The sequence below is a fragment of the Comamonas sp. CMM03 genome (assembly GCF_019218715.1).
Lineage (GTDB): Bacteria > Pseudomonadota > Gammaproteobacteria > Burkholderiales > Burkholderiaceae_C > Comamonas > Comamonas terrigena.
Genome location: NZ_JAHUXB010000001.1, coordinates 922,747 through 979,846, shown reverse-complemented (window position 1 = coordinate 979,846; position 57,100 = coordinate 922,747). Strand labels below are relative to the sequence as shown.

Here is a 57,100-nt window from a genome sequence, read left to right as displayed (position 1 = left end):
CAGTACCCGTGATCGAAAAGGCACTTGCGCACGCGGCAACGGAAGCGCAATGGGCGCAGCAGATCGCATCCCGGTCCTGGCCTCGGACCTGGGTGGACCAGGCCATTGCGCAAGGCAATTGACCCCCTCCTCCATGCATACCGCGGGGCCTGCCTCTTGGCCCCGCCATTTCCGAGTCGAAATCCTATGAAGCCCGTTTCCCTTGGCGTTCAACGCTTTCTTGCTGCCACTCTGGCATCTCTCTTCTCTTTCGGGGCGCTCGCTGCAGCGGATGTGGCGAGCTTCCCCGAAAAGCCCATCGTCCTTGTCGTACCCCAGTCGCCCGGGTCGGTTGCCGACATCATGGCGCGCCTTGTCGGCAAAGCCCTTGGCGAACAGCTTGGCCAGGCGGTCGTGGTCGAGAACCGCGCAGGTGCGAGCGGCATCATTGGCGCCCAGACCGTCGCCCGGGCCAAGCCCGATGGCTACACGCTGCTGATCGGCTCGGTCAGCACCCACGGACTGCTTTCCGGCACCGAGAAGAACCTTGCCTATGACCCCATCAAGGACTTCGCACCGATTTCGCAGCTCAACGACTCGCCCCTCGCGCTGGTGGTCAACCCCGGTTCCGGCATCAACACCCTCTCCGACTTCGTGGAGCGCGCCAAGGCCAGCCCCGGCCGCCTGAGCTATGCATCCGCCGGCAATGGCAGCGGCTCCCGCTTCACCATCGAACTGCTGCGCCTGCACAGCAAGCTCGACATGATCCACGTGCCCTATCGCAGCCCGATGGAAGCCGTGCGGGCCGTTGTGGCCGGCGAAGGCGATATTGCATCCCCCTCCATCCCCAGCGTGCCGGAGCTGATCCGCGCGGGCCGGCTGCGCGCACTGGCGGTCACCGGCGACAAGCGCTCACCGCTGCTGCCCGATGTCCCCACCACCGCCGAAGCCGGTTTCGCCAGTGTCGTGTTCACCAGCTGGACCGGTCTGTTCGCTCCCGCAGGAACCCCGAAACCCATCCTGCTGAAACTCAACCGGGCCGTGGAAAAGGCATTGAAGGATCCTGGCGTGGTCAAGGGGATCGAAGACAGCGGCGCCACGCTGGTCAGCAACTCACCGGAGGCCTTTGCGGCATTTGTCCAGTCGGAAGTCACCAAGTGGAGCAAGGCAGCCCAGGATGCCGGCGTGCGCGCCCAATGATGAGGCGGGGTCCAGGCGCCCTCTTGCCTGGACTTTGGATGCGCCCTGCAGCCGCGGCCACACCGTACTCCCTTATGCACCGCGACCCGTTGGCAATCCACCCGCCCTTGTGCAATGGCGCAGTGATGCAGGCAGACAGTCGCGGTCGCTGGCATCACTTTTCCGCAAGGCCCCCGCTTGCCATCGCCCGTAGTTGCAAAGACCGCATCCGGGTACGGTCGCTGGCGATGCTGGTTCAGGACGCGACGCCCAGCCCCGTGGCTTGCCGGACCACGCCACGGGTGGCGGGCTTTTCAAAGCGATAGAACAGATTGGGCTCCGAGACAATGAACATCCGGTCATCCGGTCATCCGGTGCCAGGGTGATGCCCTCCGGCTGTGGAATCTTGTGCTCCAGGCCGTGCAGGCCGGACCACAGGGGCAGCAGGCTCACGGGGTCACCCTGCGGGGTGTACTCCACCACCATGGCGGACTCTTCGCTCAGCAGCAGCAGATTGCCTGTCGGCTCATGGGTGGTGACGGAAGCCAGGTCATTGATGAACAGCGCCCCCAGCCCGCGGGCGCTCCACTCCTTCACCGCCAGTTCGGCGGGGCGGGTGACAGCGCCAGAAGCGGCTATCTCGGGACTGCCTTCCACACTCAGCAGGCGCAGAGGCCATTTTTCCTGCCCCACCAGCAAACGCTGGTGGCGTGCGTCCCAGGACACGGCTTCCACTCCAAGGTTGTGGTGCAGCGACGTCAGCGGCATGGGCAACGGCTCGCGCGCCTGCACTGCTTGCGTATCGGGGCCGATGTTCACCGCGTACAAGGTGTTGTTGCGCTCGTCCGAAAGCAGAAAGCGTTCACCGGCAATGTGGGTGATGCCTTCGGTATCTCGTGCACCGTGGATCGGGATGGTGCGCAGCACCTCCCCTTCCGTACTCAACTCCGCGATCTGTGCCGGACGGTTGGTGGTGGCAAACAAGGTGCCGGTGTGGGGGCTGAAGGTCAGTCCCGACAGATTGTCCTCCAGTCCGACGACCTGCCGCGCCTGCACCACCGCCTGGTATTGCGGCAGCCACAGCGCCTGCGGATGCGCGGCATCTGCGCTCCAGGCACTCTGCGCCCAGTAGTACGCGACGGCAGGCACCTGGAAATAGGCACCCATGATCAGCCCCACCGCCAACATCGCCAGTGCCAGACGGCGTAACCAACACCGCGCACGCGCAGCACAAACAACAGACAGCATGACAAGGGCAAGAACGAAACCTGGGCCTGCATCCTAGCGCCCGGTATTTACCCTTAAATATTTTGCGATCAGTCTCTGTCAGCGCCCTCCCCAGCCCAGGATTGGAGTTGGGCCATGGCTGCAGGAGGCAAAGATGCCGCTCCAACACAGCCGCTGGATACCAAGACGCGGAGCTGACGCGCGTTATCGCCCACCAAGGTTTGCTCAAGGAGTCCGCGCTGCCATACTGCCTGGCCATGACCATCGCGCTCACCACCTTGCTTATTTATGCCAAAGACATGCAGCGCTCAGCGCGCTTTTATGCCGACCATTTCGGCTATGTCACCAGCTATGCCGTGGTCGATGGACTGATCCGCAGGGCGGTGGTGCAGAGATTCTGATTCACCAGGTCGCCAAGAGCCTCAAGTTGGGCTCTGCTGCGCTGAAACTGTCTTTCAGTGTGCCCGATGTTGACCGGTTCGTCGCCACGGCTGCCGCTGCCGGGCTCGATTTCGGAACCATCCATCGGGCCAGGGGTTATGCGTTCGCCAATACCAAGGATCCCGACGGCAATTCCATCAGTGTGTCGAGCCGCCAATACCGTGCATGACACCCCATGTGTCTATACAAGGCATCCGGTCAGGACATTTTCCCTGGGTGGAGCACGGCAGCATATATAGTCGGACTCCTTGCCCGCCCACCATGGTGACAGTTGATGCATTCACCTTCCCACGTTGTAGGCAGGTATTGCTTCCAGGCAGCTATCGCCCACTGTGAAGGCGAAAGCCAAAATTCTTTTGTCTATCGAGCGGCCTTTGTGGGCTTGGTCGGAAGGAGTCATCCATGCTGGTTCGGCCCCTGCTATCTGAGCCCGCTGATCTGAACGGCTGCAGCACATCCAGCCAAACGCCACAGGCATCTGTTCTGCCCAGCGGCTGCCAGCCATCCATGCCGCCCGTTGGTTTCTGGGCAAAAAACCTTCTTTTCAGGAAATCCCGTACCGCAGTGCGTGCAAAGATGCTGCATGTGGATGCTGAAGCGGTAGTAATGTCCTGGATTTTAAATGGACATGGAATCTATCCTCCAAATGGATTCAAGTCTTCATTTTCCCCAAGCTTATTAATATTAATTAATGTGAAAAACAAAATAAAGGGTATGTACTGCACGTCTCCGCACATCTGCATGCAAGAATGAGACGCACGCTCACTATGGCCCAATGCTCCATGCTTTCCCATCGCCCTCCTCTTCATGCTTGGAGCCGTGGCGGCCGACTGCAGCTCTTGATCTGCATGGTGGCTTGTGTACTGGGCTTCGCCTGGTGGAGTCCGGCCCGGGCGCAGAATGCGGCGCATCAGCGTCCGGACGTTCTGATATTGCTCTCCTACCATCCCGGGCACAGCTGGGAAGACCGAATCCTGGCAGGCATAAACGAATGGCAGGGCAATGGTGAATCCCGGCCCATTTTTCATACGGAATGGCTGGACAGCAAACGTCTTCCTGGCCCGGCCCAATATGACAATGTCCTGAATTACCTCACACAGAAGTACATCGACAAACGTTTCGATCTGGTGCTGACGGTTGACGACAATGCGCTCGCTTTCGTCGCGCGCAATCCCCAGATCTTCGGCAATCCCCCTGTTGTGTTCAGCGGGATCAATGGCAGTCCTGGCGATCTCATCGGCAACATGACCGAAGTGACGGGCATCCTTGAACGTTTTGATCTTTCACGCACGCTGCACACAGCACTGTCACTCCATCCCGGCACTCGGCGTCTTGTCTTCGTCACACCTGAAGATGATGTGGGCGTCAGCATGCGCAACGACATCAATACGGTGATGGCTCTGGAGCCCGCAGGCCCCATCGTGGAGCATTGGATAACGCCTGAGCTTCTGGCCATCAAAGACAGGCTGAAAGAAAAAACGCAGGAGACCTTGCTCTTTGTTTTGGGAGCGATTCCTGCCAGGAAAGGCTTCCCCCCGCTGGAGCCTGAAGAAGCCGTGTATTTCGTGCGTGCTGCCACCGATTTGCCGGTCTACACCGATTTGGATACCTCAGTGGGAAAAGGTGCGGTCGGCGGATACATGAACAGCGGAATTGAAACCGGCCGACTGCAAGCAGCCATGGCGCAGAAGGTCTTGTCTGGCATTGCCCCTTCCCAGATACCGTACGTTCGAAAAACACCTTTGGCTCTGGTTTTCGATTACCTTGAATTGCAACGCCTGGGCCTGAGCAAACAGGATCTTCCCTCGGGCAGCACTTTCATCAATGAACCCGCTTCGATATTCGATTCAAAATATCGCAAGCCATTGATCATCTTCTCGGTCATCATTGCCACGCTGATCGCCTGTCTCGCCGCCCTGGTCATCCGAAGCCGGGTGCTGGCTGACCGTCAACGCGCCTTGCGCTACCAAGCCACGCACGACGACCTCACCGGACTGCCCAATCGCCACGAATTGCCGCAGTTATTCCGGCAATTCGACCGTACCGCCGAGCGTGAACCAGTCGCGCTGGTGATGCTCGGCCTGAACCGTTTCAAGCTCCTGAACAGCACCTACGGCCATGCTTTTGGCGACACCGTAGTGCGCGCGGTGGCGGATCGCTTGAAGGCCTGGTGCTCCAGGCATGAGGCCTTGTCGCGCTTCGGTGGCGACTCATTCGTCATCGTTTCACGCCTGGGTGACGATGGCGCATTGAATGACTTGTGCACACGTTGCGAGGACTTGTTCAGCAGCCCCCTCAGTATCAACGGACAACATATATCCGTTTCTGCTGCCTTTGGCATCAGCATTGCCAATCCGCCGCAGATCAACCTCGAAAATATGCTGCGCGAAGCAGATACGGCAATGTACGAGGCGAAGCGCAGCGGAAACACGCATGTGGTGACTTTTGACCGCTGCCTGTTCGAGCGTTCTGCACGCCAGTTCCAGATCGAATCGGCTCTTCCCGACGCCATCGCAAAGGGTGATATCGAAATCTATTACCAGCCGATAATAGATACGCAACGCGGTTGCATCGCCGGATTTGAAGCATTATCGCGCTGGAAACATCCTGAACTGGGGATGATTCCTCCCCCCGAATTCATACTTGCTGCCACAGATTCAGGCCATATCTCCAAGCTGACGCAATATGTGTTGCGCCAATCCTGTGAGGCCTTTCGCCCTCATCTCGCCAACCCTGAATGCCCCTACCTGGGCGTTAATATTTCGGTAAGTGATATCTATACGGGGGATCTGCCAAACCGCCTAGCTGAAATATTGAAAGAAACAGGCATGCCCGCCAGCCGTTTGATTCTGGAGGTGACGGAAGACATGCTGCTGCACGATGAAAATTCAGCGATCGAGGTATTGGCGCAAATCCGCTCCCAAGGCGTACGCATCGCCATCGACGACTTTGGTACCGGTTATTCATCGATGGGCTATCTTTCGAAATACCAGGTGCATCTCATCAAGATTGATCGTAGCTTTGTGCAAAATATCGCCACATCCTCTCAAGATCAGAAGATTGTGCGTGCCATTTCCTCCATGGCCAGAGACCTGGAGTTAAGCATCATTACCGAGGGTGTGGAAACCACCGAACAATCCGATCTGCTCCGGAAAATGGGGTGCCTGCTGCAGCAAGGTTATCTGTTTGGCAAGCCACAGCCGGCCGCACAATGGGCGGTGAACGCCAACCGGGCGCCTGCGGGCCGGGTCACCCAATCTGTGCACTGACCTGCCTGGAGCGTCGGTCTGTGCGACATTGGCCTCAAGTCCTCCATGTCCATGGCCACACCTGGCATCGCATGGTGCATGGCCGCCGCCGCAGCAGCAAGACCGGCAAGTGCGCACGGATCATATTTCTTGCTGATTGGCCCTGAAACCTAGAACATCACCCGATAGCATATCGCATTGATTTTTTGCGAAATATTCAAACTGTTCAAGATTGTTTATGTCTTTTATCAAGACCTCCACCTTGAGCATTTTCGCAAGCGCCATGATATTGGAGAATATAAGCTGGTCTGTTTTGTTATGAAAAATAGACTCTATAAACTCCCCGCCAATGGTGATCCTGTCCACCGGGACTTCTTTCAGTCTGTGAAGCGACGAATATTCGGTCCCAAAATTGTTGACTGAAATTTTCACGCCCATGCTGCGCAAGGCTTTGATGCCATTGATCAGCGTGCAATCTATTCTGGGCAAGCTGGCGATTTCATCCACCTCCAGGTATAGTTTGGAAGTTTCAATTTGGCTTTTATTCAGAATGCGTCTCAGAAAATCTATTCCGTAATTTCTGATGACCGCATCAAGATGGAATGCAATGCTCAGCGTCCAGTCCTGCTTCTCTTCTTCTTTTTCCCAGCGAGAAATCTGACTGCATGCCTCAGCAAAGGACCAGGCGCTCTCCAATGCAGATGAGGTGCCGCTGGCTGGCGGAATGAGTAAGTCCTTCACGGAGTTGATGATTCGGTTGCATCTGGCGTGGTGCAATTCGGCGGCCATTCCAGTTATGCAGAACCTGCTGTCAACCATGGGTTGAAAATTGAAAAACAATTCTTCTTTATTTATTCTGGAACACCGCCTCTCTTCCGCTGCAAGTACTTCTCTTTTCATCATAAAAACAAATTTTTATTCCGCGCAGAATTGTTATAAATACATTCCAAACTGAGATATTTCCATGTGGGGTGGTCCAGACTGATAATTTTATATATTTTTTACAATATCCCATTTTGGGATTTGTTAGAATTTGTTTGAAAATTCAGTTATCTCAAAATTTGCAATGACCACCATTGAATCTCTTGCATGTGGATCGCGAAAAAAAGCTTCGTAGTGTATTGCGTGAAGCAAGAGAGCGCCAAAGACTGTCGCAGAAACAACTTGCGGACCGATTGTATAAACCACAGTCTTTTATTTCAAAAATAGAGTCCGGAGAGAGAAACCTGAATGTCGTGGAGTTCCTGGAGCTATGCGATGCAATGAATGTGGATGCGGTTGAAATCATCAGCGAAGTGCGAGAAGCCAAAGATTTGATCTTTCCATGGAAAGAAAAGATCAATTACTATTGAGCGCATCCATGCAAAGCTTCGTTTGTTATATGGAATATATCCCTATAAAATTTCAGATTAATTCAAAAAAACAGGGAAACCAGAGTTAGGTTCAATAACAGTAGCCTGTTCCGCTGCGGCCCTGTGTTGCCACAGCATTCGGAAGGCTGGCGTCTTCTGGATGTGACGCATGCCACGGTGCGGGCGGCTTTTCCCAGAAAATTCTTCCGCAAGCGCACTCTTGCGGCAGCTGCCCTCTCCGGGTATGCATGGCGTGAAGGCGCATGCGGTGGCAAGACATGGTTTTCAGGGCCTAAACCATGGGCGGCTGCACGGCGCTTGGCAGCGCAATGCTTTGCCGCTTGCCGCTTCTTGCTGCTCAAGGCGCTTGCGCAATGTCCGCCCCACTTCCCTTCGTTATCCCACTCTTCATCGCACCAAACCAGCCGCGGCGCACCATGACGGCTGCAGCTTGGCCGAAGGGTGATCCAGGCTATGCCGCCTCGCCCTCCTCCCGAGCGCATGGCAGCACAGGGCGGCAGCCACCCGGCCTGGCATCTCCATGTATGGAGAAGATGCCTGCTTCCCCAGGACCGAAGCGTGACAAAGAAAAAAGCCTCTTGAACCGGAGTTCAAGAGGCTTTTATTGGTGGGTGATACATGGATCGAACATGTGACCCCTGCCGTGTGAAGGCAGTGCTCTACCGCTGAGCTAATCACCCGATGTACAGACCGGACAGATCTGCACTGAAATTGTGGTGGGTGATACATGGATCGAACATGTGACCCCTGCCGTGTGAAGGCAGTGCTCTACCGCTGAGCTAATCACCCGATGTGCAGACCCGGACAGATCTGCACCGAAATTGTGGTGGGTGATACATGGATCGAACATGTGACCCCTGCCGTGTGAAGGCAGTGCTCTACCGCTGAGCTAATCACCCGATGTGCAAACCCGTACAGGTCTGCACTGAAATTGTGGTGGGTGATACATGGATCGAACATGTGACCCCTGCCGTGTGAAGGCAGTGCTCTACCGCTGAGCTAATCACCCGATGTACAGACCGGACAGATCTGCACTGAAATTGTGGTGGGTGATACATGGATCGAACATGTGACCCCTGCCGTGTGAAGGCAGTGCTCTACCGCTGAGCTAATCACCCCTTTCGTTCAGATTCACACAGTATTATGCTGATCCGGCGAAGCTGAGATTCTAGCATCAAGTGCGCACCACTTTTGGAAAGTGTTCAGCTTTTTGCTAGCACCGCTGCCAGTCTGCATGTTTGTGCCCCGCGCATACTGCTGCCCGCACGGCGCAAGGAATCCAATGCTCCGGCGCCATGCATGGGGCAAGAGGAGGCGCCCATGGTGCGCATGCAGCGCACACCGAAAGGCCAAGGCGGCGGCGCCAACAAAAAAGCCTCCTGACCGAAGTCAGGAGGCTTATCGTATGGTCGGAATGGCGGGATTCGAACTCGCGACCCCTTGCACCCCATGCAAGTGCGCTACCAGGCTGCGCTACATTCCGAAGACTTGAATTATATACACATTTTTCGGCCTACAGCGCCAAAAGCGAACGAATCTGCAAAAGCTCGTGGCGGACCTGCTCCAAAGAGGCTGCTGGTGCCCCGCCCTCCTGGCGCAGCAGCTGATCCAGCAGCAGTTGGGTTTGCAGGTTGGCGTCAGCCGGCGCGGCCGCCACGGCATCCACCCGCCCGGATGTCGCCTCCTCGCCAGCGTGCGCACGCAGCTGGTTGCGTGCTCCCTGGATGGTGAACCCCTCGTCGTAGAGCAGATTGCGGATGCGGCGCACCATCAGCAGCTCGTGGTGCTGGTAGTAGCGGCGATTGCCACGCCGCTTCATGGGGCGCAGCTGCACAAACTCCTGCTCCCAGTAGCGCAGCACATGGGGCTTGACATCACACAGCAGCGCAACTTCGCTGATCGTGAAATAACGTTTGGCAGGGATGGGAGGAAGGTTGGCCATAAACCGATGGTTGCGAACGCAGGCGTGCCAAACAAAACAAGCGCCCTAGCCTACCGCAGCTTGTGCAATAGACCAAGAGCGCTTGTACAAGGTACCGAGAGCTTTAGAGCTGAACTGGCGTGCCGCCGCCCTCTGCGCCCTGAATCTGTTCCTTGAGCTTGGAACTGGCGTGGAAGGTGACCACGCGGCGAGCGTCGATGGGAATCAGCTCGCCGGTGCGTGGATTGCGTCCCGGGCGCGGCGCCTTGGTGCGGATCTGGAAGTTGCCGAAACCCGACAGCTTCACATCATCGCCATCGACCAGACTTTTGGAGATCAGGTCGAAGAACGCATCCACCATTTCCTTGGATTCGCGCTTGTTCAAGCCGATCTGATCGAACAGCAGTTCGGCCAATTGCGCTTTGGTCAGGGCGGAGGACGCCTCTGCGCCATCATCTGCAAATTCGATCATTTCAGGCTCCTTGGGAAATGACGCGGCACATCAGCCGCGCAGGCGTGCAGCCACACGCTCCACCAGCGATGCAATCGCGCCCTGCATGGCGGCGTCGATTTCGACATCCGTCAGCGCTGCCTCGTCGCGGCCCAGCGTCAGGCGGATGGCCAGGCTCTTTTCGTCCTGGGCCAGGCTGCCCGGCGCAGCTTCTTCGCCGGCCTTGAGCTTCTTGGGGCGGAAGACGTCAAACAGCGCGGCCGAACGCAGGATACCGCCCTGCACCCCTTGCTGCACCGCTTCCATCACCTGGGCATGGGTTACCGCCTCCTTGACCACCACGGCAATGTCGCGCTCCACCGCCTGGTGCTTGGCCACTGGCTTGAACACCGGCACCTGGCGGGCCAGCACGGCATCCAGTTCCAGCTCGAACATCACCGGAGCCTGGGCCAGATCCCATTCCTGGCGCCATTTGGGGTGCAGCTCGCCGACAAAGCCGATGACCTTGCCATCCAGCAGCACGCGGGCGCAACGGCCAGGGTGCATGGCGGGATGTTCTGCAGGCTCGAACACCGGCTTGGCCGGAGCCAGCAGCGCTTCGACATCGCCCTTGACATCGTAGAAGTCAACCTTGGTCTCGGCCCTGCCCCATTGCAGCTGGTCGGCGGCACCATAGGCCAGCCCCGCCACACGCATGGGCTGGTAGAAGCCCTTGACGGTGGTGTCGGACTCGACCACGGATTCATCCTTGAAGAACACGCGACCCAGTTCGAACACGCGCACGCGCTGGGCCTTGCGGTCCACGTTGAACTTCAGCACCTGCAGCAGCGAACCCAGCAGCGACGAACGCATCACGCTCAAATGGCTGGCAATAGGGTTGAGCAGCTTGATGGCATGGTGGTTGCCCGCCAGCTCCTGCTCCCACTTTTCTTCGACAAAGCTGAAGTTGATGGTCTCCTGGTAGCCCAGGCCAGCCAGTTCATGACGCACACCGAACGGGCTGCGCTGGTTTTCAGCGCGCAACTTGGGCGAGATGGGGGCCAGAGGCTTGGTGGTCGGCAGATTCTCGTAGCCGATCATGCGGGCCACTTCTTCGATCAGGTCCTCTTCCAGATTGATGTCGAAGCGGAAGGTCGGCGCCGTGACCGAGATCACCCCCTCGGATGCCAGCGTGGCGGGCAGGCCCAGGCCGTTCAGTGCATCCAGGCACTGCTGCTGGGTCACGGCCATGCCGATCACCTTGGCCGCACGGGCCACGCGCAGTTGCACGGGCTTGGGCTGGGGCATGTTGGGCTTTTGGTCGTCCATGGCCGCCACCTGCGTGTCAGGCGTACCGCAGATTTCCAGCACCAGCGCGGTGATGCGCTCGATATGCTCGGTGGTGAACTCGGGGTCCACGCCGCGCTCGAAACGGTGGCCCGCGTCGGTCGAGAAATTGAAGTGGCGCGAGCGCCCGGCCACGGCCTTGGGGAACCAGAACGCAGCTTCGATGTAGATGTTCTTCGTGTCGTCCGATACGGCAGTGGCATCGCCACCCATGATGCCGGCCAGCGACTCCACTTCCTTGTCGTCGGCAATCACGCCCACCTGGATGAAGTCGTCGATCTGGATGGTGTTGCCGTTGAGCAGCTTGAGCGATTCGCCTTGCTTGCCCCAGCGCACGTTCAGACCACCGCTGATCTTGTCCAGGTCGAAAATGTGGGACGGACGGCCCAGCTCGAACATCACATAGTTGGAGATGTCCACCAGGGGCGAGACCGAGCGCTGGCCGCAGCGTGCCAGACGGTCCAGCATCCACTGGGGCGTCTTCACCTGGGTGTTGACGTTGCGCACGATACGGCCCGAGAAACGGCCGCACAGGTCGGTCGCTTCAATCTTGACGGGCAGCTTGTCTTGCGACGCCACGGCTGCAGCGGGGAAAGACAGTGGCTTCAAAGCTGCACCGGTCAATGCCGACAGCTCGCGGGCCACGCCGTATACCGACAGGCAGTGCGCCAGATTGGGCGTGAGCTTCAGCGTGAACAGCGTGTCGTCCAGGTTCAGGTACTCGCGCACATCCTGGCCCAGGGGCGCATCGGACGGAAACTCCAGCAAGCCGCTGGCATCTTCGTCAATGCCCAGCTCCTTGGCCGAGCACAGCATGCCAAAGCTCTGCACGCCGCGCAGCTTGCCGATCTTGATCTTGAAAGGCTTGCCGTCTTCACCCGGCGGCAGCTCGGCGCCCACAGTGGCGCAGGGAATGCGGATGCCCACGCGCGCATTGGGCGCACCGCAGACGATGTTCAGCAGCTCGGGGCCACCCACGTCCACCTGGCAGATGCGCAGGCGGTCGGCATCGGGATGCTGCACGGCTTCCTTGATTTCACCGACAACAATGCCGGTGAAAGGAGGCGCCACAGGATCCAGCTCTTCCACTTCCAGACCGGCCATGGTCAGGGTGTCGGCCAGTTGCTGGGTGGTCAGGTTGGGGTTGCAGTACTCGCGCAACCAGGATTCAGGAAATTGCATAGTCAGACTCTTTGGCGTTCATGCCGGCTGCACAGTAGCGGTCTGCAGCTGGCTGGGCATGCGTACTTTCAAAAGAAGCTGCGGCACGGGATTCACAAGGACTTCGGCAAAACCATCTGAAGTGCCTGCAACCACAGCGCTGGCAGCCCGCTTCTTCAATTACTGAAACTGCGACAGGAAACGGATGTCGCCGTCGAAGAACAGGCGCAGGTCGTTCACGCCGTAACGCAGCATGGTCAGGCGGTCGGGGCCCATGCCAAAGGCAAAGCCGATGTACTTTTCGGGATCCAGGCCCATGTTGCGCACCACGTTGGGGTGCACCTGGCCGGAGCCCGCCACTTCCAGCCATTTACCGGCCAGCGGGCCGCTCTGGAACTGGATGTCGATTTCAGCCGAAGGCTCGGTGAATGGGAAGAAGCTGGGGCGGAAACGCAGCACCAGATCATCCTGCTCAAAGAAGGTCTTGCAGAAGTCCGTGAACACGACCTTCAGGTCCTTGAAGCTCACGTTCTCGCCAATCCACAGGCCTTCGCACTGGTGGAACATGGGCGAGTGGGTGGCGTCCGAGTCCACACGGTAGGTGCGGCCGGGGGCAATCACGCGGATCTCGGGCATGGTCTGGCCGGCATCCAGCTGATTGCGGTATTTCTTCACATGCTGCACGGCATGGCGCACCTGCATGGGGCTGGTGTGCGTGCGCAGCAAGTTGGGTGCGTGTTGCGTGCCGCCTTCCACATAGAAGGTGTCATGCATGGAGCGCGCGGGATGGTCTTCGGGCGTGTTCAGCGCCGTGAAATTGAACCAGTCGGATTCGATCTCGGGGCCCTGGGCCACGTCAAAGCCCATGGAGCCAAAAATGCCCTCGATGCGCTCCAGGGTGATGGAGACAGGGTGCAGCCCTCCTGCGCCACGGCGGCGGCCAGGCAGGGTCACATCCAGCACTTCGGCCTTCAGGTGTGCTTCCAGCTCGGCATCGGCCAGGGCCTTGCGGCGCGCGGTCAGGGCCGCTTCGATCGCCTGCTTGGCCACATTGATGGCAGCGCCGCGCGATTTTTTCTCTTCGACGGAAAGCTGCGCCATGCCCTTCATGAGCTCGGTCATCTTGCCCGACTTGCCCAGAAACTGCGCCTTGGCGTTTTCCAGATCAGCGGGGGTATGGGCCTGCGCAAACAGCTGCTGCGCGCTCTCGACCAGAGAATCCAACTCGTTCATATCGACTCTTTATCGACGTTTGAAAAACCTGCAAGCCCTGCCCTGCCGCACCGCTCCCACGGAGCGCGCCACATGCCAAAGCCCGGCGATAAAAAAACAAGGGCTAGTGCCTTTTCAAGCCCTAGCCCTTGCTGTTTGTGCATCAGCAGCTACTACGTGAGTAGCAACTACTGACCGTGATCTCAAGCAGCCAGCTTGGCCTTGACTTGGTTCACGATGGCGCTGAAAGCAGCCTTGTCGTGCACAGCGATATCGGCCAGCATCTTGCGGTCGATTTCGATGGCAGCCTTCTTCAGGCCGTTGGCGAATTGGCTGTAGGTCAGACCCAGTTCACGTGCAGCGGCGTTGATACGGGCGATCCACAGCTGACGGAACACGCGCTTCTTGTTACGACGGTCACGGTAAGCGTATTGACCGGCCTTCATCACCGCCTGCTTGGCGACGCGGAAGACATTACCGCGGCGACCGCGGAAACCCTTAGCAAGGGTCAGAACTTTTTTGTGACGGGCACGGGCCGTTACACCACGTTTGACGCGAGGCATGTATTTTCTCCTAGTTCGTCAGTGAATTACAGACCAGCGCCAGGCAACATCTTTGCGATGGAGCCCATGTCGCCTTCATGCACGGAGGTAATGCCACGCAGGTGGCGCTTATTCTTCGTGGTCTTCTTGGTCAAGATGTGACGCTTGAAGGCTTGACCGCGCTTGACGGTACCACCGGGACGAACGCGAAAACGCTTCTTCGCGCTGCTCTTGGTTTTCATTTTGGGCATGTGAATGCTCCTGTTATTTGTGCTCGTGAGGCGGCTGCGCAACCAATACGCGGCACTTGTAGGCACACCGAGACACTTGTTTGCCCCATGTGACTGGGGCCGTGCCTCCCTGAGAAAGCACGATGCGATTGGCGCCCGAAGGCGCCAATCGCATATTCTAACCCGATTCGCGGCAAATGCCTATGAATCAGGCGGCAGTCTTGCCTGCTTCTTCTGCCGGTGCTGCAGCGGGCTTGGCCACTGGAGCGGGCTTTTTGTTGCGCGCCGGAGCGATCATCATGATCATCTGGCGGCCTTCCAGCTTGGGGAACTGCTCCACCTGGATGGTGTCGGCCAGATCGTCACGCAGACGGTTCAGCAGATCCAGGCCCAGTTGCTGGTGCGTGATTTCACGACCGCGGAAACGCAGCGTGATCTTGCACTTGTCGCCCTCGGCCAGGAAGCGGCGGATATTGCGCAACTTGATGTTGTAGTCGCCATCATCGGTACCAGGACGGAATTTGACTTCCTTGATTTCGATGACGGTTTGCTTCGCCTTGGCCTCGGCCGCGCGCTTTTGCTCTTGGTACTTGAACTTACCGTAGTCCACCAGGCGGCAGACAGGCGGGTTCGCAGTGGAGGCGATCTCCACCAGATCCACGTCCAAGTCGCCAGCCATGCGCAGCGCTTCCGCCAGGCTCACAACCCCGATGGGTTCGTTATCAGGACCGGACAGACGCACTTCAGGCGCCTGGATTTCACGGTTGAGACGGTGTTTGCGTTCCTCGCGGTGGCGACGATCACGAAATTCAGTAGCTATGGCTTTCACCCTAATTTCAAAACGCTACGAAAAGCGTAGCTGCTTGCGCGCAATTGACGCAGTCCAAAGCACAAATTGATGCTCAATCAGGCTTTGGAAGCGATGTCGTTGGCCAACAGTTCAATGAAGGCGTCGACGGACATCACACCCAGGTCCTTATTGCCCCGGGCGCGCACTGCGACAGTTCCTGCGGCCTTCTCCTTGTCGCCGGCGACAAGGATGTAAGGCAGCTTTTGCAACGAATGCTCGCGTATTTTATACGTGATCTTTTCATTGCGCAGGTCAGACACAATCTTAAGACTTTGATTCGGCAATGCTTTTTGCAGCTTTGCCACAACGTCTTGCACGTAGTCGGCCTGGGAGTCGGTGATGTTGAGCACGGCCACTCCCACGGGCGCCAGCCAAACCGGCAGCGCACCGGCGAATTGTTCGATCAAAATGCCGATGAAACGCTCCAGCGAACCGACGATTGCACGGTGCAGCATCACGGGGCGGTGACGGTTGCCATCTTCACCCACGTACTCGGCATCCAGGCGCACGGGCATGGAGAAGTCCACCTGGATGGTGCCGCACTGCCACTGGCGACCCAGGGCATCCTTGAGTGTGTATTCGATCTTGGGGCCGTAGAAGGCGCCGTCGCCCACCGCGATCTGATACTCGCAACCCGAAGCCTTGAGCGAGTCGAACAGCGCTTTTTCCGCCTTGTCCCAGACTTCGTCCGAGCCAATCCGCGCTTCCGGACGGGTCGCGACCTTGTAGATGATGTCGGTGAAACCGAAGTCGGCGTAGACCTTTTGCAGCAGCTGCGTGAAGTCAAGCACTTCCTTCTGGATCTGGTCTTCGGTACAGAAGATGTGGCCATCGTCCTGGGTGAAGCCGCGCACGCGCATGATGCCGTGCAGACCGCCCGTGGGTTCGTTGCGGTGGCACTGACCGAATTCACCGTAGCGCAGCGGCAGGTCGCGGTAGCTCTTGATGCCTTGCTTGAAGATCAGGATGTGGCCCGGGCAGTTCATGGGCTTCAGCGCGTAGTCGCGCTTTTCCGACTCCGTGATGAACATGTTGTCGCGGTACTTGTCCCAGTGACCGGTTTTTTCCCACAGGGTCTTGTCCAGAATCTGGGGGGCCTTCACTTCTTCGTAGCCGTTTTCACGGTAGACGCGGCGCATGTACTGCTCCACCTCCTGCCACACGCGCCAGCCCTTGGGGTGCCAGAACACGGTGCCGGGCGAGCATTCGTCGATGTGGAACAGGTCCAGCTCGCGGCCCAGGCGACGGTGGTCGCGCTTCTCGGCTTCTTCGATGCGGGTGATGTAGGCCTGCAGATCCTTCTTGTCCGCCCAGGCCGTGCCATACACGCGCTGCAGTTGCTCGTTCTTGGCGTCGCCGCGCCAGTAGGCGCCAGCCAGCTTGGTCAGCTTGAAGACCTTCAGGAAGCGGGTATTGGGCACGTGGGGGCCACGGCACATGTCGACGTATTCCTGGTGGTAGTACAGGCCCATGGCGGTTTCATTGGGCATGTCTTCGACCAGGCGCAGCTTGTAGTCTTCGCCGCGTTCCTGGAACACCTTGATGACTTCGGCACGCGGAGTCATCTTCTTGACGACGTCGTAATCCTGCGCAATCAGCTCCTTCATGCGCGCTTCGATGGCGGCCATGTCTTCGGGCGTGAACGGGCGCTCGTAGGAGATGTCGTAGTAAAAGCCCTCCTCGATCACCGGACCGATCACCATCTTGGCCGAGGGATACAGCTGCTTGACGGCGTGACCGACCAAGTGGGCGGTGGAGTGGCGAATGATCTCCACGCCTTCGTCGTCCTTGGGCGTGATGATCTGCAGCTTGGCGTCTTCGCTGATCAGATCGCAGGCGTCGACCAGACGGCCGTTGACGCGGCCGGCCACCGTGTTCTTGGCCAGACCGGCGCCGATGGACTGGGCCACCTGCATGACAGTGACCGGGCCGTCGAATTCACGTTGCGAACCGTCGGGAAGCGTAATTTTCAGCATGGAAATCCTTGGAAACCTAATGTGGGATACGGGGCCGCGGCCAGTGCTTTGAAAAGCAAAAAGCGCGGAACAGGTCCGCGCTTTGGATAAGAGGGAGAAAAGACTCCGGGCAGGCGCGAACTCGCAGCCTCAGCGGCTGCACAACCTTTGCAAGGTACTCGTTCGCGGTGTCATAACCAGACTGCCTTTCTCGCTCTTGTGAATGGATACTGGCAACCATTTTAACGCCGTATGCACAAAAAAGCCCGAAGCAGCAGCGCTTCGGGCCGAAATGGGTGTCCTGGCGACGGTTTTTAGGCTGCCGCACAGGCCCCAGACAACAAGCTTCCGTCCGTTCTACTGTGCCATGTCAGTGGTCCAGCAGAGCCGTGCAGATCAGTGGAACTGCTCTTCTTCGGTGGAACCGGTCAGGGCCTTCACGCTGGAAGATCCGCCCTGGATCACGGTGGTCACGTCGTCGAAGTAACCCGCGCCCACTTCCTGCTGGTGCGACACGAAGGTGTAGCCCAGTTCGCGTGCCGCGAATTCGGGTTCCTGCACCATTTCCACGTAGTGCTTCATGCCTTCGCCACGTGCATAGGCGTGGGCAAACTTGAAGGTGTTGTACCAGTTGCTGTGGATGCCGGCCAGGGTGATGAACTGGAACTTGTAGCCCAGTGCAGACAGGTCTTCCTGGAAGGACGCGATCTGGCTGTCGTTGAGGTTCTTCTTCCAGTTGAACGAAGGCGAGCAGTTGTAGCTCAGCAGCTTGCCGGGGCAGGCTGCGTGCACGGCCTGTGCGAATTCACGGGCAAAGCCGATGTCGGGCACGCCGGTTTCGCACCACACCAGATCGGCGTAGGGAGCATAGGCCACGCCGCGGCTGATGGATTGCTCCAGGCCGTTCTTGACACGGTAGAAGCCTTCCTGGGTGCGCTCGCCGGTCAGGAAAGGCTGATCGTTGGCGTCGTGGTTGCTGGTGATCAGGTTGGCCGCCTCGGCGTCGGTACGGGCCAGCACGATGGTGGGCACGCCCATCACGTCCGCAGCAAAGCGGGCGGAAATCAGCTTTTCGCAGGCTTCACGGGTGGGCACCAGCACCTTCCCGCCCATGTGGCCGCACTTCTTCACGGCTGCCAGCTGGTCTTCAAAGTGCACGCCAGCAGCGCCGGCCTGGATCATGTTCTTCATCAGCTCGAAAGCGTTCAGCACGCCGCCGAAACCGGCTTCCGCATCGGCCACGATGGGCAGGAAGTAGTCGATGAACTCCTTGTCGCCGGGATTCACACCCTTGCCCCACTGGATTTCGTCAGCGCGCTTGAAGGTGTTGTTGATGCGGCGCACCATGGTGGGCACCGAGTCATAGGCGTACAGCGACTGGTCGGGGTACATGGTTTCGGACGTGTTGCCGTCGGCAGCGACTTGCCAGCCCGACAGGTACACGGCTTCCAGACCGGCCTTGGCTTGCTGCATGGCCTGGCCGGCAGAGATGGCGCCGAAAGCGTTCACGTAGCCCTTCTTGGAGCTGCCGTTGATCTTCTCCCACAGCACTTCGGCGCCACGCTGGGCCAGGGTGTACTCGGGCTGCAGGCTGCCACGCAGGCGCACCACGTCAGCCGCGGAGTAACCGCGCTTGACGCCCTTCCAGCGGGGGTTGGTGGCCCAGTCTTTTTCCAGGGCGGCGATTTGCTGTTCGCGGCTCAGTTGGGTGTTCAGCGCTTTGGTCATCGTGATCTCCTTGAAAGGTAGTGAAACTGGTTTGCCGTGGTGTGCGGCCTTGGAGACAACTGTAGGCAAAGCGACGGCTCCCAACAATCACTTCTATCTTATATAAGACGAAAAAATATTCTTTAAAAATCAAATACTTATTTTTACATTTCTGTATGTGAAATGTTTTTTCTCATATTGAGAAAAAATGCTGCGAAGCAACAAGCATCATTTTCCACATTACGGAAACGCTTTTCTGCAATGCAACATCCCCGCCAGGAAATGATCACGCCGGACAGGAAAGAAGTACCTCGATAGAGGCGGTTGACAGGCGCCACCTTAGGGCTTTCCCGCAAGCTGCTCTGCACCGGCATATCCCCTGCAGTCCCATGTCTGCAGATGGCCGTTTTAACAAAATACTGTATTCATGTACAGTTCCGTGCATGTACGCACTTCAGGATGGCAAGAATGTCCCTGTCGCCCGCGAGCGAGGCTTTCCGCCGCGCCTGCAGAGGCAGCGTGCGCTACTGCTCCACCACAGCGCCTGTCCGCCCCTCACCGGGCTGAAGGCCGGGACAGCGGTCTATCCCATCCGTGATGGCAGCTCTACCGGAGCTTCTCCGCGAAGACGAGCCGTGATGCGCCCTCCTGCACCCCGTGCGCAATCGCTTCGTATTTCCTTGAAGGCTCCTCTTGTGGGAGCTGCAAATGCCATCTTGGCGCCAGAGATCCAGCAGATTCTGGAGATTGCCAAGAGTCCTCTTATCTTGCCGCCTGACGGTTCTTTTTCGGAGCATCTTCCATGAGCACTTTGCGTCTGCCCTATTCCACCCTCTCGCCTGCTGCCTACCAGGGTCTGCTGGCCACCAAGTCCGCACTGGACCACAGCAGCCTGGGCAAGCCTTTGATCGAGCTGGTCTATCTGCGCGTGTCCCAAATCAATGGCTGTGCTTTCTGCCTGGAGATGCATGCCAAGGCCTTGCGCGCCGGAGGCATGGCACAGGCCAAGCTCGACAGCCTGGCCGGCTGGCGGGTCAGCGCCCAGTTCGATGCCCGGGAACGCGCGGCACTGGGCTGGACGGAATCCCTGGTCGATGTGGCCCATACCCACGCACCGGACACCGACTTTGCATCGCTGCAGCCACACTTCAGCGATACCGAAATTTCCGACCTGAGCTTTGCGATTGCGCTGATGAGCGCCTTCAACCGCCTGGCCATCGGCATGCGCCAGTAGCAACTAGTCAACGTACCTTCTTGTCCATGGGTGTGCTGCGGGAGCCCAACCCCGGTCCACGCCGACCGGCACGGAATAGGCCGTGCAATGCACGGTTCGCTCTCCAGCACAAGCGAAAGTGGCTTGCGCGGCGATGGCCCTCTCCACACGGTGGGCCGCATCGTTGCGGCCCATGGCGGCTGCCACCCAAATTCGTGCCCCTGCGCCGTGCGGATTAGGTCTTGTACTTGGCCTTTAATGGACCGTTTTCCAACGACAAGGCCTGGACGAAGGTGACCTACTCCGGCTTTTCACCCTGGTTCAGGCTTGCGGGTTGGGTGAACAGACCAGGGATCGGGACCTGAACCTTTTCCCAGCCAAACAGGCGATATGGGTGCATGGGGCCTCCCTTATTTGAAATCCCGGCTCTCGGTGGCCAGCCGGCCGAGCAAATGCGACAAGTCGGCCATGCGCTCGGCGATCAGATTGCACACCGGTCCCTGGCGCTGCCATGTACCCTCCACCGCCAGCAGGCGTGAGCCCACCAGCACCTGCCGATACGCGTCGCGCACGTCGCGCCAGACGATGACCTGGGTGCAGCCATGCTCGTCCTCCAGCGACACAAAGACGGTCCCGTTGGCGGTCCCCGGCTGCTGCCGCAAAGTCACAATGCCGGCAGTCCGAACCCGCTGGCCGTTGGATAGACGGCGCAGCTCCTGCGAGGTTTTGACCTTCCAGCGGTCGAGCTTGGGGCGCAGCAGCCGCATGGGATGGCTGCGCAGCGTGAGGCCCGTGGAGGCATAGTCCCAGACCACTTCTTCACCCTCGGGCGCTTCAGGCAGCGCCAGCAAGGCTTCATCGAAGCTAGCTTCTTCCAGCAGCTCAGGCGCGGCGTGCAGGGCCGCGGCCTCCCAGACCTGCTGGCGGCGGTGTCCCGACAAGCTGGCCAGGGCCCCTGCTGCGGCCAGGGACTTCATCTCCTGCTGATCCAGGCGCGTGCGCCGGGCCAGTGCTTCGGCGCTGCCGAAAGGAGCCTGGCGGCGGGTCTCCTCGATGCGCCGGGCACTGCTGCGGCCCAGGCCCGAGACCATGCGCAGGCCCAGCCGGACTGCCGGCTGCAGCTTGCCGGTCTCTTCCAGCGTGCAGTCCACATCGCTGTGCATCACATCCACGGGCCGTACTTCGACCCCGTGGCGGCGCGCATCCTGCGTCAATTGGCTGGCGGAATAAAACCCCATCGGCTGGCTGTTGAGAATCGCCGCCAGGAAGGCCGCAGGCTCGTGGCGCTTGATCCAGCTGGACGCATAGACCAGCAGAGCAAAGCTGGCCGCGTGACTTTCCGGGAAGCCGTATTCCGAAAAGCCCTTGATCTGCTCGAAGATGGACTCGGCAAAGTCGCGTTCGTAACCGCGCGAGGTCATCCCTTGCACGATCCTGTCGTAGTACTTCTCCAGCCCCCCTTTGCGCTTCCAGGCCGCCATGGCCCGGCGCAGGCCATCAGCCTCGCCGGGGGTGAAACCGGCGGCCAGCATGGCGATCTGCATGACCTGTTCCTGGAACACCGGCACCCCCAGCGTACGGCCCAGTGCCTGTTTCAAGGCCTCGCTCGGGTAGACCACCGGGTCCTTGCCCTGGCGCCGGCGCAGATAGGGGTGGACCATGCCGCCCTGGATGGGGCCCGGCCGCACCAGCGCCACTTCCACCACCAGGTCGTAGAACTTGCGCGGGCGCAACCGGGGCAGCATGGACATCTGCGCCCTGCTTTCGATCTGGAACACACCGATGGTGTCGGCGCGGCAGATCATGTCGTAGGTGGCCGGATCCTCCGGCGGGATGTCCTGCATCGTGAACGCGCAGCCTCGGCGCTGACCGATGAAGTCCAGGGCGCGGCGGATCGCCGACAGCATGCCCAGGGCCAGCACGTCCACTTTGAGCAGCCCTGCCGCGTCCAGATCGTCCTTGTCCCACTCGATGACCGTGCGGTCGTCCATGGACGCGTTCTCCACAGGCACCATGCGGCACAGCAGGCCGCGCGTGAGCACAAAACCGCCGGTGTGCTGGGACAGGTGGCGGGGGAACCCGATCAACTGCTCGGTCAGTGTGGTCAGCTGCTGCACGGCCAGGGAGCCCGCATCCAGCCCCAGCTCTGCAAAACGCTCCTGCCGGATGCTGCGCCCATCGAACCACTGCTGCCCCTTGGCGATGGCGTCCACCACAGCGAGGTCGAAGCCCAGGGCCTTGCCCACATCCCGGATGGCCGAGCGCGGCCGGTAGGAGATCACGGCCGCAGCCAGAGCCGCGCGGTCGCGGCCGTACTTCGCATAGAGGTACTGGATCACCTCTTCGCGGCGCTGGTGCTCGAAGTCGATGTCAATGTCTGGGGGCTCGTTGCGCTCCTTGGAGATAAAGCGCTCGAACAGCACGGCAGTGCGGTCCGGGTCCACCTCGGTCACGCCCAGGCAGTAACACACCGCGCTGTTGGCAGCGGAACCGCGGCCCTGGCACAAAATGCCGCGCGAGCGCGCGAAGACCACAATGTCGTAGACGGTCAGAAAGTACTGCTCGTACTTCAGCTCGCAGATCAGATCCAGCTCGTACGCGATCTGGCGTTGGACTTTCTCGGGGATGCCCGCAGGCCAGCGCCGGTGCGCGCCGTCATAGCTTGCCTGGCGCAGGTAGCTGGCCGCCGTGTGCCCTGCAGGCACCACCTCATCGGGGTACTGGTACTGGAGTTCGTTCAGGCTGAAGCTGCAGCGCGCCACCACGGCCAGGGTCTGGGCCAGCAGCTCCGCAGGAAAGGTCTGGGCCAGGCGCAGGCGGCTGCGCAGGTGGCGCTCGGCGCTGCGCTGCAGGGCGTAGCCGCATTCGGTCAGTGGCTTGCCCATGCGGGTGGCAGTCAGCACGTCCTGCAGCGGTTTGCGCGAGCGCACATGCATGTGCACGTCGCCCACGGCCACCAGGGGCACGGCGGTCAGCGCCGACAGCGCGCGCATGCGGTACAACCACAACTCATCGTCCAGGCGCCGTACCAGATCCACGCCGATCCAGCAGCGGCCCGTGAAGTGGGTCAGCGTCCAGCGGCCCATGGCCTCCAGCTGCGCATCGGTGGCCTTGCGCTCCGGGCACAGCAGCACCAGACAGTCCTGCAGCTCCTGGCCGGTGATGCAGCCCAAGTCCAGGTGGTAAGTACCTTTGTCCGAAGCGCGCCGCAGCTTGGTGATGAACTGGCACAGATTGCCGTAGCCGTTCAGATTCTGGGCCAGTACCACCAAAGTGAAAGGTGCTTCGCCGGCATCGCGTGGCTGGATGCAGAACTGGGCGCCCAGCAGCAAGGTCAGGCCCTGCTGCCTGGCGGCCACATGGGCGCGCACAATGCCCGCCAAGGAACATTCGTCGGTGATGGCCAAGGCACTGTAGCCCAGCGCCTTGGCGCGCTCCACCAGCTCCTCCGGGCGGCTGGCCCCCCGCAGAAAGGTGAAATTGGAGATGCAGCGCAGCTCGGCGTACGCGGGAAGAAGGTGTTGCATCGCGCCTCAGGCGTAGTGCCCATGCAGAAACCAGGCGGTTTCATCGCCAGCCAGGCGGGCCTGAAAAATCCACAGCAGGCCCGCATGCTCGCTGCGCGCAAGCCAGTAGTCGCGCTGCACATTCAACGGCACCTCCCCGCTGCCCACCTGGTCACGGTGCCACCAGCCGCCTTCCACACGGTCCGGGCCCAGCAGCAGCTGCAAGGCGCCCTGGTAGATGGGCCTGTTGGCGCGTTCGACGAGACGCACAGGTGTGCCCAGCATCCAGGTCGGCTGCGGCAGCTCGCACACCAACTCCGGTTTGCTGGGGCGGTGCTGCCCAGCCGATAGCCACTGCTGCATCCATTCGGGCCTGTGGTCCGCAGAGAGCACGGGCCGGCGCACGGCATCGTTGCCCAGCCGGGCCTGAATGCGCTCCAGAGCCAGCTTGATGGAGGAGCCCTTGCCCGCCAACTCCGGAATCAGGGACCGGCTGTCTTCCACCATGGGCTCCACCTCGGTGGCCAGCAGCTCCAGGTCTCCCACCGGCGCCAGAAGCGCAACCCGGGCCAGATGCTCGGACAGCAGGCGCGAGAAGTGGTCGACATTCTGTGTCGGTTCTGCCGTGCGAATGGTCAGCTCTCCGCTGCTGCCGACATCCCGTGCGCGCATGACATCGTGGCACCAGCGCAGCGTGAAGGCGGTCGCGCCCAGTTGGCGGGCCTTCAGCCAACCCGCCATCTGCACAAGCAGACGCCGCGCCCCGAACAGCATGGCCGGCGCCAGTTCCACCCGGGACATCAGCTCAAGGCGCGCATGGAAAGCATCCGGAGCCTTCACCCACTCGTAGGTTTCAGGGCGCAGACCATAGGCCTGGTCCATGGCTTCCAACAGGACCTTGTCGAACCGGCGCGCAATGCCTGCGCGCGGCAGGGCACGCACCTGGCCCAAGGTCCGGCACCCGACCCGCGCCAATGTCGGTTGGTGGCGCTTCACAGCGGTGATGCATTCCAGCAACAGCCGATCCAGCAGCCGTTCCAAAGGCGCGGAAAATCCGTCGACACCTTTCTGCCGCGCAAAGGCCAGAGCAGCCATGCCGGTGGGAGCCCAGGCCACACGGGCACCGAGATCCCAGGCACCCTCTTCCACCAGGGCGTGCAAGCTTTTTACACCCCCAAACAAACGCAAACTGGCTTCCACTTCGATCAGCACCGCCTCCTCGAACAACGCCACGCGCGGCGTGAACTGGAGGGCCCAGACGGCAAGCTGCACAGAGTCAATGGGTGAGGTGGTGTCCGGAAGCGGTATGGGAATCAGAGCGGCCCAATGCATGCAGCACCTCCTTCTGCAGCCCCCCTGGCGCCTGAAGTTCGCGCATGCGGGGGGTGATCACGGAATTCAAGTTGCCAGGGATCGCCTTCAGGTGCAGCACCTCGGTACACACCGCCCCTCGTCGCTTTCGGATGCACACATCCAGGTCCCAGCCTGTACCCAGGGCCAGCGACACCCGCAGCGGAGCTGCCGAGGCTTCGGACATGGCCGTCTCCGGGCGGACCAGGAACACCGGGGCATCGCAATGGATGGAATGAACTTGCAGGCGGCGGATCTGCTCCGGGCGGGCCTGGGGCAGCCAGGCAATGACCGCACCGGCAGGTTCGGACTTCAGCAGCTGTTCGGTGACCCACAGACGCTCCTGCGCCCCCTTGGCGTCAATCCAGACCAACTGTTCGGGGGGCAGGCCCAGCTGGGCCAATCCCATCGCATGGGGAATCTGGGGCGGTGCGACCAGATAGATACGCGCCGCCTTGTCGGCCAGCAACCCTGGCAAGGCGGGCCCCAGAAGCCGCCATTCAGACACCGCCGCTTGCGGCTGCAGCAGCTCGCACAGGCTCGCTGTGGGCCAGCCCTGCCCTGGCAGGGCCTTGTCCAGGGCTTCGTAGCCTGTGGGCACCGTCCGGCTGGCGCAGGTGCTGACCTCGTTTCCACACCACAGCGCGTGTGCAATATGCGCAGGCAGCTTCCCCCGGTCAAGGCCGGGAGCCAGCGAAAGGCGGGCGTGGTTGGCGTAGGTCATGGCAAATACTGTTTATACATACAGTATATTGAAGTTTGCCTGCGCGCTGAAGGGGGCGTTGAGGGGACATTGAAAGAACTTGGTACTGCTTCGCTTTCCGAAGCAGTCTGTCCTGCCCCAACCGGCCGTACCGGCACGGATGGCAACGTCAGATTGCCCAAACCTGATGTGTTCTCGGGGGCATTGGTTCCTTCGCGGCCGCACACCCGTCCATGAAAAAGGCCGTGCAATGCACGGCCTGATGGCGGCAAAGCAAGGGGCTGCCCCTTGCTGAAGCGACAGCGGCTTACTCGATGATCACCACTTCCACGCGGCGGGCTTCGTCGTTGCTGCCGTCGGCCTGGGTCACTTCGGGCTTGCGCAGCTCCACATTGCCGGCGACCACGCCCTGGGCAATGATGGACTGCTGCACGGCCTGGGCGCGGCGCTTGGCCAGCTCGGCGTTCACTGCGGCGTTGCCGGTGGCGTCGTGGTAGCCGGACACCGCCAGCTTCTTGCCGCGCTGGGCGGCAATGCGCACCACATCGGCCAGGGCTTCGTCGGCACCAGCGGCCAGCTCGGCGCTGCCTGTGGCGAAGTAGAACTTGACCACGCCTTCTTCCACGCGGATGTAGGCGCCATCACCTTGCTGCACGGCACCCGCTGCCAGGGCAGGCGGGGTGCTTTGGCTGGCCACTGCAGAGTCCACCACGGCCGGAGCCGCCGCAGTGGGCGCGCCCTTGGCTCCGGCGACCGAGCGGTACACCACCGCGCCGACGACGGTGCCGACCACCAGAAGCACCAGGGCAAAAATGATGCCGAGGGCAAAGCGCTGTTGGCTGTCGTCGTCCGATGTATTGAAGGCCATGAAATTCTCCAGAGGATGTTGTGTGTGATCGTGCGTTCTTGCAGCCCGAATGCGGGGCATGGCGGAGCCTGTCCAGCCTGCCGCCGCTACGCGGGCCCGCTTGCGGGGGCCCATTCTAGAGGGAGTGCCGCCTGCATATGTAGTGCGCCTGTAGCCGCGTCGTGCCCATCCCATGGGTTTTGCTCTAGCATCACAGCCATGTCCGAAGTCCCTACTCTTCTGCCCGCCGCACCAGGCCGTGATCCACGCACTTTTTTGGAGCAAACGCTGCAGCAATGGGGGGGTGAACAGGATTTGTGGGTATTCGGCTACGGCAGCCTGATCTGGCGGCCCGAATTTGACTTTGCCGAGCGGCGCGATGCCAAGGTGCACGGCTGGCACCGCGCGCTGAAGATGTGGAGCCGCATCAACCGCGGCACGCCCGAACGCCCCGGACTGGTGTTTGCCATGCTGCCCGGAGGCAGTTGCCAGGGCGCAGCGTTCCGCATTCCCGCCCGGCAGGGGCATGAGACCCTGCATGCGCTGTGGCAGCGCGAGATGCCGCTGGCCACCTACGACCCACGCTGGTTGCAGTGCAGCACGCCCGAAGGCCCGGTGCGCGCCCTGGCCTTCACCCTGTCGCGGCACAGCCCCAGCTACTGCGGCACGCTGCCCCCCGAGCAGTACCAGCGCATCTTTGCCGAATCCGCCGGCATCTACGGCACCACGCGCGACTATGCCCTGGCCACCTACGACGGTCTGCAGGCCATGGGCATCCGCGACCGGGCGCTGGAACAGGTGCTGCACTGGGGCAAGGCCTGGGAAGACCGCCAGCCCCCGGCCCCGCCGCAGGCCCGCACAGGGCACCAGCCCCGGGGGCGCTGAACGCCCACGGTTGTCCCATGGCAGGCATGGAGGGCGCTGTAGCGCTCAGCACCCTGACAACCCGCAGCCCACACCGTGGTCAGTGCAGGCCCGGGCACCGCGGCGACGGTCGCACCATCTTGATGCGCATCAAACCCCGGGACATCCCATCGGACAGCGCCCGGCCTGCGGCCGATAATCCGCAGCATGTCTGACACCCCTACTTCCGCTCCCGACGGCGCAGCCGACACCACCCCGGACCACGCCGCAACGGCAGGGGCCGACACGCCCGTGCGCAAGCCACGCCTGGTGCGCTGGCTCATCGGCCTGCCGGTGGCCTTCTTTGCCATCCTGATGGCCATGGGTTATCTGTTCAATACCCCCGAAACCGAAGACCGCTGGGTCGCGCGCGAAACCATCCGCCTGTGCTGGAAGGAAGTGCAGAAGCCGCCCAAAGAAGGCAAGCCCGTGCATTTCACCCAGCAATCCGAATGCGAAAAGCTGGAATTCGACTTCAAAACCCAATATGGGGAAAACCCCTGATTCAGGGGCATGAAATCGGGCGGTCCGCAGGGCGGCATGCCGTGGCCGGCCGGTGGCGAAGTTACAGCTTGTGCATCGCAGCATAAAACACCGTTCCGTAGTGTGGAAGCTGATGCTAAACTCAAGTCTTATACAAGAGTTGGGATTGCGATCGCAGGTCCGCTCTTGTGGTGCGCTACACAGATAGCGAGCCGGGCCTACCCGCCCGGTGCCAATACGCCACGCGCGCAGGCGCGGTTTTTGAACCCTAGACAACAGACCACAACATGTCTTCATCCTCCAAGATCATCTACACACTGACTGATGAAGCACCGATGCTGGCAACGTATTCGTTGCTGCCCATCGTGCAGGCGTTCACGCGCTCCGCTGGCATTGACGTCGAAACCCGCGACATCTCGCTGTCCGGCCGTATCCTGGCCCTGTTCCCCGAGCTGCTCAAGCCCGAGCAACGCATCGCCAACGACCTGGCCGAACTGGGCGAACTGGCCAAGAAGCCCGAAGCCAACATCATCAAGCTGCCGAACATCTCGGCCTCCATTCCCCAGCTCAAGGCTGCCATCAAGGAACTGCAAGGCAAGGGCTACGCCCTGCCCGACTATCCTGATGTGCCCGCCAACGACGTGGAAAAAGACGCCAAGGCCCGCTACGACAAGGTCAAGGGCTCGGCCGTGAATCCCGTGCTGCGTGAAGGCAACTCCGACCGCCGCGCACCGCTGTCGGTCAAGAACTACGCCCGCAAGCACCCCCACAAGATGGGCGCCTGGACGGCCGACAACAAGGCCCACGTGTCCCACATGGATGCTGGCGACTTCTACGGCAGCGAAAAGTCCACCGTCGTGGCCAACGCTGGCAATGTGCGCATCGAACTGGCCACCGCCGCCGGTGCCACCAATGTCCTCAAGGCCACCACCAAGGTGCTGGCCGGTGAAGTGATCGACGCCTCCGTCATCAGCAAGAAGGCCCTGCGCAGCTTCCTGGCCGCACAAGTGCAAGACGCCAAGGACCAGGGCGTGCTGTTCTCCGCCCACCTGAAGGCCACCATGATGAAGGTCTCCGACCCCATCATCTTCGGCCACGTGGTCTACGCCTACTACGGCCCCGTGCTGGACAAGCACGCCGCTGCACTGGCCGAGATCGGCTTCAACGCCAACAACGGCATCGGCGACCTGTACGCCCGCCTGGACAAGCTGCCCGAAGCCAAGCGCGCGGAAATCGAAGCAGACCTGAAGGCCCTGGCCGCCGACCGCCCCGCTCTGGCCATGGTCAACAGCGACAAGGGCATCACCTGCCTGCACGTGCCTTCCGACGTGATCGTTGACGCCTCCATGCCCGCCATGATCCGCGACTCCGGCGGTATGTGGAACGCCGAAGGCAAGCTGCAGGCCGCCAAGGCCGTCATCCCTGACCGCTGCTACGCTGGCGTCTACCAGACCGTCATTGACGACTGCAAGAAGCACGGCGCGCTGGACCCCGTCACCATGGGCACCGTGCCCAACGTGGGCCTGATGGCACAAGCCGCCGAAGAGTACGGCAGCCACGACAAGACCTTTGAAATCGCCGAAGCCGGCACCGTGCGCGTGGTGGACGAAGCCGGCGCCGTGCTGCTGGAACAAGCTGTCGAAGCCGGTGACATCTTCCGCATGTGCCAGGCAAAGGACGCACCCATCCGCGACTGGGTCAAGCTGGCCGTCAGCCGCGCCCGTGCCTCCGGCATGCCCGCCGTGTTCTGGCTGGACGAAAACCGCGCCCACGACGCACAGCTGATCAAGAAGGTCACCACCTACCTGAAGGACCATGACCTGTCCGGCCTGGACATCCAGATCATGTCGCCCGTCAAGGCTACCCAGTTCTCGCTGGACCGCATCCGCAAGGGCCAGGACACCATCTCCGTCACCGGAAACGTGCTGCGTGACTACCTGACCGACCTGTTCCCCATTCTGGAACTGGGCACCTCGGCCAAGATGCTCTCCATCGTGCCCCTGATGAACGGCGGCGGCCTGTTCGAAACAGGTGCCGGCGGCTCTGCCCCCAAGCACGTGCAGCAGTTTGTGGAAGAAGGCTTCCTGCGCTGGGATTCGCTGGGCGAATTCATGGCCCTGGCTGCTTCGCTGGAGCATCTGGCCGGCTTTGCCAAGAACCCCAAGGCCCAAGTGCTGGCCGACGCCCTGGACGCTGCCACCGGCCGCTTCCTGGACGAAAACAAGAGCCCCTCGCGCAAGCCTGGTGCCGGCATCGACAACCGCGGCAGCCACTTCTATCTGGCCTCGTTCTGGGCCCAGGAACTGGCCAAGCAAGGCAAGGACGCCGAGCTGCAAGCCGTGTTCAAGCCCGTGGCCGAAGCCATGGTGACCAATGAAGCCAAGATCGTCGAAGAGCTGAACGCCGTGCAAGGCAAGCCTTCGGACATCGACGGCTACTACCGTCCCGATGAAGCCAAGACCGGCACCGCCATGCGCCCCAGCGCCACGCTGAACGCCATCGTCGGCAAGCTGGCCTAAAGCCAGGTCTGTGCCCTGCCTCTGTGAAGGGGCGGTGGCGACGGCTACCAAAAACCGGCCGTCCCTTTGCGGGGCGGCCGGTTTTTTTATGTCCGGGTTATCGCACCGGCCTGGCCTGCGTACAGTGCGGCCATCGTCAGGACTCTCTTGTGACGCGAATGCATGCGCCATGCACATGCACCACCATGAGGCACAGAACTTGCTGCCTGCACGGTAAAGCTCCGCATGCCCCACCATGACTTCTGCCCTGCATTACCTGATTGCCGTCCGCCGCTGTGAAATGGGCGAGCTGGAGCAACTGCTGCACACCAGCACCCTGGTGCGCCAACTGGGTGCGCTGATCCATGCGCTGCAGGCCGAGCGCGGCCTGTCCAACATCGTGCTGGCCAGTGGTGGGCAGCGCGGCACCAGCGTTCGGCTGGCGCAGGTCCAGACAGCGGACCGCTGCACGGCACAGCTGCACCAGGCACTGGCGCAACTCGATCTGAATGCCTTCCAGGGCGGTCACGGTGCGCGGCTGTTCAACCATATCGCCTATGTGTTGCAGGGGCTGGACGCCTTGCCCGCGCTGCGCCAGCAGGTCAGCGCGCTGGCGCTGACACCCGATGCCGCCACAGCGGCCTATATCCGCCTGATCGCTGGCCTGCTGGCCGTGGTCTTCGAGGCGGCCGACAGCGCCACCGAGCCAGGCATTTCCCGCCTGCTGGTGGCCATGTTCCACTTCATGCAAGGCAAGGAGCTGGCCGGCCAGGAGCGAGCCACCGGGGCCGCTGCCTTTGGCAGCGGCCGCAGCCAGGCCGCACGCCAGCAGCACTGGCTGCATCTGATCGACGCGCAGGAGCGCTGCTTTCAGGTGTTTGCCGATTGCGCACCCGCCACGCCATTGGCGCTGTGGGAAAAGACCCAGCACCACAACCCCGAGTTGCTGGTGATCGAGCGCATGCGCCGCATGGGCTGCACCGCCGCCACCGGTCAGGCCCTGGATGCCGAGCTGAGCACACCCTGGTTTGAAGCCTGCACCGCCCGCATGGATGCCTTGTATGCCATCGAGGTGCAGCTGGCTGACGAGCTGCAGCAACGCTGCACCGCCCAGCTGCAGGCGGCCCGACAGGCGCCAGAGCCACGGGCACTGTTGCAGCGCAGCGCCGGTGCGGGTGACGCCCCTGCCCCCGCAGCGCCCGACGGCCTGCCCGATTTCTTCCATGCACCAGCCCCCGAAACCACGCTGCAACTGGGCAACAGCCTGGCACCGCAGCTGGGCCAGTCGGTGCTGAGCCTGGTCCAGGAGCAATCCCAACGGCTGCGGGCCATGCAAGCCGAACTGGAAACCGTGCGCTCCGCCCTGACCGAACGCAAGACGCTGGAGCGCGCCAAGGGCCTGCTGATGGCGCACCGCCAGCTCAGCGAGAGCGAAGCACACAAGCTGCTGCGCCAGACCGCGATGAACCAGAACCGCCGCCTGATCGATGTGGCCGAGGCCGTGCTGGCCATGGCCGATCTGCTGCCGCCGGCGCAGGGCTGACCTTCCCGCACACCAGCCGAAACGCACCAACACACAGCAGCACTGGCGCCGGCACCCCTGCTGCAGCGCACCAAAACCGCGCTGCCATCCACCGATATGCGCACTGCAAAGCGCATCACCGCGCTCCATAGGCGGTGCTTCCCTGGGGAAACCCGCCGCTGGCAAGCTGGCACGGTTTCTGCATTCCTTGGCGGTGAATCCCGGCCAACGGCGGTCTGGAATCAGCCCCCACACACAGGACAACGGCGTCCCCATCCCCTGCGCACCGCAGACGGATCGGGACGCCGTTGTGCTTTGCAGCGCTGGAAACAGCCCTGTGGTGGGATCCGTCGTTCCGTTGAAAAAGCATTCGCCCCACGCACTGGAAGGAGCCGAACCATGGCACAGCACACCCCGGATACCGCTTGCACTCCCCCATCCACCCCGGCAGACCCCATGGAAGCGGGCAGCCGCCGCCAGTTTCTGCGCCAGGCTGGCGGCATCGCCGCAGGTGCCGCCCTGTACACCCAGTTGGGACATGGTGGCGTATGGGCCGCCGGATCGGACGCCCCGGAGAAAAAGGAAGTGAAGATCGGCTTCATCCCGCTGACGGATTGCGCCAGCGTGGTCATGGCCTCGGTGCTGGGGCTGGACCAGAAGTACGGCGTCAAGATCATTCCCACCAAGGAAGCCAGCTGGGCCGGCGTGCGTGACAAGCTGGTCAACGGCGAGCTCGACTTCGCCCATGTCCTCTACGGCCTGGTCTACGGGCTGCACCTGGGTGTGAGCGGGCCCAAGAAGGAAATGGCCGTGCTGATGACGCTCAACCAAAACGGCCAGGCCATCACCCTGTCCAAGAAACTGGCGGACAAAGGCGCAGTGGATGCCGCCAGCCTGGCCAAGCTCATGGCCAGCGACAAGCGCGAATACACCTTTGCCCAGACCTTCCCCACCGGCACCCATGCCATGTGGCTCTATTACTGGTTGGCATCGGCCGGGATCGACCCGCTCAAGGACGCCAAGGTCATCACCGTGCCACCGCCGCAAATGGTGGCCAATATGCGCATTGGCAATATGGATGGCTTCTGCGTGGGCGAACCCTGGGGCCACCGCGCCATCATGGACAACATCGGCATCACCGCCGTCACCACGCAGGACATCTGGCAGGGCCACCCCGAAAAAGTGCTGGGCACCACAGCCGAATTCGCACAGAAAAACCCCAACACGGCGCGCGCCGTGATGATGGCCATTCTGGAAGCCGGCCGGTGGATCGACGCCAGCCTGCAGAACAAGCTGAAGATGGCCGAGACCATTGCCGGCAAAGCCTATGTGAACACCAGCGTGGACGCCATCAACCAGCGCATCCTGGGCCGTTACCAGAACGGTCTGGGCAAGACCTGGGACGACCCGAACCACATGAAGTTCTTTGCCGATGGCGCGGTGAACTACCCCTACCTGAGCGACGGCATGTGGTTCCTGACCCAGCACAAGCGCTGGGGCCTGCTCAAGAGCCACCCCGACTACCTGGCAGTGGCCAAGCAGATCAACCGCACCGACCTGTACAGCCAGGCCGCGGCACAGCTGAAGGTGAACGTGCCCAAGGACACCATGCGCAGTAGCAAGCTGATCGACGGCGTGGTGTGGGACGGCAAGGACCCCACCAAGTACGCCGACAGCTTCAAGGTCAAGGCCTGAGCCACTACCGCCCTTCATTGATTTTTCAGGAGAAGCACCATGGTCAGTGCCATCTTTCATTCCCCGCGCGGTGATGCAGCCCCGCCCCAGGGCGCCATCGCCGCCGCGGCCGCCAACGACGCCACCCACAGCGCCCCTGCCACGGCACACAGCAGCACCGCTGCCAGCGCCCATGCACCCACCACTGGCCCCATGCCGACGGCCCCTTCACGCCTGCGCCAGCGGCTGGCGGCACTGGCACAGACCGTGCTGCCCCCCATCATGGGACTGGCACTGCTGGTGGGCCTGTGGTCGCTGGTGTCAGGCAGCACCGGTCAGGCCATTCCAGGGCCGCTGGACACCTGGCAGCAGGCCGTCGAGGTGTTCAGTGACCCGTTCTACCGCAACGGCCCCAACGACCAGGGAGTGGGCTGGAACGTGCTGGCCTCGCTGCAGCGCGTGGGCCTGGGCTTCGGGCTGGCCGCGCTGGTGGGAATTCCGCTGGGATTTGTGATCGGTCGCTTCCGCTTTCTGTCCCGCATGTGCAACCCGCTGATCAGCCTGCTGCGCCCGGTCTCGCCGCTGGCCTGGCTGCCGATTGGCCTGCTGGTGTTCAAGGGCGCCAACCCCGCCGCCATCTGGACCATCTTCATCTGCTCCATCTGGCCCATGGTCATCAACACCGCGGTGGGCGTGCAGCGCGTGCCCCAGGACTATATGAACGTGGCCCGCGTGCTGAACCTGAGCGAATGGAAAATCGCCACCACCATCCTCTTCCCCTCGGTGCTCCCCTATCTGCTGACCGGTGTGCGCCTGGCCGTGGGCACGGCCTGGCTGGTCATCGTGGCCGCCGAGATGCTGACCGGCGGCGTGGGCATCGGCTTCTGGGTCTGGGACGAGTGGAACAACCTGAACGTCAAGAACATCATCATCGCCATCTTTGTGATCGGCATCGTGGGCCTGCTGCTGGAATGGGCACTGGTGAAACTGGCTTCGGCCTTTACGTTTGAAGAGGTGAAAGCATGAACCATCCGACCTTGCACAACCCGTCGCTCTCCACCAAGTTCATCCAGATCCAGGGTGTGGAGCAGACCTTCACCACGACCAAAGGGCTGTTCCCTGCACTGCGCGACATCAACCTGAACATTGCCAGGGGCGAGTTCGTGAGCCTGATCGGCCACTCGGGCTGCGGCAAATCCACCCTGCTGAACCTGATTGCCGGGCTGACCACCCCCACCGCCGGCAATCTGCTATGCGCCAACAAGGAAATCAAAGGCCCGGGCCCCGAGCGCGCCGTGGTGTTCCAAAACCATTCCCTGCTGCCCTGGCTGACCTGCCATGCCAACGTCCATCTGGCCGTCGAGCGCGTGTTCGGCAAAAAGGAAACCAAGGCCCAGCTCCAGGCCCGCACTGCGGCTGCCCTGGAACTGGTGGGGCTGAGCCATGCAGCGCACAAGCGGCCGGGCGAAATCTCCGGCGGCATGAAGCAGCGCGTGGGCATTGCCCGGGCACTGTCCATGGAGCCCCAGGTGCTGCTGATGGACGAGCCTTTTGGTGCACTGGACGCCCTCACCCGTGCCAAGCTGCAGGACGAGTTGCTGGAGATCGTGGCACGCACCCGGAGCACCGTGGTCATGGTTACTCATGATGTGGACGAAGCCGTGCTGCTCTCCGACCAGATCGTGATGCTCACCAACGGTCCCGCCGCCACCATTGGCGAGGTGCTGCAGGTGCCGCTGGCGCGCCCGCGCAACCGCGTGGCACTGGCCGAAGACCGGGACTACCAGCGCTGCCGCAAGGCGGTGATCGATTTTCTCTACACCCGCCAGGGCCATGTAGAAAAAGCGGCCTGACCCCGTCCACAGACGCCGGGCACCGCAGGCGTGCACTGCGGTGGGCCACGGCACGCGCTGAACACACCACGAACGCACCACCACGGTGCGTTGCAATACCGGGTGAAGCACCCGCTCCCGGGCAAGTTCCTGGCGCCAACTGGCACAGAAACTGCTTGAAATGAACGAGGCCACCGCTGGCCCGCAGACCTGCTATGCAATGGCGCAAAGCAGGTCGCACAAGACAAAGGCGTCTTTTCCCCGCAGCACACCGCTGCCCGGAAAGGACGCCTTTTTTGTTTTCGAACCTGGAATGAAGCAACCACCCACGGGGGCACGATGAAAAAATCCCAACTGGTTCTGGTAGGCAACGGCATGGCCGGTGTGCGCGCCCTGGAAGAGCTGCTGAAGATTGCACCCGATCTGTACCAGATCACGGTCTTCGGCGCAGAGCCCCACCCCAACTACAACCGCATACTGCTCTCGCCCGTGCTGGCCGGCGAGCAGACGCTCGATGAAATCGTGCTCAACGACTGGTCCTGGTACCAGGACCATGACATCCACCTGCACACCGGCTGCACGGTGACCGAGGTGGACCGGGTGCGCCGCGTGGTGCATGGCGTGGATGCGGCGGGCAACACCATCAGCGCCCCTTATGACCGCCTGGTGCTGGCCACCGGCTCCAACCCCTTCATCCTGCCGCTGCCCGGCCACGATCTGCAGGGCGTACTGGCCTACCGCGACATTGCCGACACCCAGGCCATGATCGACGCGGCCACCCGCTACCGCCATGCCGTGGTCATCGGTGGCGGCCTGCTGGGGCTGGAAGCGGCCAACGGACTGATGAAGCGCGGCATGCAGGTGACGGTGGTGCATGCCAGCGAATGGCTGATGGAGCGCCAGCTCGACGATGTGGCCGGCCGGATGCTGCAGCAGTCGCTGGCCGAGCGCGGCATGCAGTTCCTGATGCAGGCCCAGACCCAGGAGCTGCTGGCCGGCGACACCGGCCGCGTGCGTGCCGTGCGCTTCAAGGACGGCAGCGAAGTTCCGGCCGATCTGGTGGTCATGGCCGTGGGCATCCGCCCCAACACCGCCCTGGCCCAGCGCATGCACCTGCATGTGGACCGTGGCATTGTGGTCAGTGACACGCTGCAGACCGTGACCGATCCGCGTATCTACGCGGTGGGCGAATGCGCCGCCCACCGCGGCGTGGCCTACGGCCTGGTGGCCCCGCTGTTCGAGCAGGGCAAGGTGCTGGCCAACCACCTGGCCGAATGGGGCATCGGGCGTTACCAGGGCTCGCTGACCTCCACCAAGCTCAAGGTCACCGGCATCGACCTGTTTTCGGCCGGCAACTTCCAGGGTGGTGCGGACACGGAAGAAATCGTGCTGCGCGACCCCTATGCCCCCGGCGGCGGCGTCTACAAGAAGCTGGTGATCCAGGGGGACAAGCTGGTGGGCGCCTGCCTGTATGGAGACACCGTGGACGGCAGCTGGTACTTCAAGCTGCTGCGCGAAGGCCGCTCAGTCGCAGACATCCGCGACCGGCTGATGTTTGGCGAGTCGAACATCGGTGACACCGGCCACGAAGGCCACAGCAAGGCCTCGGCCATGGCCGACAGCGACGAGGTCTGCGGCTGCAACGGCGTGACCAAGGGTGCCATCTGCAAGGCAATCAAGGACAAAGGCCTGTTCACGCTGGACGAGGTGCGCAAGCACACCAAGGCCAGTGCCAGCTGCGGCTCCTGCACCGGGCTGGTGGAACAGATCATCATGTTCACCGCCGGTGGCGATTATTCCAGCACGCCCAAGACCAAGGCGGTGTGCGGCTGTACCGACCATGGCCACCAGGCCGTGCGCGAGGCCATCACCCAGCACCACCTGCTGACCACGGATGCGGTCTTCCGTTTCATGGAATGGCGCACGCCCAATGGCTGCGCCACCTGCCGCCCGGCCGTGAACTACTACCTGATCAGCACCTGGCCCAAGGAGGCGCAGGATGACCCGCAAAGCCGCGCCATCAACGAGCGCAGCCACGCCAACATCCAGAAAGACGGCACCTACAGCGTGATTCCGCGCATGTGGGGTGGCGAGACCACGGCAGACGAGCTCCGCCGCATTGCCGATGCGGTGGACAAATACCAGATCCCCACGGTCAAGGTCACCGGCGGCCAGCGCATCGACCTGCTGGGCGTGAAGAAGGAAGACCTGCAGGCGGTGTGGAACGACATCGGCATGCCCAGCGGCCACGCCTATGCCAAGGCCCTGCGCACCGTCAAGACCTGCGTGGGCAGCGAATGGTGCCGCATGGGCACACAGGACAGCACCCAGCTGGGCAAGGACCTGGAGCGGGCCATGTGGCGCATGTATGCACCGCACAAGGTGAAGTTCGCCGTCAGCGGCTGCCCGCGCAACTGTGCGGAATCGGGCATCAAGGATGTGGGCATCATCGGCGTGGACAGCGGCTGGGAGATGCACATCGCGGGCAACGGCGGCATCAAGACCGAGGTGGCGCATTTCTTCACCAAGCTCAGGACGGCCGAAGAGGTGCTGGAGTACACGGGCGCCTTCATGCAGCTCTACCGCCTGGAAGGCTGGTACCTGGAGCGCACGGTGCACTATGTGAATCGCGTGGGCCTGGACTACGTGAAGCGGCGCATTCTGGAAGACGCCGCCGGCCGCAAGGCCCTGTGGGAACAGCTGCAGTTCGCCCTGGATGGCGAACCCGACCCCTGGTTCGAGCTTGACAAGGCCCATGTGGATGCCCGCCAGTTCCAGCGCGTCATCCCCATTCTCCCGGCCATGCCGCAGCAGGCGGCTCCCACCCAGACCGCCAGCGTGTGATGTACCGCCCCGGCAGGCCTTCATGAATCTCCCATCGATACCAGCAGATCCGAAAGGAATAGCAATGACCACCTGGCAAGCCATCTGCGCCGTCCACGACATCCCCGTGCTGGGCGCCCGCCGCGTCGCCCGCCCCCAGGGGCTGGACGTGGCCTTGTTCCGCAATGCCGAGGACGAAATCTTCGCCCTGCTCGACCGCTGCCCGCACAAAGGCGGGCCGCTGTCGCAGGGCATGGTGTTCGGCCGCAGCGTGGCCTGCCCGCTGCACAACTGGACCCTGGACCTGTGCGACGGCCAGGCCGCTGCGCCCGACGAGGGCTGTACCCCCGCCTTTGTCGTCCAGGTGCGCGACGGCCAGGTGTTCATGGATGCGGCCGAGCTGGCCACCAAGGCCACCGACCTGACCCGTCCCATCGCCGGGCCGGCCCGCCGCTGCGGCCAGGCCGCCAGCAACGCGGCCTGAACGCAGCACCACTCTCAAGCTCAAGCATGGTGGCATGTACAGACCCGTCTGCACACGCCGCTCCCCACCTCGGAAAGCCCACACCATGGCCGAAACCCGTTCCACCTGCCCGTACTGCGGCGTCGGCTGCGGTGTGATCATCCAGTCCGAAGGGACGCAGATCACCGGCGTGCGCGGTGACCCCCTGCACCCCGCCAACCACGGCCGCCTGTGCACCAAGGGCAGTACGCTGCACCTGACCGCCGCCCCCGCGCTGGCCCAGCAAACGCGGCTGCTGCAGCCGCTTCTGCGCGCTGCGCGCGGGCAGGCGCCCCAGCCCACAGACTGGGACACCGCACTGGACCTGGCGGCCACCCGCATGGCCGATACCGTGCAGCAGCACGGGCCGGATGCCGTGGCCATCTACGCCAGCGGCCAGTTGTTGACGGAAGACTATTACGTCTTCAACAAGCTGGCCAAGGGCCTGCTGGGCACCAACAACCTGGACACCAATTCCCGCCTGTGCATGAGCAGCGCCGTTGCAGGCTACAAAGCCACCCTGGGCGCCGATGCCCCGCCTGCCTGCTACGACGATCTGCAGCATGCCCGTTGTCTGTTCATTGTGGGCAGCAATGCCGCCTGGGCCCACCCCATCCTGTTCCGGCGCATGGAAGACGCCAAGGCCGCCAACCCGCAGCTCAAGATCATCGTGGCCGACCCGCGCCGCACCGAGACGGCCGAGATCGCCGACCTCTTCCTGCCGCTGCAGCCCGGCACCGATGTGCAGCTGTTCCACGGCATGCTGCACGCCATGCTGTGGGAAGGCTGGCTGGACACGGACTATATCGCCCGCCACACCAGCGGTTTCGACGGCATCAAGGCCCTGGTGCGCGAAGCCACCCCCGAGCGCGTGGCACTCGACTGCGGCCTGGACATGCAGGATGTGCTGCAGGCCGCGCGCTGGTTTGCACTGGGCGGCGAAGACGGCAGCACCGCCCAGCGCGCCCCCACGCTCAGCCTGTACTGCCAGGGCCTGAACCAGAGCAGCAGCGGAACGGCCAAGAACGCCGCGCTGATCAATCTGCACCTGGCCACCGGCCAGATCGGCAAGCCGGGTGCCGGCCCGCTGTCGCTGACCGGCCAGCCCAATGCCATGGGGGGCCGCGAAGTGGGAGGCATGGCCAATCTGCTCAGCGCTCACCGCGATCTGGCCAATGCGCAGCACCGTGCCGAAGTGGCCGCCTTCTGGGGCGTGCCCAGCGTGCCGGCCAGTCCCGGCAAGACCGCCATCGAACTGTTTGAAGCTGCCGCCGACGGCCAGATCAAAGCCCTGTGGATCGCCTGCACCAACCCCGCCCACAGCCTGCCAGACCAGGCCACTGTGCGCCGCGCACTGGAACGTGCAGACTGGGTGGTGCTGCAGGACGCATTCGCCACCACGGCCACCGCCGCCTACGCCGATCTGCTGCTGCCCGCCACCACCTGGGGGGAAAAGCTGGGCACCGTCACCAACAGCGAACGCCGTATCTCCCGTGTGCGCGCCGCAGTGCCGGCGCCAGGCCAGGCCCGGCACGACTGGCAGATTGCCACGCAGATCGCGCAGCGCATCGAGACCCGCCTGCGCCCCGGCCAGCCCAGCCTGTTCACCTATGACACCGGCAACGCCGCAGCAGGCGCCGAGCGGATCTGGAACGAACACCGCGACAGCACGCGCGGACGGGACCTGGACATCACCGGCCTGTCCTGGCCCCTGCTGGAATCCGCAGGCCCACAGCAATGGCCGCTACCCACCGGTGCGCAGGCAGGGACGGCACGCCTGTATGCCGACGGCATCTTTCCCACCGCCGACGGCCGCGCCCGCTTTGCCGCCCAGCCCTACCGCCCTGTCGCCGAGCCGCGCAGCGCGCGCTTTCCGTTCAGCCTGAACACCGGCCGCCTGCGCGACCAGTGGCATGGCATGAGCCGCACCGGCCAACTGGGCCGCCTGTTTGCCTACCAGAGCGAACCCGTGCTGGGCATGCACCCGCAGGACATGGAACGCAGCCGTCTGCAGCCCGGCCAACTGGTGGCGGTGCGCAGCCGCCACGGCCAGATCGTGCTGCCGGTACAGGCCGATCCCGGCCTGAGTCTGTCCCAGGTCTACCTGCCCATGCACTGGGGCAGCGAGTACCTGAGCGGACGCGACCCCCAGGGCCAAGCCGTGGGGGGCGTGAACGCACTGACCACCCCGGCGTTCTGCCCCCAGTCCAAGCAGCCGGAGCTCAAGCATGCCGCCGTCAACGTACAGGCCGTGGACCTGCCGTGGAGCTTGCTGGCCCGCGTCTGGTTGCCCCCGGAGCGCGTCCTCGCCGCACGCCAGCAACTGGCCGCCTTGCTCCCTGCGTTCGACTGTGCCAGCTGCGTGCCTTTTGGGGAAAACGGTGCCCTGGAGCAAGCCGCCGGCGCCCGCCAGGGCCTGCTGCTGCGCGCAGCATGCACCACGGCGCCCGATGCGGCCCTGTTGCAGCACGTCCGCCAGCTGCTGCAGCTGGAGGGGCCGGACCTGCTGCATTACGCCGATGTACAACGCGGCCACAGCCGCACGCTGCGCCTGCGCGCCGGCAGCGGTGACACGGCAGGCCAGACCTGGCTGGACGGCCTGCTGCTGTGCGGCGACACCCGTGCCGGCGGCTGGCTGTCGGCTTTGCTGGAAGGCGATGCCCCGCTGCAACTGAGCAGCCGGACCTTGCTCAGCCCCGGTGCCGAGCCGCCCAGCGGCCTGGCCAGTGCCCGCAGCGCGACCGTGTGCAGTTGCTGGGGCGTGGACGAGCAGGCCATCACCCAGACCCTGCACGACTGCCGCGGCAGCGACGCCCAGCGTCTGGAACAGCTGCAAAGCCAGCTGAAATGCGGCACCCAGTGCGGCTCCTGCCTGCCGCGGCTGCGCCAGCTGGTGCGCGACAGCGCCCAGCAAGCCTTGCCCGCCTGACCATGCCCCCGATACCCCCTAGCCGCCCAGGAGACCCACGATGAACCGCTCCCGCACCACCACCATCGCCCCCCGTCCCGCCCTGACCGGCTGCTGCACCCTGGTGGGCGCCGGCCCGGGCGATCCGGAGCTGCTGACCGTCAAGGCGCTCAAGGCCATCCAGGCGGCCACCTTGCTCCTGGTGGACGACCTGGTCTCCCCCGCCATCGTGGCCCATGCGGCGCCCTCGGCCCGCGTGGTGCATGTGGGCAAACGCGGCGGCTGCCAGAGCACGCCCCAGGCCTTCATCGAAAAACTGATGCTGATGGCGGTGCAGGAAGGAGAGAACGTGGTGCGCCTCAAGGGCGGTGACCCCTTCATCTTCGGCCGGGGCGGTGAGGAAGTGGAGCATCTGCGCGCCGCAGGCGTGGAGGTGCAGGTCATCAATGGCATCACGGCGGGGCTGGCCGGGCTGACCAGCCTGGGCGCACCGCTGACCCACCGCGACCGGGCCCATGGCGTGGTGTTCATCACCGGCCACGCCAAGCCGGGGGACGCCGGCACCGACTGGCGCCAGCTGGCCGCCACCGCCCAGGCAGCCAAGCTGACCCTGGTGGTCTATATGGGGGTGGCGGCGGCCGGGCAGATTGCGGCCGACCTGTGCGCCGGCGGTCTTGCGGCCGATACCCCGGTGGCGGCCATCCAGCACGCCAGTCTGCCCCAGCAGCGCCACGCCCTGACCTGCCTGGCCGACCTGCCCGCCGCCCTGGCGCGCGAACAGCTGGGCAGCCCCTGTGTGCTGGTGATTGGCGACGTGGTGCGGGGCGTGCAGGAGCTGGCGTTGACCCCGGCCTTGCCGCTGCAGGCCCTGGGCTGACGGAAAGACAGGGGTATCCCCCTGTTTCGTGGCGGCCCGTGCACACCCCAGCGGCCACCGCGCCCAGTTCCGCTAATATGGCGTGCTGGCCCGGCCGGTTCCCCTCGTCCACACCGGCATCGGCTGCCCTCGCAGCCCCAGGGCTCTCATTTCATTGACCACCCACTCCCCCCGCAGAATGCCAAGCTACCAAGAGCTGCTCGACCAAAAAGAAGAACTGGACCGCCTGATTGCCCAGGCACAGAAGAAAGAATCCGCCGAAGCCCTGTCCACCGTGCGCCAGCTGATCAAGGAATTCGGCTTTACCGCACAGCAGGTCTTCCCCTGGGCCGAAGAGAAGAAGGCCAAGGTCGCCGTCAAATACTACGATCCCAACACCGGCTCCAAATGGACGGGCCGCGGCAAGCCCCCCAGCTGGATTGCCGGCAAGGATTACAGCCAGTTCCTGCTGCTCACCCAGCAGCCGGCAGAAACCAAGCCGGAAATCCTGCTCTGGTAATCCAGCCCTGCGCCCGATCAAACGGCTGCCTTCCCAGGCAGCCGTTTTTCATGGTGCGGGCCCAGCCATCCAGAGCCTGGGTCGCTTTTCGCCTTACTGCTTTTGCAGCATGTAGTCCACGGTCAGGCTAGCCAGTGCGCGCACGCCGTAGATCAGGCCGGACTCGTCCACATAGAAATGCGGCGAGTGGTTGGGGGCCGCCTTGGCCGGCTCGGTCCCCTTCGGGGTCACCCCCAGGTTGAAGAACAGGCCCGGCGCCTCCTGCTGGTAGAACGAGAAGTCTTCCGATGCCGATGCCTTGGGCATCACCCCGTAGTTGCCGCTGCCGGCCACACGCTGCAGGGTGGGCGCCATCTGCGCCGTCAGATCGGGTGGATTCACCACGGCGTTGTACAGTTCCACCACCTTCACCTTGGCCGTGGTGCCGGCACTTTCGGCAATGTTGGTGGCCGTGGTACTGATGCGCTGGTGGATGTCTTTTTTCATGCCTTCGTCGTAGGTGCGCACGGTACCGGTCATCGACACCGTATCCGGCACGATGTTCATGCGGTTGCCGCCGTGGAATGTGCCCACGGTGATCACCGCCGGCTCCAGCGCGATATTGGACTGGCGGCTGATGATGGTCTGCAGCCCCATCACGATCTGCGAACCGGTGACGATGGGATCGATCCCCTGCCAGGGGCGGGCACCATGGGTCTGCTTACCCTGCACATCGATCCAGAACTGGTCGGCTGCGGCCATGGCCGGGCCCGGGCGCCAGGCGATCCAGCCGGCCGGGTAGCTGCTCGAGACATGTAAGCCAAAGACGGCATCCACCTTGGGGTTCTGCATCACCCCTTCCTTGATCATCTGCTTGGCGCCCCAGATCTTCTGCCCGTCGGGCTCGAAGGTGGCGGGCGTTTCTTCCGCCGGCTGGAAGATGAACTTCACGCTGCCCGGCAACTGCTCCTTCATGCCCGCCAGCACTTCGGCCGTGGCCATCAGGATCGCCACATGCGCGTCATGCCCGCAGGCGTGCATCACGTCCACTTCCTTGCCCAGGAACACGCCCTTGGCCTTGGAGGCGAACGGCACATCCACCTGTTCCTTCACCGGCAGGGCATCCATGTCGGCACGCAGCGCCACCACCGGACCGGGCTTGCCGCCCTTGAGCAGCCCCACCACACCGGTCACGGCCACGCCGGTCTTCACCTCCATGCCCAGTTTGCGCAGGTGCGCGGCCACCAGCGCCGCGGTGCGGGTTTCCAGATTGCCCATCTCGGGATGCTGGTGGATGTCGCGGCGCCAGGCGATCAGCTGCTGCTCGATGGCTTTGGCACGGGTGTCGATTTGGGCCTGCAGGGCCTGTGCCGCGGGATGGGCGGCAGCGGGTGCCGTGGCTGTGGGGGCCACAGCGCCCGCGTTCTGGGCCTGGGCCGGCGGCGCAGCCGTCCACAGGCAGGCCGCCAGCAGGACGGATGTGGCCGAAGCCACAGCGGTGCGAGGCCATGCCGTAGAGAGGGAAGCAGTCATTGGTGTCTCCTGTTGTTATGCGGTATGTCTGCGTTGGCCGGCCGGGCCACAGCAGGCTGCGGCGGCGCAACCACCTCACCATAGCGCGGGACCAGACGCTCCTGCAGCATGCGCTGTCCACCGCGCGACTGCACCGTGCGTTGCAGTACCCTGGACAACGCAAACCGCCCACCTCCCTCGCGGGCTGATGCGGATTTGAAAGACGGCAGGGCATGCCAGCTCTTCCGGTACTGGTGCGCCCACTGCACCGGTGCCTGCGCAGGCTGATGGGCGCCCTCTCCTTGCGCCCACAAAAAAAGGAACGCCGCAGCGTTCCTTTGGGGGTGTAGATGGCCCGGAGGGATTACACGTTCACCATCTGCTCGATGATCTCGTCGCCAAAGCGCGAGCAGCTGACCTGCTGTGCGCCGGCCATCAGGCGGGCAAAGTCATAGGTCACCTTCTTGCTCAGGATGGTGCGCTCCATGCCTTCGACAATCAGGTCGGCCGCCTCGGTCCAGCCCATGTGGCGCAGCATCATTTCGGCGCACAGGATCATGGAGCCAGGGTTCACATAATCCTTGCCGGCGTAGCGCGGTGCCGTGCCGTGGGTGGCTTCGAACATGGCGATGGTGCCGGACATGTTGGCACCGGGGGCAATGCCGATACCGCCCACCTGCGCTGCCAGCGCGTCGGAGATGTAGTCCCCGTTGAGGTTCATGGTGGCGATCACCGAGTATTCCACCGGCCGCAGCAGCACCTGCTGCAGGAAGGCGTCGGTGATGGAATCCTTGATGACGATGTCGGCGCCGGTGTTCGGGTTCTTCACACGCATCCAGGGGCCGCCATCGATCGGCTCCGCACCGAATTCCTTTTGCGCCAGGGCGTAGCCCCAGTCCCGGAAAGCGCCTTCGGTGAACTTCATGATGTTGCCCTTGTGCACCAGGGTCACCGAAGGCTTGTCGTGATCGATGGCGTACTGGATGGCCTTGCGAACCAGGCGCTCCGTGCCTTCACGCGAAATGGGCTTGATGCCGATGCCCGATGTCTCGGGGAAACGGATCTTCTGCACGCCCAGTTCCTTGCTCAGGAAATCGATCAGGCGCTGTGCGCGGTCGGAACCGGCTTCAAATTCGATCCCGGCATAGATGTCTTCCGAGTTCTCGCGGAAGATAACCATATTGGTTTTCTCGGGCTCGCGCACCGGCGAAGGCACGCCACGGAAATGTCGCACCGGGCGCAGGCAGACATACAGGTCCAGTTCCTGGCGCAGCGTGACGTTCAGCGAACGGATACCGCCACCCACCGGCGTGGTCAGCGGCCCCTTGATGGACACCGGATGGGTGCGCACCGCGTCCATGGTCTCGGCCGGCAGCCACATGTCGGGGCCGTACAGGCCCACGGCTTTCTCGCCCGCATAGATTTCCATCCAGTGGATCTGGCGCTTGCCGCCATAGATCTGGGCCACGGCAGCATCCACTACTTTGCGCATCACCGGGCTCACGTCCACCCCCACGCCGTCACCCTGGATGAAGGGGATGATGGGCTGGTCGGGCACATTCAGCGTCTGGTCGGCGTTGACGGTGATGTTCTGGCCAGCGGGTGGCACCTGGATGTGCTGGTAAGCGGTCATGTCGTGAAGGTCTCCGGATAATGTGATGCAGCGATTGCAAACGATTCTATCGACTGCACCCGCGCTTTCGCGCGAACTGCCGACTTTGGCGTGGCACGGGGATGACAGTACGCAAACTGCGCCGGCCGCACACTTGCCGCGCATCCCCTGCACCATGGCGCACAATGTGGCGCATGTTGGCCGCCGCCAGGCGGAGTCCAGACTGTTTTTGACGAGACCCTTGATGCGCCACGCTCCCGTTCCCCTGTTGATGTCCACACTGCGCCGCCTGGGCGCGCTGTGCCTGCTGGTCAACGCCCTGGCCGGCCCGGCCCAGGCCCGCACCGAAGCGCCGGCGGCGCCCCAGGGCCAGCCCCAGATGAACTTGCCACGCACGGAAATGCACATTGGCATGTACCGCATCGATGCCCAGGTGGCCCATACCTACGACACGCGCCAGACCGGGCTGATGTTCCGCCAGAGCATGCCTTCCCAGGAAGGCATGCTGTTTGTCTTTTCCCAGCCTGGCGTGCAGTGCTTCTGGATGCGCAACACCGTGCTGCCGCTGACGGCAGCCTTCGTGGCCGACGACGGCACCATTGTGAATCTGGAAGACATGAAACCCATGACCGAGACCTCGCACTGCTCGGCCCGGCCAGTGCGCTTTGTGCTGGAGATGAACCAGGGCTGGTTTGCCCAGCGCGGCATCAAGGCAGGCACCAAGATTCTGGGCGAGGCCTTCCGCCCCTGACGTTCCGGGGGATGCCCTCTATCCCCTGCCCCTACCTCCTTCCGACAACGGCCTGCGCCGACGACGCAGCGCAAACCCAGGCGGACAGGGGCTGCTCCGTGCAGCACGGCGCAAACAGCTGAACAGCCGAACAGCCAAGCGGTCACCAGGCGCTGTGTGTGCCGCTCAGCACAATGGGACCTTTGGGCATGCGCACGCCTGTGCCTGGGTGCGCGAACAAAATGGTGCTTCCACCCTCGGGCAGCACACGCTCGAACACGATGCTGCCATTGCGGTGCAGATTGACCCACACGCCGGGCTGGTGGTCCGACTCCTTGCGGCACGGGTCGCCGTCCAGGTTTTGCCAGCCATGCTCGGCGCACAGGCTGCGGGTCACCACATGGTGCAGCATGCGCCGCGAGGACTCGTGCTCCTGGTTCACCTGCAACCACGACGTCTGCAGGCATTCATAGGCTCCTTGCAGCGTGCTGCAGCGGGGCAAATGGGCAATGCGGGCAAACAATGCCTGCAACAAGAATTCGTACGAATGCCGCATGACTGACCTCCCTGGGAGGCGGCTGCATCATGGTGCTGCCGCTTTTTTGCAAGCATTCTCTTACGGCCACCATGCAACACTCGCTGCGCATGCCCATACCCTTGGTCGCACAGGGATATGGTGCGCGCTCATGCCGATGGCAAAAAGCAAAAAGCCTCCCAAGGGAGGCTTTTTCGCCATCTTTGCAGCCGGAAAGCAGACCGGGAGCAGCAGCGCCAGGGGCCACTGCGGGTGGGTCTGCCGACAGGCTAGCGCGCCATCAGGCGGCGAAGTTGGCTTCGGCAAACTTCCAGTTCACCAGCTTGTCAAAGAAGGTTTCGACAAACTTGGGACGGGCGTTGCGGTAGTCGATGTAGTACGCGTGTTCCCACACGTCCACCGTCAGAAGCGCCTTGTCGCCGGTGGTCAGGGGGGTGCCGGCAGCGCCCATGTTGACGATGTCCACGGAACCGTCGGCCTTCTTCACCAGCCAGGTCCAGCCAGAACCGAAGTTGCCCACGGCCGAGGCCACGAAAGCCTTCTTGAAGTCGGCGTAGGAGCCCCACTTCTGGTTGATGGCATCTGCCAGAGCGCCGGTGGGTGCAGCACCGCCATTGGGGGTCATGCAGTTCCAGAAGAAGGTGTGGTTCCAGATCTGGGCTGCCTGGTTGTAGATGCCGCCCGAAGACTTCTTGATCACGTCTTCCAGCTCCATGTTTTCAAACTCGGTGCCCACTTGCAGTTCATTGAGCTTGACGACATACGCGTTGTGGTGCTTGCCGTGGTGGTACTCCAGCGTTTCCTGGCTGTAAGCAGGAGCCAGGGCGTCGATCGCGTAAGGCAGTGGGGGCAGAGTGCGTTCCATGGTGGTGTTCCTCGTGGTTGGATGTTGTGGTGTTCTGCAAGCGCTGCCGCACCCAGGTGCATGCCAGCTGCTTGACCGCAGCCGCGGCAAGGCTGGCATGGCGGCTTTGATGCAGCGCAAACCAGCTTCAGCTCACTGCGCATTGTAGAAAGAAGCGCGGCCCTGTTGCGGTATTCGCGCACACACGGTGCGCGTTTTGTGTTGCCGGGATACATGGCATCGCCGGTTTTGCTCTACAGTGCGCGCGCCACCTTGCCCCACGCTGTGCCACATCACAGACTCACAGCAGCTTGGGCTGGGTGACGGTCACGTCGACACTGCCGTCCGACAGGTGTGCCTTGAGCGCCGCACCCACCGGGGCGTCCGCCACCCGGGTGACCGCGCGGCCGGTGCTGTCGGTCAGCAGGCTGTAGCCGCGCTGCAGCACGCGGCGCGGGTCCAGCAGTTCCAGGCGGTGTGCCAGCTGCGTCAGGTGCTGGCGGCGTTGCAGCAACTGGCGCTGCAGCATGGGCATCAGATTGGCCTGCTGTGCCCCAAGCACCTGTGTGTGCTGCTGCACCTGCAACAGCACCGCATGCCGCAGCTGCTGACCCAGGCGCTCGCAGCGCAGGCGCTGCTGGGCCAGATTGCCCGAGGGGCGGCCCAGGCGCTGCGCCGCCAGATCCAGGCGCTGGCCCTGCCGGTCCAGCCAGCGGTCCATGCCGCCCTGCACACGGGATTCCAGCTGGTCCAGCGCAGCCAGCCAGGCATCACGCGGCTGGGCCACCAGCTCGGCAGCCGCCGTGGGCGTAGGGGCCCGCAGGTCGGCACAGAAGTCGGCAATGGTGAAATCGGTCTCGTGCCCCACCCCGCTGACCAGCGGCACCGGACTGCGCACCACGGTGCGGGCCAGCAACTCATCGTTGAAAGCCCACAGGTCTTCCATGGAGCCGCCACCGCGCACCAGCAAGATCACATCAATCGGCGGCTCACCGGCACGCGGGTGCAAAGCCCGTGCGTAGAGCTGTTCCAAGGCCGCCACCAGCGAAGCCGGCGCCGCGGCCCCCTGCACCATGGCCGGGGCCAGCACCACCGGGATGTGCGGCACACGCCGCTGCAAGGCCGTCGCCACGTCGTGCAGCGCCGCCGCGCCGGGCGAGGTGACCAGGCCGATGCCGCGCGGCATCACCGGCAGCGGGCGCTTGCGGTCGGCATCGAACAGGCCTTCGCCCTCCAACTGGGCCTTGAGGCGCAGGAACTGCTCGAACAAAGCCCCCTGCCCGGCACGCTGCAGGCTTTCGACGATCAGTTGCAGATCGCCACGCTGCTCGTACACGCCCAGACGCCCGCGCAATTCCACCAGTTCGCCGTCGCGCGGCGTAAAGGCCAGGGAGCTGGCGGCGCGGCGGAACATGGCACAGCGGATCTGGCCCGCCGTGTCCTTGATCGAGAAATAGCAATGCCCGCTGGCAGCACGGGAAAACCCGGTGATCTCTCCGCGCACCGTGACCGGATTGAAACGTGCTTCCAGTGCATCGGCCACCGCACGGCACAGTGCGCCCACGGACCAGACTGTAGGAGAAGCAGAGGACTGATAAGGGTCAAACATGGCGCGGCCTCAACTTGCCAGAGCGGCAGAAAGTCGTGCATATCCACAGCGGAACACATTTACCTTCTGGCTGATGTTTGCACAGAAATCTTCCATGAGCACTTGCAAATACATCTTTAATTTATTGAATTCAAAAGGTTTTTTAAATTTTCCCGCAACGCAGCAGATTCACACAAGGTTCACATTGCCTGCGGCAGGCATTCCGGAGCATTGCTTCCCCACAAAGTTATCCACAGGATTTTTTGTGCTATAGGCGCGCAGGCGGAACCTGCGCGGGCAAAATGCCCCGCTGCGGCGCGTAGGACGGTGCCGCACTGCGCCATAATGGCCCGCTGCTGCCCCATCACGCGGAAAGAAGAAACCTTGCTCTCGATCATACAAGCCGCAGGCTGGCCGATCTGGCCCCTGATTGCCTGCTCCATTCTGGCCCTCGCCCTGATCATTGAACGCTTCCTGGCCTTGCGCGATGCCAAGGTGGCGCCGCCCCAGTTGCTGCAGGAAGCCATCTCCGTCACCCACAACGGCCTGCCCGGTGAGCAGACCGTCACCCAGCTGGCGCAGAACAGTGCCCTGGGCGAAGTGCTGGCCAGCAGCCTGCAACTGCTCACGCGCAACCCTCATGCCAGCGATGAAGACGTGCGCGCCACGCTGGAAAACACCGGCCGTGCCGTGGCCCACCGCCTGGAAAAGTACCTGGGCGCACTGGCCACCATCGCCTCGGCAGCGCCCCTGCTGGGGCTGCTGGGCACCGTGATCGGCATGATCGAGATCTTCGGCTCGCAGTCGGGCGGCGGTGCGGTCGGAGGCGGCAACCCGGCCCAGCTGGCACACGGCATCTCGATCGCGCTGTACAACACGGCGTTCGGTCTGATTGTGGCCATCCCCACCCTGATCTTCTGGCGCTATTTCCGAGCCCGCGTGGACAGCTTCCTGCTGAGCCTGGAGCTGTCGTCCGAACAGTTCGCGCGCCATCTGGCACAGCTGCGCGCTTGAGCCACGCCCTTACCGAAGCAAAGACCGCCCCATGGCACTGAACTTCCGCCCCCGCCGCACCGAAGAGCCGGAGATCAATCTGATCCCCTTCATCGATGTGCTGCTGGTGGTGCTCATCTTTCTGATGCTGTCCACCACCTACAGCCGCTTCACCGAGCTGCAACTGACGCTGCCCGTGGCCGATGTGGAGCAGCAGCGTGACCGCCCGCGCGAGGTGTTGATCGCCGTCACCGCCGAAGGCAACTATGTGATCGGCAAGCAGGCCCTGGCCGATCGCAGCGTGGACGCTGTGGCCGCAGGCCTGCGCGCGGCCGCCAAGGCAGGCAGCGACAGCATCGTCATCATCAACGCCGACGCTGCGGCCCCCCACCAGGCCGTGGTGACAGTGATGGAGGCCGCACGCCGCGCCAGCCTGTCGCAGATCACGTTTGCCACGCAAACGTCTGCCGGAGCGAAGCGCTGAACCTGGCCCACGCCGCCCTGGACGCACCACTGCGCCGCCGCGTCGCCCTGCCATAGCCCTTCACCGATTCACACGCATGGCATCTCCGGCCCCCGCCTCTCCTTCCAATCCCGGCAACAACGCTGGCGGCAGTGCCCGGCGCGCCGCCTGGCTGCGCCGCATCTGGCAGCGCCGCGGTGCGCTGGCCTGGGCGCTGTGGCCGCTGTCGCTGCTGTACGGCACACTGGCCGCCCGCCAGCGCCGCAGCGGTGCCGCCCATGCCGGGCATGCCGGCTTGCCCACCATCGTGGTCGGCAATGTGATTGCCGGTGGTGCGGGCAAGACACCGGTCACCCAGGCCATCGTCGGCCACCTCCAGCGCAAAGGCTGGACGCCCGGCATCATCTCCCGCGGCTATGGCCGCAGCACCCAGGATTGCCGTGCGGTGCTGCCCCAGTCCGCTCCCGAGGATGTGGGCGACGAGCCTCTGCTGCTGGCCCGCAGCACCGGCGTGCCGGTGTTCGTGGCCCCACAGCGCCTGGACGCCGCCCGTGCGCTGCGCGCATCCCATCCGGAGGTCGACATCCTGGTGTGCGACGACGGCCTGCAGCACACGGCACTGGCCCGCGATGTGGAAATCTGCGTCTTCCACGATGGCGGTATCGGCAATGGCTGGCAATTGCCGGCCGGGCCGCTGCGTGAACCCTGGCCCCGCGCCGTGGATGCGGTGTTGCACACCGGCCCTGCGCCAGAACACACCCCGGCCAGCCAGCCGGTGTTTGCCATGCAACGCCAGCTCGCGCCCTACGCCCTGCGCTCCGACGGCCGCCATGTGCAGCTGGCACAGTTGGCAGACCGCCCGCTGCACGCCCTGGCTGCCGTGGCCCGGCCCGAACGCTTCTTTGCCATGCTGCAAGACCAGGGTTTGCAGCTGGCACAGGCCCAGGCCCTGCCCGATCACTACAATTTTGAGAGCTGGCAGCGGCCGGCGGATCCAGACGCGCTGCTGATCTGCACCGAAAAAGATGCCGTCAAGCTGTGGCCGCTGCAGCCCGACGCACTGGCCGTGCCGCTGGAGCTGGACATTCCACAGGCTTTTTTTGACCTGCTGGACCAGCGCCTGGCCACCGCCCGCCTATCATCGGCAGCTGTCAACAGCCCCCGGCCCGCCACGCCCTGAGCCCTTTGCGGTGCATGGCAACGCACAGCGCCTGCCTCTTTTACCGAATAACGAAAGCACACGCCATGGATCCCAAACTGCTTGAACTGCTGGTCTGCCCCGTCACCAAGGGCCCGCTGCGCTACGACGCCGAGCGCAAGGAACTGGTCTCGCGCAGCGCCCGCCTGGCCTACCCAGTGCGCGACGGCATTCCCGTTCTGCTGGAAAACGAAGCCCGCACGCTGAGCGACGAAGAATTGGAAGCCTGAATTTCCCTGGAAAGCCCTGCCGCCATGTCTTCTGCTGCTCCGTTCACCGTCCTGATCCCGGCGCGCCTGGCCTCCAGCCGCCTGCCCAACAAGCCGCTGGCCGACATTGCCGGCCTGCCCATGGTGGTGCGCGTGGCGCGCCAGGCTGCGCAAAGCGGCGCCACCCGCGTCGTGGTGGCCGGTGACAGCCCCGCCATCCTGCAGGCCTGCGCCGAACACGGTGTGCAGGCGGTGCTCACGCGCGAAGACCACCCCAGCGGCAGCGACCGCCTGGCCGAGGCCTGCTCCGCGTTGGGGCTGGATGGCGACGACATCGTGGTCAACGTGCAAGGCGATGAGCCCCTGATCGATCCGGCATTGGTCGGCGCCGTGGCCTGCCTGTTGCAGGACCGCCCGCAGGCCAGCATGTCCACCGCAGCCCACCCCATCGAGACTCTGGTGGACTACCAGAACCCCAATGTGGTGAAAGTGGTGTGCAATGCCGTGGGTCTGGCGCACTACTTCAGCCGCGCTCCCATTCCCCACCACCGTGACCAGAATGGCACCGCCTGGTGGCAGGCCGCGCAGACCGGTGCCAGCGCAGGTTATGGCCCACTGCGCCACATTGGAATTTACGCATACCGGGCAGGGTTTTTGCGCCAGTTTCCGCAGCTCACACCCGCGCCGACCGAGCAGGTGGAAGCGCTGGAACAGCTGCGCGCGCTGTGGCACGGCCACCAAATCGCCGTGCATGTGACACAGCATGCGCCCGGCGCTGGCGTGGACACGCCCGAAGACCTGGAGCGCGTGCGCGCGCTGCTGGCCGGTCGCTGAACTGTCACAAAGCGCAAAATGAGAGCGGTTTATGCTCACGTTTCTATGATTTGCATGTAAAAGCCTCTTCAAGTCCTGTAAACATAAGCATGCAAAGCTCTCATTTTTGCTTTTCCCGACAAAAGTCTTCTACAAGATCGCAAGTCACTCTTGCACAAGACCCGTACACAGCCAGCCACCAGCGTGCTGGCGGCACACCGTGCACCGCCTCGGTGCTGGCAGGCACATGGCGTGCCGTCAAGCGGTGCAGGCCCCAGCGCCGTGTAAGCGCCTGTCAGGTGCACGCGTGCTATCCTTGCCCGCGAAAAAACATATGCCGGTCCGCCATCCACCCAGCTTGACGCTGGGTTTCTTGTGTCGGACCGCAGCCACGCTTTCATACATCCCGAGGAATTCCATGAAACTGATCTTGTTGGGCGCACCCGGCGCCGGCAAAGGCACGCAAGCCACTTTCATCTGCCAGAAATACGGCATTCCACAGATCTCCACCGGCGACATGCTGCGCGCCGCTGTCAAGGCCGGCACCCCCCTGGGCCTGGAGGCCAAGGCCGTGATGGACGCAGGCCAGCTGGTCAGCGACGACCTGATCATCAATCTGGTCAAGGAACGCATCGCCCAGGCCGACTGCGCCAACGGTTTCCTGTTTGACGGCTTCCCCCGCACCATCCCCCAGGCCGATGCCATGAAGGCCGCCGGCGTGAAGCTGGACTACGTGCTGGAAATCGACGTACCGTTCGACGCCATCATCGAGCGCATGAGCGGCCGCCGCAGCCACCCCGCTTCGGGCCGCACCTACCACGTCAAGTTCAACCCGCCCAAGGTTGAAGGCAAGGACGACGTGACTGGCGAACCCCTGGTGCAGCGCGAGGATGACAAGGAAGAAACCGTCAAGAAGCGCCTGGATGTGTACAGCAACCAGACCCGCCCTCTGGTGGACTACTACAGCAACTGGGCCAAGGCCGACGCTGCTGCAGCCCCCAAGTACCGCGCCATCAGCGGCACGGGCACCGTGGAAGAGATCACCACCCGCGCCCTGGCCGCCCTGGCTTCCTGATCGAATCAGAGCCCTTGCGGCAGTGACGGGCGCTGGCCTGCACTGCCGCCCCATAAAAAAGGCTGGTGACAACACCAGCCTTTTTTATGGGGCGCGGGAACTGACTGCCTGAATTCCGGACGCGCCTGCCTTGCGCCAAAGGCCTCACAGCATGCTGTCGACCCGCCGGTCCTGCGCACGCCCCGCGTAGAAGCGCATCTTCTCGGCATACATGGCCTGGTCGGCCCGGTGCACCACCGCTTCCATGCTGGCCCCCTCCCGCCCGCAGGCATGGCCCATGGCCAGATGGATGGTCTGCCCGGGGTAGAACTGGTTGTTCAGCTCCAGCAGCGACAGAATGCGCTCCTGCATGGCCTGGGCACCGCGCTCGTCGGTGCCGGGCAACAGCACCATGAATTCGTCACCGCCGATGCGCGCCGCGCAGGCCGGCGCATCCACCGCCTTGGTCAGCACCTCGCCAATACGGCGCAGCATGGCATCGCCTGCGGCATGGCCGTGGTCGTCGTTCACGCCCTTGAGACCGTTCATGTCGATGGCAATCACCGACAGCGGCCATGGCCCCTTGCGCGACAGCCGGTTGAGCTCTTCCGTATAGAAGGCACGGTTGCGCAACTGGGTCAGCACATCGTGCTTACCCAGGTATTCCAGGTAGGACTCGGCTTTTTTGCGGGCCGTGATGTCCACCAGCGACAACAGCACCAGATCCCAGTTCCGGGCGTGGCTGTTCATGATGGCGAACTCCATGTGGATGTGCAGCACATCGCCGGTCAGCGAATAGTTCACTACCTCGCGCTGCTGCACCAGCTTGCCGTCCCACAGATCCTGCAACTGTTCGGCAAAGGAATCGTACATCTCGCCCCGGAACACCTGGGACAGGTTGTGCAGCAGATTGGCCTTGCTGCTGGCGCCGAACATCTCCAGTGTCTGCTGGTTGACGTCGATCACACGGATTTCCTGCATGCAGCGGGTGACGAACTCAGGGTGCACCTTCAAGAACGTGCGGAAGTCGCGGATGCCGCGCTCGCGCACCTCGTCCAGCAGTTGCTTGACCGCGCTGAAGTCTTCCACCCACAGCGAGACCGGGGAGTGGGCAAACAAATCCCGCGCGTACTGTTCGCTGGCCTGCAGACGCTGCGTGCTCATCACCTCGGCGGTGATGTCTTCCAGCGACACCAGCACACGGCTCCAGCTGTCTTCATAGCCGGGCAGCACGCGAAAACGCACCTGAATGTCCATGCGCCGGCCATCCAGCGCGTAGTTCACCGAGCGGTTGGCGAAGCTCAGCTGCCCGTCCCACAGGGCCAGCAGCTCGGCGACGATGCTGTCGTGCATATCGCCGCGGAACACCTCATCCAGGCGGTTTTGCAGCGTGGCCTGGTCAGGGGCCTTGAAAAGCTCCAGCGTGTACTGGTTGACGCGCAGCACCTGAAAGCACTGGCTGCATTGCTGCACGCGCCGGGGGTCCTCGCGGAAAAACTGCTGCAAATCGGTGACGCCTGCGGCGCGCCATTGCGCGAACAACTGCTTGAGCCCGCTGTAATCCTCCATCCACAGGGATATGGGGGCGAGGTCAAACATGTCCTCAAAATCCAGGCCGCTCGCGAGAGAATTGGTCACCACTAACACCTCCGTGCGCGATTATTGCTTACCGCGCCGGGTGCACATTCCTCTTCTCTACCGGTTGTAAGTTTTTGTGAGAATTTCGTGCGCGCCACACGACAGCCCCGTACAGCCAGCGCTGTGCAGACCCCGGGTTGGCGAGATTTTCCAGCGGACCTCGACTGCAACACGCTATCGCCTGCCTACCTGCGGGTTGGGCTGGCAGGCCTGCACGTATTCACGCCGCGCAACAAGCCCGCCCCCCCACCCTATGGCGGCGTGGCCTGCCGCACCGGCACGGATTTCGGGCTAGCGGTCCGTGCGCGGCCAGCCCATCAATTCCAGCATCAGACTGGTGCGCGCCTTCACGGCAGACAAGGCGCTGACACGGCTGTCATCGGCGTCTTCGGCCTGCACAATGCGCCCGCGCTCGCAACGCGTGCTGCGGCGTACCGCCAGGCCCCGGCTTTGCGCCACTTCGAGTGCGGCATCCAACGCCTGGTGGGTGGTGCCGTTGCCTGTGCCGGCCACCACCAGCCCGCGCACGCCAGCGCTGCACAGCGCCTGGACCACCGCCTGCATCACCGACCCGCTGCAGCCTGCATGACTCACCAGGATTTCCACCTGAGGCCATTCGGCAGGCGGGCGCAGCGCGCCCACCGGCGGAATCTTCGGCGCCGACAGAGCGGCCCCCTCCACGGGGCCGACCCAGCGTACCCGCCCCTCTTCCACCCAGCCCTGCGGGCCGCTGTCACCGCCGTCAAATGCGTCCACCCGGTAGGGATGCACCTTGCGCACCTGGCGGGCACTGAACACCAGCCCGGCCATCACGGCCAGCACGCCGCGCCCGGCCGCATGGACATCGGCTGTGCAAATCACCGCATCCCGCAGATTGCCAGGCCCATCGGCCGAAATGGCACTGGCCGGACGCATGGCACAGGTCAGCACCACGGGTTTGGCTGGCTGCAGCACACACTGCAAGAACCAGGCGGTTTCTTCCAGGGTATC

49 protein-coding genes and 6 tRNA genes (2 of these 55 running past the window's edge) are annotated in these 57,100 nt (G+C 63.1%); 26 read left to right on the top strand and 29 right to left on the bottom strand.

What is annotated here, in order from left to right; genetic code table 11:
• Together KW830_RS04400 and KW830_RS04395 are read left to right on the top strand one after the other, a co-directional pair.
• On the top strand, positions 1-122 hold the final stretch of the coding sequence (locus KW830_RS04400) for an RraA family protein (RefSeq protein ID WP_218332257.1). The gene continues 553 nt to the left of window position 1, outside the view; the window shows 122 of its 675 coding nt (coding positions 554-675); its start codon lies off the left edge, out of view; it ends in the stop codon at positions 120-122.
• Positions 123-273: 151 nt separating this feature from the next.
• Entirely contained in the window at positions 274-1,179 is a 906-nt protein-coding gene (locus tag KW830_RS04395; protein ID WP_172591809.1) for a tripartite tricarboxylate transporter substrate binding protein, read from the top strand.
• Positions 1,180-1,251: 72 nt separating this feature from the next.
• Here the strand turns inward: KW830_RS04395 and KW830_RS04390 are convergent, their stop codons facing one another.
• A complete protein-coding gene (locus KW830_RS04390) occupies positions 1,252-2,406 on the bottom strand; it encodes an SdiA-regulated domain-containing protein (RefSeq protein WP_218332256.1) in 1,155 nt (384 codons plus the stop codon).
• A 236-nt stretch (positions 2,407-2,642) separates the two neighbouring features.
• Between KW830_RS04390 and KW830_RS21250 the strand changes: the two genes are divergently transcribed.
• From KW830_RS21250 to KW830_RS04375, 3 genes are all read left to right on the top strand, one after another.
• Positions 2,643-2,786 carry a VOC family protein gene (locus KW830_RS21250; RefSeq protein ID WP_255578069.1) on the top strand — a complete coding sequence of 48 codons (144 nt, stop codon included), beginning with the start codon at positions 2,643-2,645 and terminating at the stop codon, positions 2,784-2,786.
• A gap of 442 nt (positions 2,787-3,228) precedes the next feature.
• Positions 3,229-3,579: a hypothetical protein gene (locus tag KW830_RS04380; protein ID WP_218332255.1), complete on the top strand. Its 351-nt coding sequence runs from the start codon at positions 3,229-3,231 to the stop codon at positions 3,577-3,579.
• 14 nt (positions 3,580-3,593) lie between these two features.
• Positions 3,594-6,095: an EAL domain-containing protein gene (locus KW830_RS04375; protein WP_218332254.1), complete on the top strand. Its 2,502-nt coding sequence runs from the start codon at positions 3,594-3,596 to the stop codon at positions 6,093-6,095.
• Positions 6,096-6,215: 120 nt separating this feature from the next.
• On the opposite strand, the gene KW830_RS04370 is transcribed toward KW830_RS04375, so the two are convergent.
• The gene (locus KW830_RS04370) at positions 6,216-6,974 is read right to left on the bottom strand and encodes an EAL domain-containing protein (RefSeq protein ID WP_218332253.1); all 759 of its coding nucleotides are present in this window, start codon (positions 6,972-6,974) and stop codon (positions 6,216-6,218) included.
• Between the two features lie 191 nt (positions 6,975-7,165).
• Between KW830_RS04370 and KW830_RS04365 the strand changes: the two genes are divergently transcribed.
• On the top strand, positions 7,166-7,426 hold the full coding sequence (locus tag KW830_RS04365) for a helix-turn-helix domain-containing protein (RefSeq protein WP_172591805.1): 261 nt from the start codon (positions 7,166-7,168) through the stop codon (positions 7,424-7,426).
• A gap of 626 nt (positions 7,427-8,052) precedes the next feature.
• Here KW830_RS04365 and KW830_RS04360 read toward each other — a convergent pair.
• From KW830_RS04360 to aceA, 15 genes are all read right to left on the bottom strand, one after another.
• Positions 8,053-8,127: transfer RNA gene (locus KW830_RS04360), tRNA-Val, on the bottom strand.
• Positions 8,128-8,161: 34 nt separating this feature from the next.
• Positions 8,162-8,236, bottom strand: a tRNA-Val gene (locus KW830_RS04355).
• Positions 8,237-8,271: 35 nt separating this feature from the next.
• Positions 8,272-8,346, bottom strand: a tRNA-Val gene (locus KW830_RS04350).
• A gap of 35 nt (positions 8,347-8,381) precedes the next feature.
• Positions 8,382-8,456: transfer RNA gene (locus KW830_RS04345), tRNA-Val, on the bottom strand.
• 34 nt (positions 8,457-8,490) lie between these two features.
• Positions 8,491-8,565 (bottom strand) — tRNA-Val (locus tag KW830_RS04340).
• 288 nt (positions 8,566-8,853) lie between these two features.
• Positions 8,854-8,930 (bottom strand) — tRNA-Pro (locus KW830_RS04335).
• 30 nt (positions 8,931-8,960) lie between these two features.
• Positions 8,961-9,389, bottom strand: a complete 429-nt coding sequence (locus tag KW830_RS04330; RefSeq protein ID WP_218332252.1) for a MerR family transcriptional regulator — start codon at positions 9,387-9,389, stop codon at positions 8,961-8,963.
• A gap of 103 nt (positions 9,390-9,492) precedes the next feature.
• A complete protein-coding gene (locus KW830_RS04325) occupies positions 9,493-9,840 on the bottom strand; it encodes an integration host factor subunit alpha (protein WP_066531827.1) in 348 nt (115 codons plus the stop codon).
• A 30-nt stretch (positions 9,841-9,870) separates the two neighbouring features.
• Positions 9,871-12,327, bottom strand: coding sequence for a phenylalanine--tRNA ligase subunit beta (gene pheT / locus KW830_RS04320; RefSeq protein WP_218332251.1), 2,457 nt, complete (start codon positions 12,325-12,327; stop codon positions 9,871-9,873).
• A gap of 159 nt (positions 12,328-12,486) precedes the next feature.
• Positions 12,487-13,539, bottom strand: coding sequence for a phenylalanine--tRNA ligase subunit alpha (gene pheS, locus KW830_RS04315; protein ID WP_218332250.1), 1,053 nt, complete (start codon positions 13,537-13,539; stop codon positions 12,487-12,489).
• A 182-nt stretch (positions 13,540-13,721) separates the two neighbouring features.
• Complete coding sequence (rplT, locus tag KW830_RS04310) at positions 13,722-14,081, bottom strand: 50S ribosomal protein L20 (protein ID WP_066531841.1); 360 nt, start codon at positions 14,079-14,081, stop codon at positions 13,722-13,724.
• A gap of 26 nt (positions 14,082-14,107) precedes the next feature.
• Entirely contained in the window at positions 14,108-14,311 is a 204-nt protein-coding gene (rpmI, locus tag KW830_RS04305) for a 50S ribosomal protein L35 (RefSeq protein WP_066531848.1), read from the bottom strand.
• A 187-nt stretch (positions 14,312-14,498) separates the two neighbouring features.
• A complete protein-coding gene (gene infC / locus KW830_RS04300) occupies positions 14,499-15,119 on the bottom strand; it encodes a translation initiation factor IF-3 (protein ID WP_083520170.1) in 621 nt (206 codons plus the stop codon).
• 77 nt (positions 15,120-15,196) lie between these two features.
• Positions 15,197-17,116 (bottom strand): threonine--tRNA ligase, encoded by a 1,920-nt coding sequence (gene thrS, locus KW830_RS04295; RefSeq protein WP_218332249.1) that lies wholly within the window; start codon positions 17,114-17,116, stop codon positions 15,197-15,199.
• A gap of 375 nt (positions 17,117-17,491) precedes the next feature.
• Entirely contained in the window at positions 17,492-18,823 is a 1,332-nt protein-coding gene (gene aceA / locus KW830_RS04290; protein WP_066531856.1) for an isocitrate lyase, read from the bottom strand.
• Positions 18,824-19,604: 781 nt separating this feature from the next.
• On the opposite strand from aceA, the gene KW830_RS04285 reads away from it, so the two are divergent.
• Positions 19,605-20,036: a carboxymuconolactone decarboxylase family protein gene (locus KW830_RS04285; protein WP_066531857.1), complete on the top strand. Its 432-nt coding sequence runs from the start codon at positions 19,605-19,607 to the stop codon at positions 20,034-20,036.
• A gap of 389 nt (positions 20,037-20,425) precedes the next feature.
• Here the strand turns inward: KW830_RS04285 and KW830_RS04280 are convergent, their stop codons facing one another.
• The 4 genes from KW830_RS04280 to KW830_RS04265 all read right to left on the bottom strand — a co-directional run bounded on the left by KW830_RS04280 (position 20,426) and on the right by KW830_RS04265 (position 26,442).
• On the bottom strand, positions 20,426-23,542 hold the full coding sequence (locus KW830_RS04280) for an error-prone DNA polymerase (RefSeq protein WP_218332248.1): 3,117 nt from the start codon (positions 23,540-23,542) through the stop codon (positions 20,426-20,428).
• 6 nt (positions 23,543-23,548) lie between these two features.
• Entirely contained in the window at positions 23,549-24,853 is a 1,305-nt protein-coding gene (locus tag KW830_RS04275; RefSeq protein WP_066531861.1) for a DNA polymerase Y family protein, read from the bottom strand.
• Positions 24,798-25,595, bottom strand: coding sequence for a translesion DNA synthesis-associated protein ImuA (gene imuA, locus KW830_RS04270; RefSeq protein WP_218332247.1), 798 nt, complete (start codon positions 25,593-25,595; stop codon positions 24,798-24,800). The genes KW830_RS04275 and imuA overlap by 56 nt, the downstream gene beginning before the upstream one ends.
• 286 nt (positions 25,596-25,881) lie before the next feature.
• Positions 25,882-26,442: an OmpA family protein gene (locus KW830_RS04265; RefSeq protein ID WP_066531872.1), complete on the bottom strand. Its 561-nt coding sequence runs from the start codon at positions 26,440-26,442 to the stop codon at positions 25,882-25,884.
• A gap of 198 nt (positions 26,443-26,640) precedes the next feature.
• On the opposite strand from KW830_RS04265, the gene KW830_RS04260 reads away from it, so the two are divergent.
• The 12 genes from KW830_RS04260 (at position 26,641) to KW830_RS04205 (ending at position 42,942) form a co-directional block, all read left to right on the top strand.
• Positions 26,641-27,306 (top strand): gamma-glutamylcyclotransferase, encoded by a 666-nt coding sequence (locus KW830_RS04260; RefSeq protein ID WP_066531874.1) that lies wholly within the window; start codon positions 26,641-26,643, stop codon positions 27,304-27,306.
• 186 nt (positions 27,307-27,492) lie between these two features.
• Complete coding sequence (locus tag KW830_RS04255; RefSeq protein WP_083520171.1) at positions 27,493-27,828, top strand: hypothetical protein; 336 nt, start codon at positions 27,493-27,495, stop codon at positions 27,826-27,828.
• A gap of 266 nt (positions 27,829-28,094) precedes the next feature.
• Positions 28,095-30,326, top strand: a complete 2,232-nt coding sequence (locus KW830_RS04250) for an NADP-dependent isocitrate dehydrogenase (protein WP_218332246.1) — start codon at positions 28,095-28,097, stop codon at positions 30,324-30,326.
• 235 nt (positions 30,327-30,561) lie between these two features.
• Positions 30,562-31,848 (top strand): nitrate regulatory protein, encoded by a 1,287-nt coding sequence (locus tag KW830_RS04245; RefSeq protein WP_066531877.1) that lies wholly within the window; start codon positions 30,562-30,564, stop codon positions 31,846-31,848.
• 435 nt (positions 31,849-32,283) lie between these two features.
• Positions 32,284-33,522, top strand: coding sequence for a CmpA/NrtA family ABC transporter substrate-binding protein (locus KW830_RS04240; protein WP_066531886.1), 1,239 nt, complete (start codon positions 32,284-32,286; stop codon positions 33,520-33,522).
• A 39-nt stretch (positions 33,523-33,561) separates the two neighbouring features.
• A complete protein-coding gene (gene ntrB / locus KW830_RS04235; protein ID WP_218332245.1) occupies positions 33,562-34,527 on the top strand; it encodes a nitrate ABC transporter permease in 966 nt (321 codons plus the stop codon).
• Positions 34,524-35,354, top strand: coding sequence for an ABC transporter ATP-binding protein (locus KW830_RS04230; protein WP_066531891.1), 831 nt, complete (start codon positions 34,524-34,526; stop codon positions 35,352-35,354). The genes ntrB and KW830_RS04230 overlap by 4 nt, the downstream gene beginning before the upstream one ends.
• Positions 35,355-35,672: 318 nt before the next feature.
• On the top strand, positions 35,673-38,177 hold the full coding sequence (gene nirB / locus KW830_RS04225; RefSeq protein ID WP_218332244.1) for a nitrite reductase large subunit NirB: 2,505 nt from the start codon (positions 35,673-35,675) through the stop codon (positions 38,175-38,177).
• A 64-nt stretch (positions 38,178-38,241) separates the two neighbouring features.
• Positions 38,242-38,640, top strand: a complete 399-nt coding sequence (gene nirD, locus KW830_RS04220; RefSeq protein ID WP_218332243.1) for a nitrite reductase small subunit NirD — start codon at positions 38,242-38,244, stop codon at positions 38,638-38,640.
• An 85-nt stretch (positions 38,641-38,725) separates the two neighbouring features.
• Entirely contained in the window at positions 38,726-41,587 is a 2,862-nt protein-coding gene (locus KW830_RS04215) for a nitrate reductase (protein WP_218332242.1), read from the top strand.
• A gap of 40 nt (positions 41,588-41,627) precedes the next feature.
• Positions 41,628-42,443 carry a uroporphyrinogen-III C-methyltransferase gene (gene cobA, locus KW830_RS04210; RefSeq protein WP_218332241.1) on the top strand — a complete coding sequence of 272 codons (816 nt, stop codon included), beginning with the start codon at positions 41,628-41,630 and terminating at the stop codon, positions 42,441-42,443.
• Positions 42,444-42,621: 178 nt separating this feature from the next.
• Positions 42,622-42,942: an H-NS family nucleoid-associated regulatory protein gene (locus KW830_RS04205; protein WP_218332240.1), complete on the top strand. Its 321-nt coding sequence runs from the start codon at positions 42,622-42,624 to the stop codon at positions 42,940-42,942.
• A 93-nt stretch (positions 42,943-43,035) separates the two neighbouring features.
• Here KW830_RS04205 and KW830_RS04200 read toward each other — a convergent pair whose 3' ends face one another.
• Positions 43,036-44,454: an amidohydrolase gene (locus KW830_RS04200; protein WP_218332239.1), complete on the bottom strand. Its 1,419-nt coding sequence runs from the start codon at positions 44,452-44,454 to the stop codon at positions 43,036-43,038.
• Positions 44,455-44,797: 343 nt separating this feature from the next.
• Positions 44,798-46,066: an NADP-dependent isocitrate dehydrogenase gene (gene icd / locus KW830_RS04195; RefSeq protein WP_218332238.1), complete on the bottom strand. Its 1,269-nt coding sequence runs from the start codon at positions 46,064-46,066 to the stop codon at positions 44,798-44,800.
• A 223-nt stretch (positions 46,067-46,289) separates the two neighbouring features.
• On the opposite strand from icd, the gene KW830_RS04190 reads away from it, so the two are divergent.
• Positions 46,290-46,796 carry a DUF192 domain-containing protein gene (locus tag KW830_RS04190; protein ID WP_255578068.1) on the top strand — a complete coding sequence of 169 codons (507 nt, stop codon included), beginning with the start codon at positions 46,290-46,292 and terminating at the stop codon, positions 46,794-46,796.
• Positions 46,797-46,938: 142 nt separating this feature from the next.
• Here KW830_RS04190 and KW830_RS04185 read toward each other — a convergent pair whose 3' ends face one another.
• From KW830_RS04185 to KW830_RS04170, 4 genes are all read right to left on the bottom strand, one after another.
• The gene (locus tag KW830_RS04185; RefSeq protein ID WP_218332237.1) at positions 46,939-47,331 is read right to left on the bottom strand and encodes a hypothetical protein; all 393 of its coding nucleotides are present in this window, start codon (positions 47,329-47,331) and stop codon (positions 46,939-46,941) included.
• Positions 47,332-47,590: 259 nt separating this feature from the next.
• Positions 47,591-48,175 (bottom strand): superoxide dismutase, encoded by a 585-nt coding sequence (locus KW830_RS04180; RefSeq protein WP_066531943.1) that lies wholly within the window; start codon positions 48,173-48,175, stop codon positions 47,591-47,593.
• A gap of 280 nt (positions 48,176-48,455) precedes the next feature.
• On the bottom strand, positions 48,456-49,763 hold the full coding sequence (gene xseA, locus KW830_RS04175; RefSeq protein ID WP_218332236.1) for an exodeoxyribonuclease VII large subunit: 1,308 nt from the start codon (positions 49,761-49,763) through the stop codon (positions 48,456-48,458).
• A gap of 179 nt (positions 49,764-49,942) precedes the next feature.
• A complete protein-coding gene (locus KW830_RS04170; RefSeq protein ID WP_218332235.1) occupies positions 49,943-50,140 on the bottom strand; it encodes a hypothetical protein in 198 nt (65 codons plus the stop codon).
• Between KW830_RS04170 and KW830_RS04165 the strand changes: the two genes are divergently transcribed.
• The 6 genes from KW830_RS04165 (at position 50,127) to adk (ending at position 54,493) form a co-directional block, all read left to right on the top strand.
• Positions 50,127-50,756 (top strand): MotA/TolQ/ExbB proton channel family protein, encoded by a 630-nt coding sequence (locus tag KW830_RS04165; RefSeq protein ID WP_218332234.1) that lies wholly within the window; start codon positions 50,127-50,129, stop codon positions 50,754-50,756. The two genes, KW830_RS04170 and KW830_RS04165, sit on opposite strands and share 14 nt — an antisense overlap.
• 37 nt (positions 50,757-50,793) lie before the next feature.
• On the top strand, positions 50,794-51,219 hold the full coding sequence (locus tag KW830_RS04160) for a biopolymer transporter ExbD (RefSeq protein WP_066533291.1): 426 nt from the start codon (positions 50,794-50,796) through the stop codon (positions 51,217-51,219).
• A gap of 76 nt (positions 51,220-51,295) precedes the next feature.
• Positions 51,296-52,378 (top strand): tetraacyldisaccharide 4'-kinase, encoded by a 1,083-nt coding sequence (lpxK, locus tag KW830_RS04155; RefSeq protein ID WP_218332233.1) that lies wholly within the window; start codon positions 51,296-51,298, stop codon positions 52,376-52,378.
• A gap of 65 nt (positions 52,379-52,443) precedes the next feature.
• Positions 52,444-52,626 carry a Trm112 family protein gene (locus KW830_RS04150; RefSeq protein WP_066531949.1) on the top strand — a complete coding sequence of 61 codons (183 nt, stop codon included), beginning with the start codon at positions 52,444-52,446 and terminating at the stop codon, positions 52,624-52,626.
• A gap of 24 nt (positions 52,627-52,650) precedes the next feature.
• On the top strand, positions 52,651-53,439 hold the full coding sequence (gene kdsB / locus KW830_RS04145) for a 3-deoxy-manno-octulosonate cytidylyltransferase (RefSeq protein WP_218332232.1): 789 nt from the start codon (positions 52,651-52,653) through the stop codon (positions 53,437-53,439).
• A gap of 397 nt (positions 53,440-53,836) precedes the next feature.
• Positions 53,837-54,493, top strand: a complete 657-nt coding sequence (gene adk, locus KW830_RS04140) for an adenylate kinase (protein ID WP_218332231.1) — start codon at positions 53,837-53,839, stop codon at positions 54,491-54,493.
• A gap of 144 nt (positions 54,494-54,637) precedes the next feature.
• Here adk and KW830_RS04135 read toward each other — a convergent pair whose 3' ends face one another.
• Positions 54,638-56,071 (bottom strand): diguanylate cyclase domain-containing protein, encoded by a 1,434-nt coding sequence (locus KW830_RS04135; RefSeq protein ID WP_255578063.1) that lies wholly within the window; start codon positions 56,069-56,071, stop codon positions 54,638-54,640.
• Between the two features lie 330 nt (positions 56,072-56,401).
• Positions 56,402-57,100, bottom strand: the 3' portion of a protein-coding gene (locus KW830_RS04130; RefSeq protein WP_218332229.1) for an asparaginase. It continues 291 nt past the right edge of the window; only the last 699 of its 990 coding nucleotides appear in the window; its start codon lies off the right edge, out of view; it ends in the stop codon at positions 56,402-56,404.

What these genes read in the sequence shown, in the direction of transcription:
- KW830_RS04390 (WP_218332256.1), bottom strand. Translation starts at nt 2,406, where the DNA reads ATGCTGTCTGTTGTTTGTGCTGCGCGTGCGCGGTGTTGGTTACGCCGT.
- KW830_RS21250 (WP_255578069.1), top strand. Translation starts at nt 2,643, where the DNA reads ATGACCATCGCGCTCACCACCTTGCTTATTTATGCCAAAGACATGCAG.
- KW830_RS04380 (WP_218332255.1), top strand. Translation starts at nt 3,229, where the DNA reads ATGCTGGTTCGGCCCCTGCTATCTGAGCCCGCTGATCTGAACGGCTGC.
- KW830_RS04375 (WP_218332254.1), top strand. Translation starts at nt 3,594, where the DNA reads ATGGCCCAATGCTCCATGCTTTCCCATCGCCCTCCTCTTCATGCTTGG.
- KW830_RS04370 (WP_218332253.1), bottom strand. Translation starts at nt 6,974, where the DNA reads ATGAAAAGAGAAGTACTTGCAGCGGAAGAGAGGCGGTGTTCCAGAATA.
- KW830_RS04330 (WP_218332252.1), bottom strand. Translation starts at nt 9,389, where the DNA reads ATGGCCAACCTTCCTCCCATCCCTGCCAAACGTTATTTCACGATCAGC.
- KW830_RS04325 (WP_066531827.1), bottom strand. Translation starts at nt 9,840, where the DNA reads ATGATCGAATTTGCAGATGATGGCGCAGAGGCGTCCTCCGCCCTGACC.
- pheT (WP_218332251.1), bottom strand. Translation starts at nt 12,327, where the DNA reads ATGCAATTTCCTGAATCCTGGTTGCGCGAGTACTGCAACCCCAACCTG.
- pheS (WP_218332250.1), bottom strand. Translation starts at nt 13,539, where the DNA reads ATGAACGAGTTGGATTCTCTGGTCGAGAGCGCGCAGCAGCTGTTTGCG.
- rplT (WP_066531841.1), bottom strand. Translation starts at nt 14,081, where the DNA reads ATGCCTCGCGTCAAACGTGGTGTAACGGCCCGTGCCCGTCACAAAAAA.
- rpmI (WP_066531848.1), bottom strand. Translation starts at nt 14,311, where the DNA reads ATGCCCAAAATGAAAACCAAGAGCAGCGCGAAGAAGCGTTTTCGCGTT.
- thrS (WP_218332249.1), bottom strand. Translation starts at nt 17,116, where the DNA reads ATGCTGAAAATTACGCTTCCCGACGGTTCGCAACGTGAATTCGACGGC.
- aceA (WP_066531856.1), bottom strand. Translation starts at nt 18,823, where the DNA reads ATGACCAAAGCGCTGAACACCCAACTGAGCCGCGAACAGCAAATCGCC.
- KW830_RS04285 (WP_066531857.1), top strand. Translation starts at nt 19,605, where the DNA reads ATGAGCACTTTGCGTCTGCCCTATTCCACCCTCTCGCCTGCTGCCTAC.
- KW830_RS04280 (WP_218332248.1), bottom strand. Translation starts at nt 23,542, where the DNA reads ATGCAACACCTTCTTCCCGCGTACGCCGAGCTGCGCTGCATCTCCAAT.
- KW830_RS04275 (WP_066531861.1), bottom strand. Translation starts at nt 24,853, where the DNA reads ATGCATTGGGCCGCTCTGATTCCCATACCGCTTCCGGACACCACCTCA.
- imuA (WP_218332247.1), bottom strand. Translation starts at nt 25,595, where the DNA reads ATGACCTACGCCAACCACGCCCGCCTTTCGCTGGCTCCCGGCCTTGAC.
- KW830_RS04265 (WP_066531872.1), bottom strand. Translation starts at nt 26,442, where the DNA reads ATGGCCTTCAATACATCGGACGACGACAGCCAACAGCGCTTTGCCCTC.
- KW830_RS04260 (WP_066531874.1), top strand. Translation starts at nt 26,641, where the DNA reads ATGTCCGAAGTCCCTACTCTTCTGCCCGCCGCACCAGGCCGTGATCCA.
- KW830_RS04255 (WP_083520171.1), top strand. Translation starts at nt 27,493, where the DNA reads ATGTCTGACACCCCTACTTCCGCTCCCGACGGCGCAGCCGACACCACC.
- KW830_RS04250 (WP_218332246.1), top strand. Translation starts at nt 28,095, where the DNA reads ATGTCTTCATCCTCCAAGATCATCTACACACTGACTGATGAAGCACCG.
- KW830_RS04245 (WP_066531877.1), top strand. Translation starts at nt 30,562, where the DNA reads ATGACTTCTGCCCTGCATTACCTGATTGCCGTCCGCCGCTGTGAAATG.
- KW830_RS04240 (WP_066531886.1), top strand. Translation starts at nt 32,284, where the DNA reads ATGGAAGCGGGCAGCCGCCGCCAGTTTCTGCGCCAGGCTGGCGGCATC.
- ntrB (WP_218332245.1), top strand. Translation starts at nt 33,562, where the DNA reads ATGGTCAGTGCCATCTTTCATTCCCCGCGCGGTGATGCAGCCCCGCCC.
- KW830_RS04230 (WP_066531891.1), top strand. Translation starts at nt 34,524, where the DNA reads ATGAACCATCCGACCTTGCACAACCCGTCGCTCTCCACCAAGTTCATC.
- nirB (WP_218332244.1), top strand. Translation starts at nt 35,673, where the DNA reads ATGAAAAAATCCCAACTGGTTCTGGTAGGCAACGGCATGGCCGGTGTG.
- nirD (WP_218332243.1), top strand. Translation starts at nt 38,242, where the DNA reads ATGACCACCTGGCAAGCCATCTGCGCCGTCCACGACATCCCCGTGCTG.
- KW830_RS04215 (WP_218332242.1), top strand. Translation starts at nt 38,726, where the DNA reads ATGGCCGAAACCCGTTCCACCTGCCCGTACTGCGGCGTCGGCTGCGGT.
- cobA (WP_218332241.1), top strand. Translation starts at nt 41,628, where the DNA reads ATGAACCGCTCCCGCACCACCACCATCGCCCCCCGTCCCGCCCTGACC.
- KW830_RS04205 (WP_218332240.1), top strand. Translation starts at nt 42,622, where the DNA reads ATGCCAAGCTACCAAGAGCTGCTCGACCAAAAAGAAGAACTGGACCGC.
- KW830_RS04200 (WP_218332239.1), bottom strand. Translation starts at nt 44,454, where the DNA reads ATGACTGCTTCCCTCTCTACGGCATGGCCTCGCACCGCTGTGGCTTCG.
- icd (WP_218332238.1), bottom strand. Translation starts at nt 46,066, where the DNA reads ATGACCGCTTACCAGCACATCCAGGTGCCACCCGCTGGCCAGAACATC.
- KW830_RS04190 (WP_255578068.1), top strand. Translation starts at nt 46,290, where the DNA reads ATGCGCCACGCTCCCGTTCCCCTGTTGATGTCCACACTGCGCCGCCTG.
- KW830_RS04185 (WP_218332237.1), bottom strand. Translation starts at nt 47,331, where the DNA reads ATGCGGCATTCGTACGAATTCTTGTTGCAGGCATTGTTTGCCCGCATT.
- KW830_RS04180 (WP_066531943.1), bottom strand. Translation starts at nt 48,175, where the DNA reads ATGGAACGCACTCTGCCCCCACTGCCTTACGCGATCGACGCCCTGGCT.
- xseA (WP_218332236.1), bottom strand. Translation starts at nt 49,763, where the DNA reads ATGTTTGACCCTTATCAGTCCTCTGCTTCTCCTACAGTCTGGTCCGTG.
- KW830_RS04170 (WP_218332235.1), bottom strand. Translation starts at nt 50,140, where the DNA reads ATGATCGAGAGCAAGGTTTCTTCTTTCCGCGTGATGGGGCAGCAGCGG.
- lpxK (WP_218332233.1), top strand. Translation starts at nt 51,296, where the DNA reads ATGGCATCTCCGGCCCCCGCCTCTCCTTCCAATCCCGGCAACAACGCT.
- KW830_RS04150 (WP_066531949.1), top strand. Translation starts at nt 52,444, where the DNA reads ATGGATCCCAAACTGCTTGAACTGCTGGTCTGCCCCGTCACCAAGGGC.
- kdsB (WP_218332232.1), top strand. Translation starts at nt 52,651, where the DNA reads ATGTCTTCTGCTGCTCCGTTCACCGTCCTGATCCCGGCGCGCCTGGCC.
- adk (WP_218332231.1), top strand. Translation starts at nt 53,837, where the DNA reads ATGAAACTGATCTTGTTGGGCGCACCCGGCGCCGGCAAAGGCACGCAA.
- KW830_RS04135 (WP_255578063.1), bottom strand. Translation starts at nt 56,071, where the DNA reads ATGTTTGACCTCGCCCCCATATCCCTGTGGATGGAGGATTACAGCGGG.